This window comes from Mesorhizobium sp. WSM4989 (genome assembly GCF_029625795.1).
Taxonomy (GTDB): Bacteria; Pseudomonadota; Alphaproteobacteria; order Rhizobiales; family Rhizobiaceae; genus Mesorhizobium.
Window position 1 is genome coordinate 1238638 of sequence record NZ_JARTVN010000001.1, and the last position, 57671, is coordinate 1296308.

Consider the following 57671-nt stretch of genomic DNA (forward strand, 5'->3'; position numbering starts at 1 on the left):
GCTTACAGTGCTGCGTTCAAGGAAACCGGCATTGAGATGAACCGGCTCGGCTACCGGATCGCCGACCTTATCGGCGAACAATATTGGTTCAAACAGAGCGCTTTAGCGAGCCTGCGGTTGCTACGCGGGCGTCACGATTTTCAGGACATCTGGTCGCCTGGCGAATCCCTCGGCAATGTCGGCGCAGCCGTGGTTCCACTAATGATCGGCATGGCCTGGACGGCCGCCCGCAAGGGATATGCCGCCGGCAATCCAGTGCTGATCGAGGCATCGAACGATGCCGGTGCCTGCGGGGCGGCAATACTGGCCGCGAGGGCAGCCTGATGACTGTCTACGCGAACGGCCTCGAGGTCGCATGCAAAGCACAAGCCAACAAGGTGATCGCTGCCTTTCCGGACGTCTGCTTCACTCCACCTGAAAATCCTGCAACTCCGCCAGGCGTACCCATTCCCTATCCCTCGTTCGGACTCGATTCCGACACCGACAATGGCACCGGCACCGTCAAGATCGGTGGCCAGACCATCACCCAGAAGAACAAATCGTACTATACCAAGACCAGCGGCACTGAGGCCGGGTGCGCGGCTAAGAAGGGCGTGATCACCTCGGTCAACACTGGCAAGGAGTATGCCGTCGCCTGGTCGGGCGACGTGAAGGCGGATGGCGAACCAGTCAGCCGCATGACTGACCTGTCGACCAACAATCATGCTTCACCGACCGGCAATGCACCGCCTTGGCCGAAGATCGGAAAGTTGAAAGTTGGCAAGCAGTCCTGCACCTCGATCCTGGCAAAGCTCGGCATGAAGGTGCACCGCTATGGCGACGCAAGCAAGGAATGCGCGTCCAACCAGCAATCGGACCACATCCTGCAGAACGCCTGTTTCCAGAATTCGCGCGGCGGCCAAGCCATCAGCACAACGCCCAGCTATACGATGAACGATGCGCCCTGCGTCTGCCTGGAAGACGCCACCGATCCGAACACCGAGCATGGCCGCAAGACAGCCGCTCAGGGCGAATGGGCAAAGGCACAGCGCGCGAAAGGCACGAACCCAACCTACGAGGAAGTTCGAGAAGCCAATATGGAGGCCATGAAAAAGGCCAAGAACATCCCGGACGGACCACGAGGCAAGGAGCACCCCGCCATCGAATGCCTGAGGATGATTTGTGACATTCACTTCAAGGAGATGATGAGCGGACCTGAGAAAAACAAGGACAGCACCGAGGCGCGCGCACCAGCGACCGGAAAGTTCAAACCTACCCCATCGAGCACGGTTCGCAGACGCTAAGGAGAGATAACATGGCTGACTACAGCGTAACGGTAAACGGCACCGTTGCAGCGGATGATGGAACCATTTTCTCCGCCGTCGCGTATTACGATGGAGAGAGTTTCTACTCGTTCGTCATCTCAGAATCCGACGTTGCCAGCGACGACAATCAGACCGATCGAATTTACGAAAAGCCAAGTTGGTTCACCGACATATGGCGTTCCAGTTCCGGTCGTCTCTATGTGTGCGACGACAATGGCGTAGTGCATTCGGGTTCGGGGACTGAATGGACGGAAAGCCAGGTCTCGCCTCGTCACTTGAATACCGTCTGGGGCTTCGACGACAACACCGTCTATGCTGGTGGATCTGAGGGGGTTGTCTATCGATGGGACGGCGCACGCTGGTCCGCGGTTAGCCCTGCGCTCGGCAACACCATTCTCTGCATCGCAGGGTCGTCGCCGAGCAACCTTTATGTGTCCGGCGAAGGAGCGCTTCTCTGGCACTATGACGGTAGACAGTGGACTCAGATCCAGTTGCCGACCAACGCAATCTTGGTTGGGCTATTGGTACTGTCGGCGACCGACGTCCTGGTCTCCGGCAGCGCAGGGACCCTATTTCGAGGCGGCGGTCTTGCCTGGACCGATGTTTCGCAACGTGGTCGGGACTTCTACAAGATGGCGTTTTACCGAAAGGCAATACACATTGCCGGTGGCGGTCAAGGCGTGTTCACGTTCGACGGGGTTACGGTTTCCACCCTGAAGCACGGCTTCCCCGTCTATCGGCTGTCATCCAATCGCAAATATCTGACACTGACGGGAGGCAACTCCGCCATAAGATATGACGGCTCTGAATGGGTCGGGCCCGACTACACCTGACGGCTTGAAGTAGGTTTGGGCTTCGCAGCGAGGTAAGCCCGCACCCTTCCAAGATCGAGATCAACAACCCGCAATACCTCTTTGATAGACAGCATGCGCAGGACGAACAATTCGCCGGCTTCGGGATACTCGGCGTAGCGCTCCTTTGCGATTTCGCGACCGACCTCGCCCGAAATGCGCAGCCCATCAAGGTGTGCTTCCAGACGCTCGATGAGTCGAGCAAGCCGTTCCTCATCCATGTCCGGATTCTTGCCGGGATTGAGCAAGTTGTAGTCGTATACCGTCCAAAGGAACGCGGCCATCTCCGCGTGCTGGCGGACAATCTGGCGAAGGATGGGCGCAGGCATCAGTTCAGATTGACGGAGCCGCCGCGGATGCGGTTGGCGGCACTGGCGTGGCTCGTGACATAGGTGCCGCGGATGGTTATATGCCCATCCTTTTCCATGATGATCGTAGCCTTGCCGCAACGCAGTTCAAGACGTTCATTCGCGGTGATCCGCATTCGCTCTCCGTCTCGGATGATGTGCGGAACATTTGACCGGTGCGCTGGATCGATGATGCGCCCGACAATCAGCGGCCGACCGGGATCTCCGTCCTGAAACAACAGCGCTACCTCCGCGCCGATCATGTCGGAGGTCAGTTCAGCGAGGCTGCGCGCGGCCACCGCTGTCTCCCGAGGGTTTCCCGGGAAGACGACAAGGGGCGCATCCTCGCCGAAGCCCAGGAAGATGCCAATCACCACGCCGTCAATGCGCTCCACGGTCGTCGTCATCAAAGCCCCTCAGTTCTGCTTTATCTCCGAGCCTTTCATGGTGATGTCGCTCGATGCCTTCACATTGATCTTGCCGGACCCGCTGACGGAAATGTCCTTGCCGGAGATATTGATAGTGCCGTCCTTCTTCATCGCGATAGCGGCAGAGCCGCATGTAATGGTGATGGCATCGCCAGCTTCAATGATGAGGGTTTTGCCTACCTTTATGGCTCCGTCCTCACCCACCTGCACGAGACTGCCTTTCGCTATTTTCAAGGCCCGCGAACCGCCGACATCAGTCGCATCGTCCTCAGCTATCTTGGCGTTCCGCCCCTTCCCGATCTCGGAGGCATGCGCCCCACCTATCTTGAAGCTCTGATTTGCGCCAACGTCCACCGATTGATTGGCCGCTACCGTCCAGCTGTCATCGGCACCGATCTGATGACTCTGTGCCGTTCCCACAGTGACAGATCGCGACGCCCCGATCGTATTAGTCTGCGAAGCGCCCACGGTCCTCGCCTCAGCCGCCCCAACCGTATCGACACGCGCCGCACCCACCGTCACCGTCTGCACCAGCCCCACCGTCTGCGAGTGGTTGGCGTCGATATTCTCCGTCGAATTCGCAACAATGTGGATGGTCTCATTCGCATGGACCGTCAGCGAGCGGTTCGCCCCCACCGTTTCGGTGTCGTTGCTGCCGATGTTGGTGGTCTGGTCGACGCCGATCTTGACCGTCTTGTTATTGCCGACGTCCTCGTCGAGGTTGTGGCCGACGGAGTGCTTGGCGTCGTGGTCGATGCGGTCGGACTGGTCGTGCTGCACCAGCTTGTTGCGGTCGTGCTTGATCAGCAGGTGGTGGTCTTTCTGCGCCTGGAAATTGACCAGCTCGGAGCCCGCCTTGTCCTCGAACATCAGCTCGTTGTAACCGCCGCCGCCTTTCGAGGAGTTCGACTTCCAGCCCGACTGCGTCGCATTGCCCGGCAGCCCGTACGGCGGCATCTGCGAGGCGTTGTAGACCCGGCCGGTGATGATCGGCAGGTCCGGGTCGCCTTCGATGAAGTCGACGATCACCTCTTGGCCGATGCGCGGGATCTGGATAAAGCCCCAGCCGCTGCCGGCCCAGGTTTGCGACACCCGCACGAAGCAGGAAGAATTCTGGTCCTTCTTGCCGAGGCGGTCCCAGTGGAACTGCACCTTCACGCGCGCATACTTGTCGGTGAAGATTTCTTCGCCCGAAGGGCCGACCACCGTCGCCGTCTGCGGACCGCGCATGATCGGTCGCGGCGTGATGCGCGGCGGCCGGTAGGGCAATTTGGTGGGCGCCACGCCGAGCACCACCTTGAAATTCTCGCTATGGGCCTCGTTCTGGGTCCGGTAGCCCGGGTCGAACAGCCGGTATTCGGCGCTGATCACCAGATAGTCCTGGTTCTGGTCGTCGCGCGGAAAGCTTTCCAGCTTGAACTTGCAGCCGGAGAAAAGGCCGCGCACGGTGCCCACCGCCGTGCTGCGCTGGTGCACTGCCTGGAGTTCCTCGCGGCGAATTCCCGCAATCGTGTCGCCTCGCCCGACGTCGAGATGCGCGCCGGGCTGACGGTAGTTCTCGCCCGCGGCCTCCTTGTGGCTGAACGGCTGGGCGGACTTCGCCATCAAATCCGCGCCGGGCTTCTCGAAATCATAGTCGGTGTGTGCATAGGCCCCCGGCCGCACCGCGCTGCCGGGAATCCATTCGGTGATGTATTCGACGTCGCGTCGCGAGCCCTGGCCCTCGAAATTGTAGAGCACCTTCTCGTAGCCGGGTGCCGGCTTCAGCTTGCTCATCGCGTCGCAGAGCACCAGGGTATGCTTGCCCTCGTCATGCTCGAAGAAATAGAAGATGCCCTCGTGCTCGAGCAGCCGCTGCACGAAATCCAGATCACTTTCGTCATACTGGACGCAATATTCGCGCTGCGGGTAAGACCCTTGCAGCCGCTTCTCGAATTTCGCGATGCCGTATTTCGAGAAGATTTTCTCGACGATCTCGACCGCCGTCATATTTTGAAAGATGCGGCAATCGGTGGTGTTGCCGAGGAACCAGAGCCATGGCCTGACCATCGCCTCATAAAAGCCGAGCCTGTCCTCGATGCGGATGAGCTTGAATTCCGACACAAGCCCGCTGAACCAGCGTTTCGGATCGGATTCGCCCTCGACCGAAACGACGCCGCCCAGCATCTTCAGCGGATCGACGTCGTGGCTTTTGGAGACGAAGCCGACCGTATAGGCGAAACAACGGCTGATCTCGTCGCGCCCGACGAGATGGGTGAAGGTCAGCACATCGCCGCCAACGGGCGTCTGCACAACCGTGGCGCGTTCGTTCGGCATGGGTCGTGCCCCTCCTGGACGCGGCCGCCAGTATGATGGATTGAAGCTCCCGCTATGTTAACCGCATCACGTTCGGGAACTTTTCGCACCCACCGCACCGGACCGTTTTCAGCCTACCACATGTTTGGTGGCGGCCAAACAACAGCTGTGGCTAAACCCGCCAAGCGCCGGTGTGAAACGCTCCTCTCCCGCCGCGCTCGCAAGCTGCTAGAATGCCAGAGCAATTCCCGGAACACCGCATAGCGATTTTCCGTTCGGAGTTGCGTGAAGAATAAGCATTTGTTGACCAAGTTCGGCGACGCTTCCGGATGTTCATCTCGCTCCAGATCAGCAATGTCGACAGGCTGCCATCCGGCGCCGCCGCGAGCTACGCCGCCCGCGACCGCAGTTTCGAGATCGGGCGCGAGAATTGCGACTGGACGCTTTCCGATCCGGACAAGATCATCTCGGGCCGGCATTGCGAAGTCCGCTTCCAGGCGGGCGGCTTCTGGCTCTACGACATCTCGCGCAACGGCACTTTCGTCAACGGCTCCAGTCAGCGCATGGCCGGTCCGCACCGGCTGGCGCATGGCGATCGGATGCTGATCGGCCGGTATGTCGTTGCGGTATCAATTGACGAGGAAGGCGCCGCCGCCGGCCACCCGCGAACCCGGGCCGCGTCGACTCAACGCGAGCTGCCGCCATCGACGGGCAGACCGCTGGAGCTCGGCAAAGAGCCGTTCTTCAGTCGGACGGAACAGCGGCCCGGGCCGGGAGCGGCATCGACATCTTCGGCGCTGCGTCTGCCCCCAGCGCCGGCAAAGCCGGGTAGGCAGCCGGCGGGAACCGAAATGCTGCTGCAGGACATCGCGAAGGCGGCCGGCATTCCGCCCGACCTGCTTCAATCGCGCGATCCGCATGAGGTGGCCGCCGAGATCGGTACCGTGCTCAGGACCACGATCGAGCAACTGTCGCTGCTGCTCAAGGCGCGCGCGGCGGCCAAGGTGCTGGCCAAGAGCGCCAACCGCACGATGATCGGCGCCGAAAACAACAACCCGCTGAAATTCGTTCCCGGCACCGACGACATACTGGAGATCATGTTCGCCAAACGCCGGACCGGCTATCTCGACGCCGCGCACAGCGTCGAGGACGCCTTCCGGGACCTCAAGACGCATGAATTGGCAACTTACGCCGCCATGCAGGCAGCGCTTTCCAGGCTGCTCGACGACCTGTCGCCGGAAGCCATCGCCAGGAAGCTGCCGCCGGCCTCCTTCTCATCCAAGAAGAGCCAGGCGTGGGATGCCCTCGTCGCCACCTGGCGGACGATGGAGGAGAAGCATGAAAACGGCATGCTCGACGTCTTCCTGGCGTATTTCAGCGAAGCCTATGCCAAGGCCAGCAAGCAGAAGTAGTGGACCCGGGGCTATGGGTCTCACAGAAGAAAGCGCTGCTTCGAGCATGCTGCTTTCCGATTTCAATCAGCTGCCTGTATGGTTAGGATAACGTACGGAAGCTTGCCTGGCGGGCAAAGCGGCGTGGCTTGGGGCGTGTGCAGCAATGTCATGTTTCGGCGAGATGAGCCTTTCCATCCGGCCCGCCCCCAAAGCTCGGCTTGAAAAGCCGCAAGCCGACCTCATTTCCCGTCAAGGAAATGTTCCCCGCGCCGCGACGGTGGATCGCCGATGAGTTCGAAGGACGATCCCTCCCGGCCGGCGGACAAGACCGTCATCCGAGCGCCACGGCCAAGACAACGCTCGCCCGCGGCTCCCGCGAGTTCTTCTTCGGCTGGCGCTGAGCCCGCTGCGCCACCCGCCAGGGAATCGACGGTTTTCGACGCCGGTCTCGGCAGGCGGATGCCGACAGGCTGGTCCTCCGGAACCCTGGTCGTTCAAAACGCGGTTCCAGGGGCTGCAGCGGCGGCACCCGCATTGCAACAGGAAATCCTGCTCAGCGCCGCGGATGGCGTGAAATACGCCGCGGCAAATCCAGTCCTCGCTGCGGCGGCGCCCTTGCTGGTGCTGTTCAGCCAGTTGCGGCTGATGCCGGTCGAGCGGCAGGCGGCCCCTTTGGCAGAGCACATCACCGAAGCGATCGAGACATTCGAGCGGGAGATGACGAAAGCCGGCATCGCCGAGGAAGACGCGCGGATTGCTAAATTTGCGCTATGCGAGACCGCCGACGATCTGGTCGGCAACCTGCCGTGGCCGAAGGACGACGGCTGGATCGGGCACAGCCTGGTGGCGCGGTTCTTCCACACCAAGCCCACCGGCGCCGGTTTCTACGAGGCGCTGAACAAGATCCTGGGCCGGCCGGAGGGTCATCACGACCTCCTCGAACTGATGCATGCCTGCCTGTCGCTCGGGTTCGAGGGGCAGTATCGTGGGAGGGTCGGCGAACGGGACGCGCTCGAACGCGTCCGGCGCGACGTCTACGACACGATCCGCTATTTTCAACCGCGCGCCGGGGACGACATCTCGCCCCATTGGCAAGGTATGGCGGCGGCGCTGTCAAAGCCCCAGGCGCGGCTGCCGCTATGGGCGGTCGCGGCCGCCGTCGCGACCCTGGTGACGGCGGCCTTCTTCGGACTACGGATCCTGATCACCGACGAGGGCGACGCAACAGCCAGCGAATTGCTGGCGCTCAATCCCTCAACGCCGGTCACCATCGAGCGCGCGAGCGTCGCTCCGGTTGCCGAGCCGGCGGTACCCGCCCCGCCGGAAGCCACCCCGTCGCCGCCTGCCGTTCCCACCGTCACCCAGATCGACGTTCCCACCATCGCCCAGATCGACCGCATCCGCGCCGCGCTCGCCAACGAAATCGCCGGCGGCGGGCTGACGGTCGGCACCAAGGGCAACTTCATCGTGGTCGAAATCAGCAACCAGCTCTTGTTCGCGCCCGGGCAAGCCGAACTGAAGCCGGAGTTCCAGCCCATCGCGGCGGACATCGCCACGGCTCTCAATGCCGAGCCCGGACCGATATGGATCGTCGGCCACACCGACAATGTGAAGCCGAAGAAGTCGAGCCAGTTCAAATCGAACTTCGATCTTTCCGTCGCGCGCGCCAAAGCCGTACAGGCGATGGTGGCGAACGAGCTCAAGGACCCGTCGCGGGTCGCGGTGGACGGCAAGGGCGAGGACGAACCGATCGCCGACAATGCGACGGCGGACGGCCGCGCCAAAAACCGCCGCGTCGACGTGATGATCCCGAAGGAGGAGACGTTGTGAGCGCGCGCGGCGGGGAGCGGCACTGATGCGCTGGGTGCTGCGGCTGTTCAGCCTGCTCGCACTTGCCGGCTTCTCGGCTGCTGTCTGGTATGCGGGGCCGCTTATCCGGTATGCCGATACACGCCCGCTCGGACCGGTCTGGCTCCGGACAACGATCATCGGCGCGGCCGTTGCGCTGCTTGCAATCTTCTACGGCATTCGCTTCTGGCGAGCGCGCAAGGCGCAGAACGCGCTTGAAACGGGCATCGTACGCAGCGGCGACCGCAACGACGATTCAGAGGTGCTCGAGGCGCGTATGAGCGAGGCCATCGCGACCCTGAAGCAGTCGAGCGGCAGGCGCAACTTCCTCTATGAAATCCCGTGGTACATCATCATCGGCCCGCCGGGCGCCGGCAAGACGACGGCGCTGGTCAATTCGGGGCTGAAATTTCCGCTTGCCGGCTCCGGCAATGCCCAGCCGCTGGCCGGGGTCGGCGGCACGCGGTCCTGCGACTGGTGGTTCACCGAGGATGCCGTGCTGATCGATACGGCCGGCCGCTACACGACGCAGGATTCGGATGCCCAGCGCGACAAGGCGAGCTGGCTCGGCTTCCTTGGACTGCTCAAGAAGTACCGCACCCGGCAGCCGATCAACGGCGTGATCCTCGCAATCAGCGTCGCCGATCTGATCGGCTTCGACGACCAGCAGCTCGATGCGCATGTCACCGAGATAAGAAGCCGGCTGCGGGAGCTGCACGAGACGCTGAAGATCCAGTTCCCGGTCTACCTGCTCTTCACCAAGGCGGACCTCGTTGCCGGCTTCATGGACTATTTCGGCGATCTCGACGAGGCCCGGCGGCGCAAGGTCTGGGGCGCGACGTTCCAGACCACCGACCGCAACAGGAACATGGTCGGCGAAACCTCGGCCGAGTTCGACGCGCTGGCCAGGCAGCTTGCGGACGAGATCGCCGACCGCCTGCAGGACGAGGCCGATCCGGTGGCGCGCATCGCGATCTTCGGCTTCCCGGCCCAGTTCGTCGCGCTGCGAACCCGCGTCGTGCGGTTCGTCACAAGCCTTTTCGATGCCTCGCGGGCCCAGGTGAATGTCAGCCTGCGCGGCTTTTATTTCTCTTCGGGCACGCAGGAAGGAACACCGATCGACCAGGTGCTGGGCGCGATCGGCCGCAATTTCGGCAGCGCTTCGCAGGCGCATCTTTCCGGTACCGGCAAGAGCTTTTTCCTGCATGATCTTCTGGCGAAGGTGATCTTCCCCGAGGCCGGCTGGGTCTCGTTCGACAGGACAGCGGAGCGGCGCGCCAGGCTCGCCAGGTTCGGCAGCCTCGCCGCGATCGCATTGGCGGCTTTTGCAGCGCTCGGCGTGCTGGGCCTCAGCTACTTTGCCAACGAGTCGCTGATCGGCTCCACGAGACAGGCGATGGCGCAGTATCGGGACGGCGCGGATTCGCTGCTCAGGAGCACGACCGTTACCGATGTCGACCTCGAAAACGTCATCGGCCCGCTCGATCAACTGCGCAACCTGCCGGCGGGATATGAGACCGCCGGCCAAACGAAGCCGATCGAGGAGAGTTTCGGGCTCAGCCAGCGGGAGAGGCTTCTGTCGGCGTCCAAATCCGTCTATCGGCAGGCGCTGGAGCGTAGCTTCCGCTCGCGTCTGCTGGTTCAGGCGGAGCGCACGATCCAGGCCAAGATGGCCGACCCGATCGCGCTCTACGAACCGTTGAAGATCTATCTGATGCTGGGCGGCAAGGCGCCCAAGGTCGACGACGAGCTGATCGTCTCCTGGATGAAGCAGGATTGGGAGGAAAACCGCTACCCCGGCGAGAACAACCGCGAAGGCCGCGCGCAGCTCGAAAAGCATCTGCGCGCCATGCTGGCGCTCGACGATGCCTACGACCCGGTGTTCGAGCTCAACCAGCCGCTGGTCGAGGCCGCGCAACGATCGCTCGGACGCATGAGCCTTGCCGACCGCGCGTCGGCGCTGATCAGATCGGCGGTCTATGCGGCAAGGCTCCAGGATTTTTCCGTTGCCGCCAAAGCCGGTCCGGAGGCGCAGCTGCTGTTCGAACGCATGGACGGCGCAGAGCTCGCCGACCTTGGCGTTCCCGGCCTCTACACCAAGGCGGGGTTCAACGGTTTCTACCTGCCGCAGCTCTCGCGCATCGCGCAAATGCTGGTCGATGACCAGTGGGTTCTCGGCGGCGGCGGCGAGCAGGGCGGCATCGATCAGGACCTGCCCAGGCTCGGCCCCGAACTCATCGATCGCTACGGCAAGGAGTTCGCCTCCGCCTGGAACGGCGCGCTCGACCAATTGAAATTCAAGGCGATGCTGAAGGACAAGCCGCAATATATCACGCTCTCGGCCGCCGCCTCGCCGGACTCGCCGCTGGACCGGCTGTTCACGGCCATTGCCGATGAAACCGCCCTGACAAAAGACGGCGCCGCCTTCGCAGGCGACACCGGAACGGCGCAGCAGGACCCGGTCGTTATGGCCAAGGGTCTCGCCCGCATCGGTCTGCAGATCGCCGGCGGCAAGTCGCAGAGCCGCGCCGGGGCAAGCTCGTCCGCCACGCAGAATGCCGGCGCCACCGTCGAGGCGCAGTTCAGGCCGTTCCAAGCGCTGGTGAGCGGCTCCAGCGGTCGCCGCCCGCTCGATGCGCTGACGCAAAACTTCCACGACATCTACCAGAGCGTGAAGCTGGCAGCGGATGTCCCCGCGCAGACGGAGCGCGTCAACGCGAACCTGAAGCTGCAGATTTCGACGATGCGCGCCAATGCCTCGCGCCTGCCCAAGCAGCTCGCGCGCATGGTCGACGCGGCGGCGGACGAGTTCGAAGGCAATGTCGCCGAGACTTCGGTAGCCAACCTCAACCAGATGCTCGACGAGACGGTCACGCGCCCCTGCGAGGAAGCCGTCAACGGCCACTATCCCTTTGCCGGCGACGGCAGCGAGGAAATCTCTCTTGCCGATTTCGCCAAGCTGTTCGCACCGGGCGGCCTGATGGACCGGTTCTTTGCGCAGAACCTGGCGCCGCTGATCGACATGACAGGCCAGGACTGGACCTGGAAGCAGGAGGCCCGCTCCAGCCGCGACCTCGCCAAATCGACCTTGAAGGCGTTCCAGTCGGCGGCGGAAATCCGCAGCGCCTTCTTCCCCTCCGGCGGTTCGGCGCCGTCGGTCTCGATCACCTTCACGCCCTCCTCGCTGAACAGCGAGGTGGATAGCGCGGTGCTCAACATAGATGGGCAGACGGTGCAAAGCACGCAGGCCGGCAATGCGCCGAGCACGGTGACATGGCCGGGCGGCGGCGCTTCCGGATCCGCGAGCCTCAGCCTGACGCCGGAGATGCCCGGCCGCGAGTCCGCCCTCAAATTCGAAGGGCCATGGGCTCTGAAGCGCCTGCTGGACAAGGCGAGCGTCACCAGCAACGGCGCCGGTGCCGAGGCGCGCTTCGTGATCGGCGGACGCGACGTCGCCTACAAGATGGAGAGCGGCTCTGGCGCCAATCCCTTCCTGCTCCCGGCGCTGTCCGGGTTCAGCTGTCCGAAGGCATTCTGAGATGGCGCCGTCATGGTCGATCGGATCGTTCCCGAGCAGCACCGTCTCTCGCCTTCATTTTGATACTCTAAAGTATGCGCTTGTGGCAAACTGGCCTGGGCACGCGGCCCATCGTTCGTCACAGAGGACGCTCGCGAAGCGCTTGGTGGCAAATTGAGCACTGTCGCCCTTTCCATTGAGAGTTTCGGCGTCAGCCACAAAGGCTGTGTGCGCGACCACAACGAAGACAACTATCTGGTCGAGCAACAAGCCGGCCTTTGGGTGGTGGCCGACGGAATGGGCGGCCATGAGGCCGGCGAGGTCGCTTCGGCCAGCATCGTCGACCACCTGGCGACGATTGGCATTGCGAGCTCGGCGCCGGACCTTCGCGCCCGTTTCGAGGACCGGCTGAGCCGCGCCAATGCCGAGATCCGCAACATATCGCGTTCGCGCGGCATCACCATCGGCTCCACCTTCGCCGCCCTGCTCGCCATGGAGGGGCGGTTCGCGGGCCTGTGGGCCGGCGACAGCCGCATCTATCTGGTACGCGGCGGCGCTATCTCGCAGATTTCCAGGGATCATACCGAAGTCCAGGAGCTGCTAGACCGGGGCATGATCAGCGCGGAGGAAGCGCTCACCTGGCCGCGCCGCAATGTGATCACCCACGCCGTCGGGGTCAGCGACGAACTCGAGATCGATTTTCAGCAAGGCGAGTTGATGCCGGGGGATATCTTCGTATTGAGCACCGACGGGCTCACCGCGCATGTCAGCGACGCGGAGATCGAAGCGGCGGTGAAGTCCGCGCCGCCGCAAGCCGCGTGCGAGAAGCTGCTGGAGACGGTGCTGGCGCGCGGCGGAACGGACAATGTCACCATCGTGCTGGTCAGGATCGGCGACGGACGCAACGGACCGCTCGATGCGGATCGGTCCAGGGGCTGAGACACATGAGCGACGACGACAGGACGCGGATTTCGCCGAACCTCGCAAATACCGGCGTCGGCACGCAGCTCAGCGGCATCTACGAGCTCGACGAGCGCATCGCATCCGGCGGCATGGGCGAAGTCTATCGCGGCCACAATATCCAGACCGGCGACCATGTCGCGATCAAGATAGTGCTGCCCGAGTTCGCGCGCGACCAAACCATTCTGTCGCTGTTCCGCAAGGAAGCCTCGATCCTCAACCATTTGTCGCATGACGCGGTGGTGCGATACCACGTCTTCACCATCGATCCGGGGATCGGCCGCCCCTACCTGGCGATGGAGTTCGTCGACGGCCAGTCGCTGTTCGATGTCATGCGGCGCGGCCCGATGGCGCCACCGGACGTGCGTCGGCTTTGCCATCGCCTCGCCTCGGGCCTGAGCGCCGTGCATCAGGCCGGCGCGGTCCACCGCGACCTTTCGCCCGACAACATCATCCTGCCGGGCGGCCGGGTCGAGCGGGCCAAGATCATCGACTTCGGCATCGCGCGCTCGGCGAATGTCGGCGGCGAGACGCTGATCGGCGGGAAATTCGCCGGCAAATACAATTACGTCTCTCCCGAACAGCTCGGCCTTTATGGCGGGGAGGTCAGCGAGCAATCCGATATCTACAGCCTCGGCCTGGTGCTGGCGGCCGCGCTGCGCGGGAAGCCGCTCGACATGAGCGGCTCGCAATATGAGGTCATCGAGAAGCGCCGCACCGTGCCGGACTTGTCGGACATCGATCCCGATTTCCGCGAACTCATCGAAGCGATGTTGCAGCCGGATCCTCAAGACCGGCCCGCCAGCATGGCCGAGATCGCCAGGGCAACGCGCGACGACGACCTCGACGCGACCTTGCCGCCGCCCGCATCGTTTGCTCCGCGCGAACGATCCGGCTTGCCACGCGCCGGCTGGACGGCCTTGCCAAACTCCAGTCCCCCGGCTTCTGCTGCCTCCGACGAACCGCGTTTCGTTCCGCATGTGCGGCCTGCGCACCTGTCGCAACCGAGGCCAGCGCCGGCGGCGGCTCCGGCCAGTGCCTCAAGCCGACCTGCGGAGCGAAAGCCCTCGCGGATCCCGGCCATAGCGGGCGGCGTCGCGGTTCTGGCAGTCCTGGCGGCGGCCGGCGTCTATTTCAGCGGCGCGTTGGTCACTCCGCCTGCCGTTGAAAAGCCTGGGCCTCTTACGCCGAAGCCGGCGGCAAAACCCGTCGCGGAAGCGCCCAAGCCGGTAGCGGAGGCATCGACGCCTCAGCCAGAGGCACCGCAACCTCGGCCGCAAGCGCCGGCCGAACCGCAGCCGGAAGCACCGAAGGCGGACAGCTCAGCCGCCGTTGAGCCGGCAAAGCCTGCCGCTCCGGCTCTCCCGCAACCGCAAGACACGACACAACCCGTCCAGAAGCAGGCCGAGACTGAGCAGAAGCCGACACAGCCTGCCCTATCGGCTGCGCCGCAACCGCAGGACAAGACTGCCCAGAAACAGGCGCAAGTAGAGACCGGACAGAAATCCGAGCCGACACCGCCTGCCCCTTCAGAGAGCCTGGCCAAAAACAACCAGGCGAAAGCCTCGCAGCCGGCGGAGGCCGAACCGGCTCAGCCGTCGGTCGAGAACTTGCCGGCACCCCTGCCGAAACCAGCGGAAAACCAAAAGCCGTCGAGCCCGACGGCGGAAGCCGCTGCGGCGCCGGAAGCAAAACCGCCGGCGACGAAACCGAGCGCATCCGACCTCGTCGACGCTCTGTCCAAATTGTCGAAGTCGAAGACGCCGGCGCCGCAAGTTACGGAAAACCAAAATCAGGCGCCGGCTTCGACTGCGCGCCAGCCGGCAGCGCCCGAAGCGGCTACTCAGCCGGCAGGGCCGAAAGTCTCGACCACACAACCGGCACCACTGCCGCAGCCACCGCCGGCCAACAAGCCATCTCAAAATACCGACGTCGCAATCAATCTGCCAAAGCCCCAGGTTCCGCCGCCGGCAAACAAAACCGACGCGTTGGCTCAGCGCGCCTCCTGGGTGCGCGACTTCAGCGGCGGCAATTGCTTCTACGCGACCCTGACATCGGCAACGGGCACATCCGCGGCCATCGAGGGATTCGGAACCGCCGTGCAGCCTTTCGAGCAACTGCTTGGTGCGTTCCAGTCCAGGTTCAACGTGGAGCCGGACATCAGCGTGCGCCTGATTACCCCATCACAATGCGGCGTACCCACCTTCCTGCACCTTCTCGACCGAAGCGAAGCTGAACGACCGCAGCTCATGCTCGACCGGACATCGGTGCCCGACGGATCACCGATCAGCGGCACGCTGGTGACGCGCGGGGGGCTCATCTCCAGCGTGTTGCTGATCAACCACAATGGCACCGCCTTCAACCTCGACAGCCGCATGGTCGCGCAGCCGGACAGGGCGACCTTCAAGATCGCCATCGATCTCGCCGCTGACGACAAGGCGGCCGGCAAGGCTTTGCCGCAGGTCATCCTGGTGATCACCGGGCCACGGGACGTTCAGGCTGCGATGTTCGCGGGCCCGACCCCCGCCTCGGAAGTGCTGCCCCGGATCCTTAAGGAGATCCAGGCGGACTATTCCGGATTTTCGGCCACCGCCAAGTATTTCCGGCTTGGCGGATAGCGCGGACGCCGATGGTTCTCTGCCGCCTGCTCTCTTCCACCCTGTCCCAGTCACGCAAGGAGCGCGGACCGATCCGGTCTGTTGCTGATCGGATCGGCCGCATGAAGCTTGCTGCGCTTGCCGGCACGGCTTTGCTCTCCGTGCTATCCGTCAACAAGGCCCATGCCGAATTCACCGTCTGCAACCAGACGCTCGACGTCGTCAACCTCGCCGTCGGACAGAAGGTCGACGATGCCGACCAGACGGACGGTTGGTGGACGATCGGCGCCAACCAGTGCGTCAACGTCATCCGCGAGGAGCTGACCAACCGCTACATCTACATCTACGCCACGGACGTCTTCGGCCATGCGATCCTCACCGGATCGATCGAGATGTGCATCGACCGGCGCCGCTTCTCGATCCGCGGCATCGACGAATGCTGGCAGCGCGGCCATATCGCGGCGCGCTTTGTCGAGGTCGACACGCAGGAGCAGGTGCGCTGGACCTATTTCCTGAGCGGGAACGGCCCGTGACGCACAGCATCGACACGAGCTTCAAACTGAAGAAGCAGGCGCGCCTTGCCGAGCGGCGACGCAAGCTGTGGCGCTGGATTCTTTCCGGCGTTGCGGCACTCGTCCTCGTCTCGACAGCCACGGGTTTCTACCTCACACGCGATTACTGGTCCTTCGGCGACGAGGACGAGGAACTGCATCCGGTCGAGGGGATGGATGACGTGCCGCCCGACGCTTCGGTCTATGTGCCGGCCATCATCGACCTCGCCGGCGATCCGATGTGGATCACGCTGGCGCCCGATGCCGACACGGCCAAGGGCAAGACCGTCGCGCGCCCGGCCGAGCTCGACAGTTCCGGCGCCTCGCCGCAGATCGAAATCCTGTCCGATGTGATGTTGAGCGCCAGCGAAAAATTCATGACGACGATCCCCTCGACGCAAGAGGATTTCGCCTTCTTCCAGGCGCAGCGGCAGACCGTGCCGAAATCTCCTGCAACGGCGCCGCAGGATCGGCAAGCCGCCCCCCTCGCTCCGGGCGCAGCCGACGACCAGCAAGGCGATCTTGAGAACGACCTTCAGGCCGCACCCGACGAGAGCGAAGCTCCTGCCAGTTCAGCGCCCAAGGCGGATGCCGATGATCCGGAAGCGGGCTGGGGCGAGACCGTCGACCAGGGCGAGGCCGCCCTTCCCGCTTTCAAGAAGACCCAGATCGAGAACAACACGACCGTTGCGACCGTCAGCAGCGAATACCAGCGCTTCGAGGCGACCGAGGACACATTCGTAAAAATCCTCAACGACCGCAGCCTGGACAGCGTCGTCGCCGATGCGCATTTCTCCGCCGACGACGCGAAGCTGGCGGGCGAAGCGCTGAAGACGCTGTTCAACCGTGACGGGCTGGGGGCGGGCTTTGTCGTGGCGATGCGCGGATTCAGGCCGAACCGCGAGACCACCACCATGTCGCTTATGCAGGTCTCGATCTACGCCAGGAATGTCTATGTCGGCACGCTGACGCGCAATGCTGCGGGCGCGTTCGTGTCGGGCGTCGACCCGTGGGTGCGGGAGGACCTTTTCAACTATTCAGGCGCATCCGACGAAGGCGGGCCCAAGCGCCAATATCGCCTGCTCGATGCGATATATTCGACGGCCGCCCGCAACAAGGTTCCGACCAGCGTGATCGGAGAGGCCATCATGTATCTGTCGCGAGGACAGGATCTCGACGCCTTCGCCAGCGAGGACCAGCGGCTGGTGCTGATCTACTCGCAGACGCCGCGCGGCCAGGGCGAAATCTCCGGACGGGTCCTCTATGTCGGCGTTCAGGGCACGGAGAAGACGCTCGACTGTTTCGTCTTCCAGCAGAGCGATGGCCAGTATGCGTGCGTGACGGGCAATGACGAGGTTCGCTCGCTCAGCGTCACCAACGGCATGGTCACGCCGGTGAGCGGGGTGATGACGTCGACGTTCGGCCCGCGCAAACACCCGATCCTGGGCACCGTTCGCATTCATAAAGGCGTCGACTGGGCCGCTCCGGTCGGCGCGCCGATCATGGCCGCCTTCGACGGCGAGATCACCTTCCAGGGCGATGGCGGCAGCTATGGCAATCTGGTGAAGATTGCGCATGCCAACGGGCGCGAGACGCGCTACGCGCATATGCAGAAATTCGCCATCGCGAGCGGCGTCGGCACCAAGGTGAAGGCCGGCGACGTCATCGGCTATATCGGCACCACCGGACTTTCGACCGGCCCGCACCTGCATTTCGAGCTCTACCAGAGCGGCCAGGCGATCGATCCGCTGGGTACGGTCACCACGGTCGCCACCTATGCTTCCGGCGGCTCCGGCGGCGGCTACGGCGATGCTGCCGTCGAGACGCTGACCGACCGCATCGTCCATGTCGAAAGCGGCGGCAAAGCGCGAGCCAAGAACCCGCTCTCCTCGGCGACCGGTGCCGGTCAGTTCATCACCAAGACCTGGATCCGGATGATGAACACCTACCGGCCCGATCTCGCCCGCTCGCTGTCGACCGCCGACCTGCTCGCGCTCCGCTACGATGCCACGCTGTCGCGCGAGATGGTGCGCAATCTGGCGCGCGAGGGCGAAGCCTATCTTCGCGCCCGCGGCCACCAGATCACCGCCGGGCGGCTCTATCTCTGCCATTTCCTGGGCATGGAGGGGGCTGCCCAAGTGCTGGGGGCGCCCGGCTCGGCGCAATTGAGCGCAGTGCTCGGCTCCGCCGTGATCCAGGCCAACCCTTTCCTTACCGGCAAGACCACCAGCTACGTCGTCGACTGGGCCGAGCGGAAAATGGGTCAGAAGGTGACCCGCTTGGCGTCGTCCGATCAGAACCAGCAGACGACCACGACCCAGGTCCGACAGACTTCGCCGGAGTTCGAGAAATACAAGCAGGCCGTCACGGCCCTGATAAGCTCGATCCAGGCGACCCTTTGAGGCTCTGTCGCGCTGCCGTCGATCGCTGTTCGCAGCGTGAGTGATTCGTGCGGCTTATTCCGTCCTGATCCGCATCTCGACCCGGCGGTTCACCGGATCGTAGGGATTGGCGACGCGCGGGTGGGACTTGCCGAGACCAATAGCTTCGAGCCGGGTGGCCTGTACGCCGTTCGCGGTCAGGAATGCGGCAACCGATTTCGCCCTGCGCTGCGACAGCTCCTGATTGTAGCGATCCGAACCCGAAGCATCGGTGTGGCCTTCGACAACGAAGCTGAACGAACTCAACCGGTTGTCTTTCAGCGCCTTGGCGAACTCGTCGAGCTCGGTGCGCGCGGTCTGGTCGAGCTGGGCGGAATCCAGCGCGAAATTGATCATCATGTCGAGCCCGGTTTTGGTCGGGGCCGCGGTCTGGTCGTTCTTGCTCTTGCACTCTTCTTCAGTGCCGACGCAGATGCCGCGCGTCGCGCCGAGATTGCCCGCGCCGGTGAAGAACTTCACGATGTCTTCGGATTTCTGAAGCGGATCAGCGGAAACGTGCGTCGAAAAAAGCACGGCCGCCAATGCAAAGGCTGAACTGGCCCACCGCATGACCGTTACTCCCTGTTTGAGCGGATCTCGCTGCGGCGGACGATAGCAAATCTCGCGCCGATTGTCTGTGAACAAACACACGCTGCGAGCGCCCGTCATTTGCTAAAGCTAACGCTTGACCAGCGCCTCCGCTGGGGCTTCAGTATCTCTATTCCTAATAAGGGCGTGGCAGCCATGGCGAGGGGGCTCCGGTTCAGGACGGCGCGGGATCTCTTCAGCGCTTGCCCGGCCATTGCCCGGGACATGAAAGCGGTCCCGACAGACCAACCCTCGATCGAGTTTTGCCGCGCGCTGCTCGCTGGACGCGTTCCGGAGGAGGCAATCACCTTCTGCGCCTATCTGCTGCCCGAGCGGGCCGCGATCTGGTGGGCGCATGAGTGCCTGGGCAACCTTGCCGAACTCCTCGGCGACACGGACCTCGAATTGCTGGGGCTCGTCGGCGACTGGGTCGACGAACCCGGCAATCCCGACCATCGCGAGGCGGTGGCCCAGGCCGTGGAGGTGCCGCCCGCGACGCCGGTTTCCTGGATCGCTTTGGCAGCAGGCTGGCGCGACGGCGGCTCGGGCATCGATCAGGCGACAGCCGAATTTCCGACCGCCCATGCCGTCAGCGCGGGGATTCTGGCAGGCCTTGCGCGGGTATCGCTCGCGGACCGGTTTGCCGTGCTTTCAGCCTTCGTCGAAATGGGCATCGAGATGGCGGAGATGGAGGCGCAGCAGCAACCGGCCGATGCCTAGGCTTGCGACTGGCCGCCCCTCAATGTTATCAACCCCAGCCGCCACCGCCACCGCCACCGCCACCAGCCCCACCGCCCAACGGCGGGGCCACGACAGGCTTGGGCTCCTCTTCAACCGGCTTGATCACCTTCTTGAAGGCCGCCTTCTTCTGCTTGACGACCGTCGGCGCGGTTGTCGTGCTGGTCACCGTCGGCTGAGGCCGCGCGGCTACCGGCGTCGGCTCGGATTTGGGCAACAGGGACGTGCAGCCGATGAGCGTCGCGAGGACGCTGGATAACATTGTTCCAATGAGTGCTTGCTTCAATGCCCTGCCCACAATTGCCTCCCTGTTGCTCAGAACAAATCCCGGCGCGGATTGGCCTGTTCCCAGACCGCTCGCGCCACCTTGATCAGTTGGTCGTCCATCGAACCGTTCGCGGCGATCTTCGACTTGAGTTCTCCGCGCAACTTCTTGAGCGCGGCCGTTTTCGCCTTCGTTCCAAATTTGGCCAACGTCGCCTTGGCATTCGGCAACTCGTTGCGAAGATCGAGCGCGGCCGCGAAAGCAAGGTAGCGTACGGCGAGAGACTGGTCCGCCTTGTCGCCCCGCTGCAGTTCCAGAGCCGCGCGATCATATGCGGCCGACTGATCACCGCGGTCGGTCGCTACCTCGAAAAGGCGTTGCGCCTCAGCAAGGTCCTGCTGCACACCGACACCGTCCCTGTACATACGCGCCAAGCTGCCGGGAGCGTAGGGTTGGCCGAGATCCATGGATTTCTGGAAGAGTTCGAGCGCGCTCTTGGGATCCTTCTCAACCCCAGTGCCGGCGAGATAATTTCGGCCGAGCAGGTTCATCGAATACATGTCTTGCCGTTCGACACCCGCTTTGAGGAAGGCCACGGCGCGAGCCGGATCGGCAGGTACGCCGTTACGACCTTCCGTAAAAATCGCGGCGAGGTCGTTCATGGCATAGGTGTGCCCCATCGCCGCCGCTTTGAGCAGCAGGTCCAGGCCCTTGGTGGCATCACGATCGACGCCATAGCCGTTGAACAAAGCGCGACCCCACGACGTCATTCCATACGGATCGCCCTTGTCGGACGCTGCGGCATAGAAGGTATTGGCCTGCTTGCGATTGACGGGCATTCCCGTTCCCGTGGCGTTGAGATATCCAAGCTCGAACACCGCCCGGACATGCCCCCTGTCGGCAGCTTCCTGGATGGCCTTCTTGGCCTCCTCGACCTTGCCGACAACAAGCAGCGCACGCCCGAGCTGGTAACGGAAGCGGGCGACGTCGGGATAGGCTTTCACCGCCGCCCGGCAGACATCCACGGCGTTGCTGCTGATTTCGTTCGGCAGCAAGCCGGGGACGACGCCCTGCAGGTCGAGAGGCTCGCCGGCCTCCCTGTCACAGGCGTCGACGCTTGGCGACAGCTTCATCGTCGCCGGCTTTGACGGCGTGTTGTCGGCCCTTATTTCGAAGCCGACGCTCAGCGGCTTGACGGCGCCGATCTGGGGTTCGTAGCGCAAGTGGTCGACTTCATCGGCCATCAGGCTTGAATCCGGAGACAGGGTCCGGTCCGGCAGCGACAGCGTTCCCGTTGCCGGATAGCTTGCAAGCTTCACGCTGACGGCGGGATCCTTGGTCGGGAAAACGAGCTTCAGCGGCACCGGGCCGACACCGACCGGGACGCTTACGTCACGGTTCTCGATCGCCTCGGCGGCGCCGGTGATGTGAATGCCGCGCTCCAGCACCTGCTGCTCCTGCTCGGCCTCGAGCGAAGCCATGAGCTGCTGCCCTTCGGCGGCGTTCCCGTTCTTGACCCGAAACACCAGGATACCTTGGGATTGACCGCCCCAATTGTCATGCGTGGCATAGGCCAGCATGTCGACCTCTTCCTGCGCGCCGGATCCTTTCGGCACGTCCAGCTTAAGGCGCGGCAGATCCTTGCCCGCAATCGGCTGACCGATAGCGACAGGCTTGCCGTCCAGCGTCAGGCGTCCAAGGCCCGGCGGCCTTTCGATGCTGACGGTGACCGCGCCGCCGTCGACATCGACCGGCTCCGGAAGGTCAAGCGCCACCGGTCCGACGCCCGACGGCACGACCTTTTCCAGGACCGGCGGCAGCGCCGGTCGACTGGCGCGGCGCATCAGCACCACCTCGTCGATCAGCGACGAATTCTCCCAAGGAACCTGCTTGCCATCGGTGGCTTTGACCACGTCGCGGCGAACCGCCGCCATCACCGTGCGGATCTCCTGGTTGGGCGCCAGCGCCCGGCGCGAGAAGGCGGACGAGAAGGGACTGAGATCGCTCGCTCCGTCATAGGCGACGGCTCCCGGCTCGGTGGCGAAGGCAATCAGCGTGTTCAGCGAGCTCTTCACCTGCGCAAGTCCGGTGCCGCCCGCGGCAATCAGCTGGTCCCGCAACCAATAGTCCTTGCGCGGGAACGGATTGTTGCGGCAGGCATCGAGGATGATCACCTGGATCTTCGATTTCGCCCGCAGCTGCTCCAGCACGTCGTCGAGCTTGATCGCCTGGACCTCGATGTCGGCCGCGGCCTTGAGCGAGGCATCGACCGGGATGAGGAAATTCTCGCCGCCGATCTGAAAACCGTGGCCCGAATAGTAGACGACGGCGAGATCGGCACCGTCCGCCGCGGCGAGATAGTTGCGGAACTGCTCCTCGAACCGAAGCTTGGTGAGATCCTTGGCGACGAACACGTCGAAGCCGGCCAGGCGGAATGTGTTCGACACATCCTCGGCATCCTTGTCCGGGTTCTTGAGAGCCGGGATGTCGCGGTATTCGGAATTGCCGATCACAAAGGCGACCCTGCGCTCCGCATGAGCTTCGAAGGCCGTGAAGCTCACGAGAACCAGGGCTGCAAGGAACGCGCAGCATCGCAGCATGGCAAATCCTTAACTGCTATGACCTGTCGGCCACAGGAACGCAGCTTGCGGCGCCGAGGTCTGTTAAAGAGTTCACAATCTGCCGGGACCAGAGCAGACCGCATGCATAACGACAGCGGGCATGCGTCTCATCCAACCAAGTTCTAAATTACTCCAGAGACCTATTCACCGCAATGAGAAGACGCGTTTGATCGCCGGATTGCGTCGCGGCCATCCAACTTCAGGTTCAGGGCTGGTGGGCGTTTGCGCTGCCTATGCCATCCGCGCGGCGTGCCACTTCAAATGATCGTCCATGAAGGTCGAGATGAAATTGTAGGAATGATCGTAGCCCTCCTGCATGCGCAGCGTCAGCGCGATGCCTGCCTTTTTGCACGCCTCTTCGAGCAGCCAGGGACGAAGACCATCCTGGAGGAAGCCGTCGGCGCTGCCCTGGTCGACGAGCAGTTCGCCGTAACGATGGCCGTCCTCCATGAGCAGCGTGGCGTCACAGGCGCGCCAGCTCTTTTCGTCTGATCCCAGATATTTTTCCAGCGCCGGCCGCGACCAGCCCGCCGTCGTCGGCTGCACGATCGGCGCGAAGGCCGAGCAGCTCCGGAAGCGCTCAGGGTTCTTCAGCGCGATGGTCAGCGCGCCGTGCCCGCCCATCGAATGGCCGAAGATCGACTGGCGCGAAATGTCGACCGGGAATTTGGCCTCAATAAGCGCCGGCAACTCCTCGGTGACGTAGGAGTACATGCGATAGTTCTTCGCGTAGGGCGCTTGCGTGGCATCGACGTAGAAGCCGGCGCCGCAGCCGAACTGCCAATTGTCCTTCTCATCGGGAACGTCCGGACCGCGCGGGCTGGTGTCGGGGCAGACGACGACGAGTCCAAGCTCGGCCGCCAGGCGCCGGTATTCGCCCTTGTCCATGACATTGGCATGGGTGCAGGTGAGCCCCGAGAGATACCACAAAACCGGCAAAGGCCCGTCCTTCGCCTGGGGTGGCACGAAGACGGCAAAGGTCATGTCGCAAGCGCAGACTTCCGACGCGTGCGAATAGACGCCCTGGATGCCGCCGTGCGATTTGGACGTGGAAAGGACGTTCATCGGTTCTGCCTTCTCGCCGGGAATGTCCGGCCCGACATAGCTGCCGGACCCGGCGCCCGCAACCTTGCACCTCGCCAAAACGGCGCAGATGCGCGATCGAACGGCGGAAGGGCGGACATTTCGAGCCGCTCTCGTTATGCGTCGCCTCCCAGGCGAGCGTTCGCGTGTTCTAGGGTCGGCAAGAGAACATCCGGGCCGGATCGCAAAAAGAAGTCTTTTCTGTCCTTTGCTTCGCCGAAACCGAAGCGGGGCGCTCGCTGGCAAGCGGGCAGGGAAAATTCGACGGGTTGTGAACGGAAGCTGTCCGCCGGTGCAATGCGGGTGGGGGTGCTCGCATTGCACCGGCGGCTCGGCAATCAGCGGATTGATGAGCAGATCGCGGTGCGCTGCCGCTCGCCGCATCGTCAAGCGATAAGCTGGTCGATCCTGATCGGCAGATCGCGGATGCGCTTGCCCGTCGCGTGGTAGACCGCGCTGGCAACGGCGGCGGCGGTGCCGACATTGCCGAGTTCGCCCAAGCCTTTGACGCCGGCCGGATTGACGGCGTGGTCTACCTCCGGGACCAGGATCACCTGCAGGTCCCTGATGTCGGCGTTGACCGGCACGAGATAATCCTGCAGGTCGCGGTTGACGTAGCGGGCATAGCGCCTGTCGACCTCGGTCGCTTCATGCAGCGCCTGGCCGATGCCCCAGATCATGCCGCCCATCAGCTGGCTGCGCGCGGTGCGCGTGTTCATGATGCGGCCGGCCGCGAAAGCGCCGACGATGCGCGGCACACGGATTTCCCGAGTATAGCTGTTGATGCGAACTTCGACGAACTCCGCGCCGAAGGCGTATTTCACCGAGTCCTCGTCCTGATCGCCGCCATGGAATTCGGACTGACCGGCATAGAGTTCCTTCACTGCCTCAGGCGTCGCGCCTTTCGGGGCAAACTCGGCATATTCCTCGATCGCGCCAATTTGCATCGCCTTGAAGACGTCCTCGATCTTCGCGGACGCTCCGCCCCTGGCCGCAAGCTTGCCGCCGTCAAGGTCCAGTTCCTCGTTATGTGAGCCGGCAAGCGGGCCGCCTTCGGCCGTGGCTCCGGCGGAGAGCTTCGCCCGGACGGCATCGCAAGCCTTCAGAACCGCCGAGCAGACGCTTGCGGTGGAAATCGAACCACCTGAGACCGGGGCCGGAGGCAGGCTGCTGTCGCCCATTTCGACGGTCACCTTGTCGATCGAAACGCCAAGACGTTCCGAGGCCATCTGGGCGGCCACTGTCCGGACGCCGGTGCCGATCTCATGCGAGCCGCATTGCACCCGCACATCGCCATCCGACGTCAGGCGCACGCGCGCCGCGCATGGTGCCACCGCGGTGGGGTAGATGGCGGTGGCGCAGCCCATGCCGATCAGCCAGTCGCCGTCGCGCATCGCGCCGACCTTGGGGTCTCGCTTCGCCCAGCCGAAGGCATTGGCCGCCTGTTCATAGCATTGGATCAGCGAGCGGCTGGAGAAGGGCTTCTTGCCGATCGGTTCCGCCTTCGGCTCATTGATGCGGCGGAACTCGACCGGGTCCATGCCAAGCGCCACCGCCATCTCGTCCATCGCGTTTTCCAGCGCGTAGACGTAAGGTGTCTCGGGCGGCGAACGCATGTAGCCCGGCGTGTTGCGATCTGCCTGGACCAGCGACACATGCGTCAACACCGAGCCGTAGTCGTACATGCGGCCGGTCGCCGAGGTGCCGCCGACAACATAGGGATCAGGGCGCGATGTCACCTCCCATCCTTCGTGCGCGAAAGCGGTGATGCGGCCGTCCTCGCCGGCGCCGATCCGGATGCGGTGGCGGGTTTCGGCCCGGTAAGTCTGTGTGCCGAAAGCCTGCATGCGGCTCGTCACGCAGCGCACGGGACGCCCGAGACGTTTTGCGGCTACTGCGACGATGGCGGTGCGCGGCGTCATCGGTCCTTTTGAGCCGAAGGCGCCGCCGATGAAGGGACTGACGATGCGCACATTGGCCGGATCAATTTTCAACTCTCTCGCAAGTTCGGCCTTCCAGCCGGTGACGTTCTGGGACGGTTCGTGGACGATGAGCTGATCGCCCTGCCAAAATGCCGTCGTGGAGAACAGCTCGATCGGGTTGTGGTGCTGGGTGGGCGTTGAATACCGAGCGTCGATCCTGACCGCGGCGGCTGCATAGGCGGCGTCGAAATCGCCTGCTTTCACATCCTCCTTGAACAGCGGACTCTTGCCGGCGGCGGGAATGGTTTTGGTGCCGGGACTATCGAAACTCGCGGACGGCTTCTCTTCCTCGTAATCGGCGCGGATCAACTGGGCCGCCTCCTCCGCCGCCTCGAATGTCTCGGCAACGGCCAAGGCGATGATCTGGCCGTCGTGGAAAATCGTCCTGTCATGCAGCGGTCCGATCGAGGTCGCGCCGGCGTTGCCGAATTTCGGCTTCTCGACCTTGTCCATGTCGCCATAAGTGACGATGTCGAGAAGGCCGGGCACGGCACGGGCATCGTCCAGGTGAAGCTTCGTCACCCTGCCCTTGGCGATGCTGCTGGTGGCCAGCGCGCCATAGGCTAGGTTTGCCGTCGGCAGGTCTGCCGGATAGTGGGCTTGCCCGGTGACTTTCAGCCGCGCATCGACGCGCGGCAGCGGTTCGCCCATGTTCTCCTTGGGCTTCGGAGCGGCTGGGTCCATGGTCACACCTTCATGTCTCGCGTTTCGAGCAGCGCGCGCACCAGCGTCCGCTTGCCGAGCTCGATCTTGAACGCATTGTGCTGGCGCGGTTCGGCACCGGCAAAGGCAGCGTCCGCCGCCGCACCTGCCGATGCCTCGTCGAGCTTCTTGCCCTGCAGGGCCGCTTCGGCCTCGCCGGCGCGCCACGGCACCGTCGCCAGCCCGCCGAGCGCAATCCTTGCCTCGCGGACGCTGTCGCCGTCGAGGTCGAGCGCAACGGCCGCCGAGGCCAGCGCAAAGGCATAAGACCCGCGGTCGCGGATCTTCAGGTAGCGCGAGCGCCGGGCCCACGATAAGGCAGGCACCTCGATGGCGGTGATGATCTCGTCCGCCGCCAGATCCGTCTCGACATGCGGCGTGTCGCGGGGCAGCCGATGCAGCCTGGCAAAGGGAATTTCGCGCGCTCCGCGAGACCCCTCGGCTCGAATAACGGCATCGAGCGCAATCAGAGCCTGGGCAAAGTCGCCGTGATAGGTGGCAATGCAGGCATCGCTGGCGCCCAGCACCGCGTGCTGGCGGTTGAAGCCTTCCATCGCCGCGCAGCCCGAACCCGGCACCCGCTTGTTGCAGGCCCAGGAGGACTCGCGGAAATATTCGCAGCGCGTTCGCTGCAGCATGTTGCCGGCAAGGCTCGCCATGTTGCGGATCTGGCCGCTTGCCGCCAGCCGCAAACTTTCGGCAATGACGGGATAGCGGCGTTTGACTTCGCCATGGTCGGCAGCCTCGCCCATCCGCACCAGGGCGCCGAAGCGCACGCCGTCGTCGGTAACCCTGATCTGCCTCAGCCCTGGCTCTTCGAGCCGGTTGAGGTCCAGCAGCCGGTTGGGCGCCGCCACCCCAAGTTTCATATAGTCTGCAAGATTGGTGCCGCCTGCGATGAACTGCGCGTTCGCCCGTGTCGGCTGGTCGTCCTCGGTGGTAAAGCGGGATGCGATGGCGGCCGCGGCGGAGACATCTGTCGGCCGTTCATAGATGAAGGGGCGCATCGTCAGGTTCCTCTCGCCTGATCGCGCGCCTGGACGACCGCGGCGACGATGTTCGGGTAGGCCGCACAGCGGCAGATATTGCCGCTCATATATTCGCGGATGTCGTCCTCGGAGTTGGCGTGGCCTTCGTTGACGCAGCCGATGGCCGACATGATCTGACCCGGCGTGCAGTAGCCGCACTGGAACGCGTCGTGGTCGATGAAGGCCTGCTGCATCGGATGCAGCTTGCCGTCGCTCGAGGCAAGCCCTTCGACGGTCGTCACCTCCTTGCCGTCGTTCATCACGGCGAAGCTCAAGCAGGAGAGCACGCGCTTTCCGTCCACCAGAACGGTGCAGGCGCCGCACTGCCCATGGTCGCAACCTTTTTTCGTGCCGGTAAGGCCGACATGGTCCCGCAGGGCGTCAAGCAGGCTGGTCCTGGCATCCAGCGAAAGCTCGTAAGGCTGCTTGTTGATGCGCAAGGACACCGCGACCTTTTCCCTCAAGCCGGAACGGGTCGCGGCCGGTTTTTCCGCTCTCGTTGGGGAGCTGAGCAAGGGCGCCGCCGCGGCGGCTGAGACAGTAGCTGTCATGAAACTTCGCCGGCTGAGGCCGGTCGTGCTTGGCGCGGAAATTCGGGACATGGCTCGCTCCCAGGCTGGCTGTCATCGGGGCTGGCTATGGGGCGCTAACCTCTCAACGGGGGCATTGTTCCGAATTTTGCAGGCGAAGGCCCGGAAGCTCACGCGACTGTGACAGCATCGACGGAAGTCGGAGGCAGAGCACGCCGGGACAGCAGAGGAACGTTCCGCGCAAGGGAGGTTGACTGCCACGCGGCGGTGCGCACCGGCGCTGCGCAAGCTCGCACAACCGATCGAAAGTCACACCGGTAGATACCAATTCTCCAGTTGTCGAACCGTAGCTGAGCAATAAGGCTAACAGGCCCTGCCCAACGACAGGAGGGGTGGTTTCGAGCAGGGCATGGGAGCGGGGCTCTGGTTCAATGCTGCGGTCCTTGCGCCACCAGATGGAAGCTGTATCGGTCGCGCACGAACTCGTTGAAGAACCGGCCCTTGGACCGAGCAGCCTTGAATGCCGCGTGGGTCTCTGGCTCAACCTGCTCATAGTCATAGCGGTCGCCGCTCGGGACAAACCATACCGAAAGGATCTTCGTCGCCGGGTCGTAATAGATGTTCCGGATGGCGGTGGAAGGCATGACGAGCGCCCCGTTGGCCAATGCGTAATTCCCGGAGCTGTCAATGGGTTCCGTCGCACCGGCTGCCGACGGATCAGGGCCTTGCGAGACCTGCCGAATTGCCTATCTGAGGTTTATGCCGTCAACGAAATCGAGCGCCACGGCGCAAGTCCGCCAAGGAGATCTTTTCGGTGCCCCGAACAGCCTGCCGGAAGGATTCCGCTACCGGCCGGAGCTGATCACGCGCAACGAAGAAAGCGCGTTGGTGCGCTGCATCGAAGGCCTGCCGTTCCAGCCCTTCGACTTCCACGGCCATCTAGCCAACAGGCAGGTTGTCGGCTTCGGGCTGCGTTACGACTACGACCGCCGCGAGGTCGTGGAAGCACCGGCCATACCCGACTTCCTGCTGCCGCTTCGCGACAAGGTCGCCGACTTCGCCGGTCGGCCCGCGTCGGAGTTCTCGCAGGTGCTGATCAACGAATACCGGCCTGGCGCGGGCATCGGCTGGCATCGCGACAAGCCCCATTTCGAGCTCGTCGCAGGCGTCTCCCTGCTGGCATCCTGCAGTTTCCGGCTGCGCCGCAGGAACGGCGCGACATGGGACCGGCAGACGATCGAGGTCGAGCCGAGATCCGCCTATCTCATGGCCGGTCCGGCGCGCAACGAATGGGAGCACAGCATTCCGCCGCTCGCAGAACACCGCTACTCGGTCACATTTCGGACCTTGCGACCCAAGCTGTAAGTCCGACGTTCTGCCAGGCCGATATTCCAAGTCGCCCAATCAGGGGTCGAGCCATGGCGTGGTGTCCTCCACAGCCGTGCCGGCCTTTGCCGGATCGGACGGACGGCGCGCGACGAAGCCGCCGAAACCAGCTTGCGCCTGCAGCTTTTCGCCCGCGATCAGCGGCTCACCACGCAGCAGCACGGTGATCGGCTTGCCCGTCACCGCCTTGCCTTCGTAAGGCGAAAAGTCGACGCGCGAGTGCAGCATTTCGTGGCCGATGGTCCACTTGCGTGCCGGGTCCCAGAGCGCGAGATCCGCGTCCAGGCCGGGGGCGATGCGACCCTTGCGGTGGTCGAGACCGTAGATCGCGGCGGCATTGCGCGAGGTCAGATCCAGATATCGCTGCAGCGAAAGGCGCCCCGTCAGCAGCCCTTCGGAAAACAGCAGCGGCAGCCTGGTTTCCAGGCCCGGAATACCGCTCAATGTCGTGGTGAAACCTGGCTCCGGCGCCTTGCCGATCTTGTCGGCGAAATAATAGGGCGAATGATCGGACGACCAGAGGTCGATGCCGCCGTCCGCCAGCAGCCGCCAGAGATGCTCGCGGCTATGCGGCGTGCGCGGCGGCGGCGAAAAGACGAAGCGGGCGGCGTCCCTGCCTGGGCGGGCGAGGTCCGCGGCACCGAGGAAGATGTATTGCGGGCAGGTTTCGGCCGCGACGTCGACGCCGCGCTGACGCGCCCGCGCGACTTCCTCGGCGGACTGCCGCGACGACACATGGACGATGGTCATGCGGGTGCCGGTCATCTCCGCCAGCGCCAGAGCCCGATGGGTCGCCTCGCGCTCCATGATCTCGCTGTGCGCCACGGCGTGATAGCGCATCTCGGTGCGGCCAAGCTCGATCAGCCGCTGCCGCGTGCGCCGAATGGCGGCATCGTTCTCGGCATGAACCATGACGATCCAGCCGAGCTTCCTCGCCGTATCGAGCACGGTGAAGAACAGGTCGTCGTCGACCGCGAAGCCCTGGTAGGTCATGAAAAGCTTGACCGAAGCAATGCCTTGCCCGGCCAATTGGCTAAGTTGTGCCTCGACGTTGGCGCCGGTCCCCATCGTCACCACCGCATGGAGGCCGTAGTCGATGATGGAACGGCCGGCCGCGCAGCCCATCGCCCGTTCGAGCGCATCCACCGTGGTCATATTTGGACCCGGCATGCCGAAGGGCACGATGCAGGTCGTGCCGCCGAATGCGGCCGAGATGGAGCCCGATTCAAAATCGTCGGCGTTACCGGCCCCGCCCCAAACAGGCTGGTCGAGATGGCAGTGGGCATCGATGCCGCCAGGCATCACCCACAGGCCCGCGGCGTCAATGGTTTGCCCACCTTGCAGGCCTGAATCGATCGCCGCAATGCGACCGTCATCGATGCCGACGTCGCAATCCCGCCAACCGTCATCCAAAGCGACCCTACCGCCTTTTACGACCAGCTGATGCGAGCGCCGCGCCATTCGTGCCGCTCACGCCGCTGTGCTGTTGCGGGTCACCGGGCAGGCAAGCACCGGTCAGGCCCTCAGCCGCTTGCCATCGGGATCGAAGGGCGGCCTCTCGAGCAACACGGCCTTGTGCGGCCGGCCGAGGATCGCGACGGTGACGGCATCGCCGGATTTCACCGAGCCCGCCTTCACATAGCCGAGCGCCAGCGACATGCCGACATGATAGCCGTAGGCGCCAGACGTGACCTGGCCGACCGGCGTGCCATCGGGAAGGAAGATCGGCTCGCCGCCCGTGGCGTCGGCATCCTTCGCCTCGATCGAGATCATGATCAGCTCGTCGCGGGCCGGCTTCGATGCCAGCGCGGCGTAGGCGTCGCGGTTGAGGAAGTCGCCCTTATCCATCTTGATCAGGCGGTCGAACTTCACTTCCTGCGGCCAGTATTCGGGCGAGTATTCGCGGCCCCAGCTGCCATAGCCCTTCTCCACCCTTAGCGACATCAGCGCGCGCGAGCCGACCGGCCCGCCGCCTTCCTGACGCGCCGCGTCGAGCAGGGCGTTGTAAAGAGCGGTCTGGTCCTTCTCCTCGCAATAGAGCTCCCAGCCGAGATCGCCGGTGAAGGAGACGCGCAGCGCAATGACATCGAGGCCGGCAACGGTGATGCGGCGCGAGGCCATGAAGGGGAACGACGCCGTCGTCAAATCGTCATTGGTCAAGCGCTGCAGCACCGCGCGCGACTTCGGCCCGGCGACGTTGAAGCCGCACATGTTCTCGGTGAGCGAACGGAACGTCGTGCCCTCCGGCAAGGGCAGCATCTTGAAGAAACGCTGATGATAGCGCTCGGCCATGCCGGAGCCGAAGACGCGATACTCGTCCTCCGCCAGCTTGGTGACGGTGAAGTCGCCGGCGATGCCGCCGCGCTTGCCGATCAGCGGCGTCAGGCAGGATCGTCCGACCCGCGAGGGAATCTTGTTGGCGAAAAGCGCGTTCAGCCAGGCCTCGGCGCCCGGCCCCTTCACCTCGTATTTGGCGAAGTTGGAGATGTCGATGATGCCGACATGGTCGCGCAACATGCGCGCCTCGCGGCCGACGGGGTGCCACCAGTTCTGCCTGGTGAAGCCGATCGTCTCCTCGCGCGGCTCACCGTCGATCGAGAACCACAGCGGATGCTCCCAGCCGAAGTTCAGGCCGAACACCGCGCCGTTTTCCTTCTGCATGGAATAGGCCGGCCGTGTGCGCACCGGCCGTCCAGCGGCGCGCTCCTCGTTTGGGAAATGGATCTTGAAGCGATGGCTGTACTGGTCCTGCACGCGCGCCTTGACGAATGCCTTGCCCGCCCAGTGGCCGAAGCGGGCGAGATCCCAGCCGAACATGTCGAGCGTCGGCTCGCCCTCGATCATCCACTCGGCCGCCAGACGCCCGAGGCCGCCGGATTGCGAAAAGCCCGGAATGATGCCGGCGCAGCAGAAATAGTTGCGCAGCTCCGGCACCGGGCCGAACAGCGCGGCGCTGTCCGGCGACCAGATCATCGGTCCGTTGATCACCCTCTTGACGCCGGCAGCGCCGACCGCCGGCACGCGGGCGATCGCGCGCATCATGTTCTCCTCGATGCGTTCCAGATCGTCCGGGAACAGCTCGTGGCCGAAATCCTGCGGCGTCCCGTCCTCGGCCCAGAATTTCATCGCCCGCTCATAGGCACCGATCAGCAGGCCGAGGCCCTCCTGACGCAGGTAATATTCGCCATCGCGGTCGGCGACCGAAGGCAGACGCCGGCCCATCGAGGCGATCTCTGGGATGGTCTCGGTGACGAAATACTGGTGCTCGGTCGGTATGAGGGGCAGCGCCAACCCGGCCATCGCGCCGACCTCACGCGCCCACAGTCCGGCGGCGTTCACCACCCATTGCGTGCGGACGTCGCCCTTGGTGGTGCGCACGATCCAGCTGCCGTCCGGCTGCTGCTCCGTTCCGGTCACCGCGGTGAAGCGGTGGATTTCGGCGCCACGCTGGCGCGCGCCGGCCGCGTAGGCGGCCGTCACGCCCGAAGGATCGACATTGCCGCCTTCGGGTTCGTACATGATGCAGCGTATGCCGTCGAAGTCGACGAGCGGGTGCAGCCGCTCGGCCTCCGCGCGGTCGACCTCGTAGAAGTTCATCTTGTAGCGGCGCGCTTTGGCTTCCTGCAGCCGGAGCTGATGTTCACGCGCCTCGGTCTGGGCGAGATAAAGCGATCCCGGCTGGAAGATGCCGCAGCCCTGACCAGTCTCCTTCTCCAGCTCCTTGTAGAGCGCCATGGTGTAATGCTGCAGGCGGCTGATATTGGTCGAGTCGTGCAAGCCGTGAATGTTGGCCGCAGCATGCCAGGTCGAGCCCGAGGTGAGCTCGTCGCGCTCGAACAGCACGACATCGCTCCAGCCGTGCTTGGTCAGATGATAGAGGATCGAGCATCCGATCAGGCCGCCGCCGATCACAACAGCCTGGGCATGAGTCCGCATTTACGTGTTCCTTGTGGCTGTGTGCCGGAGCCGGACGGCCGGGCGACGGGCCGGATAACAACAGGGGTCCGTGCTGGCTCTTGTGCCGACAACATGACCCCACTTTTTCGAACGCCGGCAATGTAGAAAGCTCGGGAAACGACTGTAAAGCCTGCTATTGGGGCTGGCTGCTGCTTTTCGGGGCAGTTAAGAGCAAAAAAAACGAGGTCATAGCCACATCAATCTTCGTTTGTAGGCATAGAGGCCGGGTGTAGCTTTTGGCGGGGAATTGAGCAGCCGCGACCAGCGGCGCCACCAATGGGAGCCACCCGCCATGGACCTGCATTCCGAGCGCGGATACAGACCGGTCAGACCGGCATGCCTCTCGTCGTCCATGCGTCTTGACGGTCCGGCGGCGCGGTCGCGCCGCGGCCTTCAAAACCGGTTCCGCACCAGTCGAAAAGACAGCGCCGAAGCGCCCTGTCCGGCACGCGCATCGCGACAACTCGGAGGTTAAGACCTTGGACAAGACATCGCATCCCTATATTCCGACACTGCTCGATCAGCTTAACGAGGGCGAGATCAGCCGCAGGGACTTCTTGCGCAAGTCGACGCTGCTCGGGCTTTCGGCCGGCGCGGCCTATGCCATGGCCGGCATCATCGACCCGGCGACGCAAGCGCGTGCCGGCGACCTGCCGAAAGGCGGCAATTTGCGCATCGGCATGCGCTGCATGGAGATCAAGGATCCGCATCTGGCCGACTTCGCCGAAAAATCCAACGTCATCCGCCAGGTCTGCGAATATTTGACCTTTACCGACCGCAACAACATCACTCACCCCTATCTCTTGGAGAAGTGGGACGTCAGCGATGACCTGAAGACCTGGACGCTGCACATCCGCAAGGATGTGAAATGGCGTGACGGCAGGGCGCTTAATGCCGACGACGTGGTCTGGAACCTGAAGCGTGTCAGCGATCCCAAAGTCGGCTCCTCGGTGCTCGGCCTGTTCACCGGCTATCTCGTCGAGGAGTACGATACCGGCGAAAAGGACGACAATGGCAATCCGAAGAAGTCGAGCCGGCTCTGGTCCGACAAGGCGATCGAGAAGGTCGACGACAGCACGGTGCGGCTGAACCTGTTCTCGCCGCAGATCGCGGTCGCCGAACATCTCTTCCACTATCCGATGTTCATCCTCGATCCGAAGGACAACGGCGCCTTCGGCCCGAGCGCCAACGGCACCGGTCCCTTCGAGATGGTCGAATACACGGTCGGCAAGGGCGCGAAGTACAAGGCGCGGGCCAATTATTGGGGCGGTGCTGCGCATCTCGACACGTTTGAATTCGTCGACCTCGGCGACAATCCCGGCGCCGGCATCGCGGCGATGGCGTCCAAGCAGGTCGATGGCCTGTCGGAAGCCGACGCGGTGCAGATCAATTCGATGAAGGCCTTCCCTCATGTCTCGGTCCACAAGGTCGAGACGACGCAGACCATCGTCATGCGCATGCATCCCGATGTCGAGCAGTTCAAGGACAAGCGCGTGCGCCAGGCCATGCGCCATGCGCTCGACCGCGACAAGATCATCCAGACCGTCCTGCTCGGCGCCGGCACGCCGGCCGAGGACCACCATGTGGCGCCGTCGCACCCCGAATATGCCGCGCTGCCCAAATGGCCGCGCGACGTCGAGAAGGCGAAGAAGCTGATGGCCGACGCCGGCCATGCCGACGGTTTCGAAGTGGATTTGGTGACGCGGCCCGACCCGATCTGGGAGCTCAACACGACACAGGCGATGGCCGAACAGCTGAAGGACATCGGCATCAAGGCCAACATCAAGTCGCTGCCGAGCGCGCAGTACTGGGAAGTGTGGACCAGCGCGCCCTTCAGCCTGACCGCCTGGGGCCACCGCCCGCTCGCCATCATGACGCTCGGCCTCGCCTACCGCTCCAATGCCGCCTGGAATGAATCGCATTTCTCGAACGCCGAATTCGACAAGCTGCTCACCCAGGCCGAGGGCATTCTCGACCCGAAGGAGCGCAGCAAGGTGATGGAGAAGATCGAGCTGATCATGCAGGACGAGGGCCCGATCGTGCAGCCGTTCTGGCGCATCTTCTCGACCGTCATGGACAAGAAGGTGCAGGGCTTCGAACTGCATCCATCACAGTACATCTTCGCCAAGGATTATGCGGTCGCCTCCGCCTAGACCACGCTGCGCCCGGCCGGCGACAGAACGGCCGGGCGTTCCTTTCCACTCGCACCCAGAACGGAAACGTCCGGCTGATGGCAATATTCGTGGCGAAACGGCTGGCGATGATGCTGCTCACCATGGTCGCGGCCTCCTTTCTGGTATTCGCCGTCTGCGAGTTCACCCCGGGCAGCGTCGCGCGCAAATCGCTCGGGCCGTTCGCGACGCAAGAGCAGGTCGATTTCCTGACCAAGAAGCTGAGGGCCGACGATCCGCTGCTGGTGCGCTACGGGCGCTGGGCGGGCGTGCTGCTCGGCATCATTCCGGATCCGCTCCAGGACCCGAGCACCGGGCTCAATTTCAAGGATCCGCGCGGCGCGCAGTATTTCGGCAATTTCGGCTATTCGACGCTGAACAAGCTGCCCGTCAACGACGTCATCTGGAACCGGCTCGGCAATACGGCGATCCTGGCCGGGCTGGCCTTTCTGCTGATCGTGCCGCTGTCGATCGTCTTCGGCATCCTGTCCGGCCTGAAGGAAGGCGGCGTGCTCGACCGGCTCCTGTCGGTGATCTGCATAACCTTCACCTCGATCCCGGAATTCGCGTCGGGCGTGTTTCTGGTCACCCTATTCGTCATTCTCTGGCCGGTGCTGCCGGGCACCAGCCCGCTCGATACAGAGGGCGGCTGGTCCGTTCCCTCGCAGCTCGTGCTGCCGGTGGCGGTGCTCGTCATCTATGATTTCGGCTATGTCGCGCGCATGATCCGCGTGTCCATGATCGGGGTGATGGAAAAGCCCTTCATCCGCACCGCGGTACTGAAGGGAATGAGCACACGCCAGGTCGTCATCGGCCATGCCCTGCGAAACGCGATGATCGCCCCGTTCACGGTGCTGCTCCTGCAGATCAACTTCCTGATCAGCGGCGTGGTGGTGACCGAGCTCGTTTTCGCCTATCCCGGCTTCGGTCGGCTGCTGCTCGATGCCAGCCTGTTCGGCGACATCGCGACCATCGAGGCGGCCACGCTGATCACCGTCGCCATCGCGGTCACGACGCAATTCGTCGGCGATCTCGGTTACATGCTGCTCGATCCACGCATAAGATTGCGATGAGCGCACTGGTCGAGCAGAGAGCTATGGAGGCGACAGCCGTCAAGGCAACGGGCAGGGCACGCCTGAAATGGGCGCGCATCCTGCGCTCGCCTACCGCACTGGTCGGGCTGTTCCTGGTCGGCTTCTGGGTGCTTGCGGCGATCCTCGCACCGGTGCTGCCGCTCTATTCTCCGACCGAGCAGGATGTGATGGCGCTAGCCGACCCGACGCCATCGGCGGCGCATTGGCTCGGCGTCGACATTCTCGGCCGCGATGAGCTGTCTCGCCTGATCTTCGGCGCTCGCACCGTGCTGGTCGTCGCGCCGCTTTCGGTCGCGGTCGCCATGATCGTCGGCATCACGCTCGGCATGATCGCCGGCTATTACGGCGGCTGGATCGATGCCGTGATCAGCCGCCTTTCCGACATCATCCTCGCCTTCCCGGTGCTGGTCCTCTACGTCATCCTGATCGCCAATATCGGGCCATCGATAATCAACATCGTCATCGCCACGACGATCGCCTCGGCGCCAGGAATCGGGCGAATAACGCGCGGGCTGGTACTCGGCCTGAAGGAGCAGGAATACATCGCCGCCGCAAGGCTGCGCGCCGAAAGTACTTTATACATCATGCTTGTCGAGCTGTTGCCCAACTGCCGCGGCATGCTGATCGTCGATGCCTGTCTGCGCATCGGCTACACCATCATCACCATCGGCATTCTCGGCTTCCTTGGCCTTGGCCTGCCGCCGCCCAACCCGGACTGGGGCGGCATGGTCAAGGAAAGCACGACGGTGCTCAACGTCTGGCCTTTGATGTCGGTGCTGCCCTCAATCGCCATCGTCAGCCTGGTTCTGGGTTTCAATCTTTTGGCCGACGGCCTGCGGGAGGCCTGGAAGTCATGACGATGGTCGCCGAGCCGATTTCGACGAAAGGCGAGCGTGCGTCCGAGACGCCGCTCCTCGCTGTCCGAGATCTGCGCATCGAGTTTCGCGGGAAGGCCGAGACGATCGTTGCGGTGCCGAAGCTGTCTTTCGAGGTGAAGCCCGGCGAAAGCTTCGGGCTGGTCGGCGAATCCGGCTGCGGCAAGAGCACCACGGCGATGGCGATCATGGGCTATCTCGGTGCGACAGGCGTGGTCGCCGGCGGCAGTATCCGCTTTGAAGGCGAGGAACTGGTCAACGCACCGGCGCACAAGTTGCGCGCCATACGCGGACGGCGCATCGCCATGGTCTACCAGGACCCGATGAGCGCGCTCAATCCGGTCAAGACGATCGGCGCGCAGCTTGCCGAGGTGCCGATGCTCCATCTCGGCGCAAGTCGCGTCGAGGCGCTCGACATGGCGGCCGCCATGCTGAAGGACGTGCGCCTGCCCGATGCCGGCGACATGCTGAAGCGCTATCCGCACCAGCTCTCGGGGGGCCAGCAGCAGCGCGTCGTCATCGCCATGGCACTGCTCGGGCGGCCGTCGCTGCTCCTGCTCGACGAGCCGACCACCGGTCTCGACGTGACGGTGGAGTCGGCGGTGATCGATCTGATCGGCGAGCTGCGCCGTCGCTATGGAACCAGCCTGCTGTTCATCTCGCACAATCTCGGTCTGATCGCCGAAAGCTGCGACCGGGTCGGCATCATGTATTCCGGCGAGCTGGTCGAGGAGGCGCAGACGCGCGAGCTGTTCGGCCGGCCACGCCATCCCTACACGCAAGGGCTGATCGAATGCATTCCCGATATCGGGGACGGCAAGCACAGCCGCACGCTTGCCGCCATTCCGGGCCATATCCCGCTCCCGTCGGAGCGGCCGCGCGGCTGCCTGTTTGGTCCGCGCTGCGCCGGTTTCCGCGCCGGCCTGTGCGACCGGCCCGGCATGAGGCTGGAACCGGTCGGCGAGCGGCATGTTGTGCGCTGCGTGCGCTGGCCCGAACTCAAGGTGGCTCGTCGGGAGCTTCCGCCGCTATCCGGCGAGAGTGCGGCACCGGCAGCCGCGATCACTTTCTCCGACATCACCAAGTTCTATCACCTCGGTCACCACAAGACGCTGAAGGCCAATGAGGCCGTATCCTTCGAGGCCGGCGAGGCCGAGATCGTCGCGCTGGTCGGCGAATCCGGTTGCGGCAAGTCGACCCTGGCGCGTGTCGTCACCGGCCTCGACCGCGCCACTTCGGGCGAAATCCGCATGGCTGGCGAAAACATCGCCGCGATCGAAGCGAGCGCGCGGCCGAAGTCCCTGCTGCAATCGATCCAGATGGTGTTCCAGAATCCGGATTCGACGCTCAATCCGTCGCACAGCGCCGGCTTCTCGATCCGTCGCTCGCTGAAGAAGTTCGGCATCCGCAAGGGCAAGGCGGCCATCGACCAGCGCATGCGCGAGCTGCTGGAGATGGTCCGGCTTTCGCCGGACTTCGCCGCCCGCCGGCCGAGCCAGTTGTCCGGCGGGCAGAAGCAGCGCATCGCCATCGCCCGCGCCTTCGCCTCCGATCCGTCGCTGATCGTCGCCGACGAGCCTGTGTCGGCGCTGGATGTCTCCGTGCAGGCGGCCGTGGTGACGCTGCTGCTCGACATCCAGAAGACCCGGCATGCGACGATGCTGTTCATCAGCCATGACCTGGCGCTGGTGCGCCACGTCGCCGACAAGGTCGTTGTGATGTATCTCGGCAAGCTGATGGAAAAAGGCACCGTCGAGGAGATCTTCGGCGGTGCGACCCATCCGTACACCGAGGCGCTGATCTCGGCGATCCGCAGCACCAAACCGGAAGGGGCAGAGCGCAACCGCATCACGCTGACCGGCGACACGCCGAGCCCCGTCGATGTCCCGCGCGGCTGCCGCTTTGCCAGCCGCTGCCATCGCAAGCTGGGTTCGATCTGCGACAGGGAACCGCCACCGATCCGCAGGATGTCCGCCACGCACGAGATCGCCTGCCACATTCCGGCGGAAGCGCTGGAGAGTCCCAGGCATCCGGACGAGGCGAGCGACCGTTCATGACGAGGCCAGCTTCACTGGGCCGCCTCTGGCGTCAGGCCGAACGGTCGCGCGCCATCCTGTCGATCATGGCGCGCATCTGCCTGGCCGGCACCGGCAGCGCCATGCTGACCACCGCGGTCTCGCTTGCATTGAGCGCGCCGGGAATCGACCCCTCCGAAGTGCAATTGGTGCTGACCGCTTACCCGGTCGGATTTCTCATCGGCTGCCTCGTCGCGCGTCCGCTGGTGTCGCGCGTCGGCCATGAGCGCGCCTTCTTCGCCATCACCGTGCTTGCAAGCCTTGCCGCCTCGGGATTCGCGCTCACCGATTTCATGCCGGCATGGCTTTGCCTCCGGCTGCTCGGCGGGCTTGCCATGGCGGCAATGTTCGTTGTCTGCGAAAGCTGGATCAACCTCTATGCCGACCAGCACAATCGCGGCAGGCTGTTCTCCATCTACATGCTGACGACGGCGGTCGCGGTGCTGTTCGGACAGCTGCTGCTGGAGATCGTCGGCGCGCATTCGCCGCATTTGTTCGCCGTCAGCGCGGCGACGGTGCTCTTGTCGGCGCTTGCACGGTTTGTCTCCAGGCCTTGGCCTGCCCTGCCCGCCGAGCAAACCGAGCCGTCCCTGGCCGATATCCCGGCGCAGGACGAACGCTATGGCGTCGTCCAGTTGCTGCGTCTCGCTCCGGTAACGGTGGTCAGCATCTTCCAGGCAGGCATCACCAACATGAACATTTTCGTGCTGACGCCGATCTACGGCGCCAAGATCGGACTGTCCGCCGCCGCCACTGTCGGCCTGGTGACGACCGTCAGCGTTGCCGGCATGCTGGCGCAGACGCCTATAGGATGGCTGTCCGACCGGTTCGACAGGCGCATCATGCTGCTTGTCCAGGGACTGCTTTCCGTGTCGCTATGCGCGTCGATCGCCTGGCTGGGCAGCGGACCGCTGCCGCTGCTCTTCCTGCTGTTCTTCCTCTATGGAGCAACCGCTCTCACGGTCTATCCTGTGGCCATCGCCTTCGCCAATTCGCGCATGCACAGCCGGCACATGGTGGCCGCTTCGGGGACGCTGCTTCTGCTCTATTCGGTCGGCAACATCCTGACGCCGGGTCTCGCCGCCGGACTGATGGAGCGTACCGCGCCGCAGGCCATGCTGTTCGTGCTCGGCACCGGCGGCATTCTGGTGGCGGTTGCGGCTTGCATCAATCTGCGGCGGCGCCCGGTCGGTGTCGCGGTTGCGCAGCCGTGCGGAGGCGAGCCGTGAACAGCGCCCTTCCCCACCGTCTGGATGGCAAGTTCGTTCTGATCACGGGCGCCGCGAGCGGCATCGGCGCGGCGATCGCGCGCCGCTGCGCCGAAGAGGGAGCCCGTGTCGCCTGCTCGGATCGGGACACAGCATCGACGAAGGCGCTTGCCGCCAGCCTTGGGCCGAATGCTCTGGCTGTCGACTGTGATGTCACCGATCCGGACTCGGTCCAAGATGCTGTCGACGCGACAGCTCAAGCATTCGGCCGGCTGGACGGTCTGGTCCACAACGCCGCGGCTCCCTCGACCGACGGCACCGTCGCCGACCTTGCAGTGGACAAGTGGCGGCTGGAACTCGACGTCGGCCTGACCGGCGCGTTCCTGATCTCCAAATTCGCGGTGCCGCTGATGGCATCGAGCGGCGGCGGGTCGATCGTCTTCATCGGCTCGCAATTCGCGCGCGTCGCCGTCGGCAAGGCGGTGGCCTATTGCGCGGCGAAGGCGGGGCTTGTGCATTTGGCGAAGGCGATGGCGATCGACCATGCGGATCAGAACATCCGGGTGAACAGCCTGTCGCCCGGAGCGGTCGCGACCGCCCGCCTGCTGCAGCGCTGGTCCAGTCTGGAGGCGGCCGACAAGGGTCTAGGACCTGCGCATCTGCTCGGACGAATTGCCGAGCCCGAAGAGATCGCAGCCGCCTGCGCCTTTCTGCTTTCGTCCGACGCTTCCTTCGTCACCGGCACGGACCTCCTGGTGGATGGCGGCTATGCGGTGCGTTGAATCAATTTCCAGCATAGGAGGCTCCAAGACATGACCCTTCTCGTCACAGGCGGCACCGGCTTCGTCATGAGCGTGGTGGCGCGTGCCTGGCTGGACCGCGACCCTGCCGCGCGCGCCGTCATCCTGGATCGCGCCGGCCTCGACGCCGCGGCCGAAAGGCATTTCGCTCCGGTGCGCGACCGGCTCAAAGTGATCAGCGCGGATATCCTCGACCCGGCGGGGTGGTCCGCCGCACTCGACAACGAGCACATCACCGCGATCGTACATGGCGCGACGATCACACCGATTTCGCGCGGCAGCGCCTCGGAGGCCAAGCGCCAGCCGGAGGCCGAGGACCCGGCTCGCATCGTCGATGTCAATCTCATGGGCACAGTGCGCATGCTCGAATGGGCACGCGCGCGGGCCAACGTGAAGCGCTTCATCTATGTCAGCTCGGGAGCCATCTATCGACACAATGGCCCCGACTGGAGCGGCGAGCCGCTGCCGGAGGACGGCTACGTCGCGCCGTTGACGCTTTACGGCATCTCCAAATTCGCCTCCGAGATGGTGACCAACCGCTATGCCGACCTGTTCGGCCTGTCGGCGGTTTCGGTCCGGCTTGCTTCCGTCTACGGCCCGATGGATCGCGCGACCGAGAGCCGCAACTTCCGCCATGTCCCCAACCGTGTTGCGCACATGGCCCTGGCCGGCGAAACGATCCGGCCGAACAGTCTGGAGCCGGTGGGCGACTATCTTGCCTCGACCGATGTCGCTGCCGCGATCCTCGCGCTGCTCGATGCGCCGCGCCTCAATTACCGCCACTACAATATCGGCTCCGGCTCCAGCCAGACCATCGGCGAGATCATCGCCTGGGCAAAGGAGCGTGTTCCGGCGCTGAAGGTTGAGGTGACGCCTGGAGAAGACGCCAATATCCTACAGGACGTGTCGCTGAAAGGCGGCATGTGGGGCGCCTACGACATCGCGCGGATCATGCGTGATACGGCATGGCGGCCGCGCCCGGGCAAGGAGGCGTTCCACGCCTATATGGACTGGATTTCGGCCAACGAGATGAAGTGAGAGGGATTGCCATGACAAGCGCTGCCTCACAACCGGTCCAGCCGCGCGACTTCGTCGGCTATGGACCGAACCCGCCCTATGTCACCTGGCCGGACGGCGCGAAAGTCGCGATCAATCTGGTGCTGAACTACGAGGAAGGGTCGGAGTACAACTGGCTGGATGACGGCCGCAACGACAATTGGGGCGAGTACAACAACCCCGGCCTTTCACCGCATCGCGACCTCGGCACCGAAACGCATTTCGAATATGGCAGCCGGGCCGGGGTCTGGCGGTTGGCTCGGCTGTTCGACCGCTACGATGTGCCGATCACGGTGTCGGCTTGCGCAGTGGCGCTGGAGAAGAATCCCGCCGTCGCCGAGTGGATGAATGCGCGCGGTCACGACCTGCTCGGTCACGGGCTGCGCTGGACCGATTATCCCGGCATGCCGCGCGAGGAAGAGGAGCGGCAGTTGCACGAAGCGATCGCACTTTACGAGAGGATGCTTGGCCGGCGGCCGCTCGGCTGGAACTGCCGCTCGTTTCCAAGCGTCAACACCCGCGATCTGCTGGTGCGCGAGGGCGGCTTTCTCTACCACTCCGATCCCTGCAACGACGAGCTGCCCTATTTCGTCGACCATGGCGAGGAGAAAATCCTGGTCGTGCCCTATTCCAAGACGCTCAACGACAGCCGCTTCCTCATCGCGCCGGGTTACAGCAATCCACGCGACTTTGCCGAGGATTGCCGCTCGGCCATCGATTACATGCTGTGGGAGGCAGAAGAGACGGGCGGACGGATGCTCAATATCTGCGTGCACGCGCGCTGGATGGGCCAGCCGAACCGGGCGTCCGGCCTGCGCGAGGTGATCGAGCACGTGCAAAAGACGCCGGGAGCGATCTTCATGCGGCGCGCAGGCATCGCGCGGTACTGGCTCGACAATCACCGGACGTTTGCCAGCAAGCGTGCCGGCTGAACAGCGGAATGTTCAAAACCCTCATCAGCGGCGCGACGATCGTCAACGCAGATGGCGAAGCCCGCCGCGACATTGCCATCAACGCCGGCAGGATCGCGGCCCTGATCCAGCCAGGAGACGCGGCCGAAGCGCGGAAGGTGATCGACGCAAGCGGCTGTATGCTGCTGCCCGGTCTCGTCGATGCGCACGCGCATCTGCGCGAACCGGGACTGACCCACAAGGAAGACTTCTCGTCGGGCACGCATGCGGCTGCGCTCGGCGGCGTGACGACGGTGCTCGACATGCCGACCGACGAGCCCTGGACGGCGACGGCAGACCAGCTTGCCGAGAAGATGTCGATGGCCGAAGGCAAGCTCAACGTCGATGTCGGCTTCCAGGCTGTTGTCAGCGAGAGGCTGGACGGTCTCGAAAGGCTCGCGGCGCTTGCCCCGGTGTCGTTCGAGCTTTTCACGGCGGATGTCCCAGAGCCGTTTCTTTTTCCGACGGTGGACACCGTTCTTCACGCGCTGAAGCGGATGAGCGCGCTCAAGACGATCGTCGGCATCTCGCCCGGCGATCAATCGCTGCTGGTGGGCAGCGCCGCGCGCGTTCATTCTGGCGACATCGCAGCGTTCCGCGAAAGCCGGCCCCCACTGGCCGAGGCCAACGGCATCGCGCGGGCGCTGCTGGCGGCGGCCGAGACCGACGCGCGCGTTCATGTCCGCCAGATCAACTCTTCGCTCGGCGTCGAGACCTGGCGGCGCCTGCGCGATCTTGCCGATGCCAGCGTCGAGACGACACCCCAGAACCTGTTCTTCTGTGCGGACGACTACGAAAAGCAAGGCGCGCGGCTGAAGGGATCACCGCCGTTCCGGCCGAGGCAAGATGTGCAGCGCCTCCGCGAGGCTGTAGCGGCCGGGCTGATCGACATCATCGCCACCGATCACGCGCCACACAGCCCTGCTGAGAAGGCCGCCGACTATCCGGCTTTCGCGGACATCCCGGGCGGCATGCCCGGACTGCAGACGCTGCTGTCCGTCATGCTCAAGCTCGTCGACGAAGGCCTGATTGGGCTGCGCGACATCGCGCGCCTGTGCGCGGCCAATCCGGCCGACCGGTTCGGGCTTGGCCGGCGCAAGGGCAGGCTGGCCGTCGGCCACGATGCCGACATCCTCATCATCGACCCGACGCGAACCTTTGCCATCCGCGATGCCGACCAGAAGTCAAAGGCCGGCTACACGCCGTTTGACGGCTGGAGCGTTTCAGCCACCTTGCGGCAGGTGTTCCTGCGCGGCGAGGAAATCACGCGTGACGGCGCGCTGGTCAACCCGGGACAAGGCCAAGTGGTGCGGTGGGAAAGCTGAGGCAGGCAAGATGGGTCTTCTGGACGGCAAGGTTGCCATTGTCACCGGCGCGAGCTCCGGCATCGGCCGCGCCATCGCGCAACGCTACGCGCAGGACGGCGCGAAGGTGGTGGTCGCCGATACGCGCGAGGAAGCTATCGAAGGCGGCGAAACAACGGTCCGGCTGATCGAAGCGGCTGGCGGTGAGGCGATCTTCATCTCCACGGACATCGCCGATCAGCAGGCCGTCATAACCATGATGCGGCAGGCGGTGGACCGGTTCGGGCGGCTCGATATCCTAGTCAACAACGCCGCGGTCTATACCTCGACCAATCTGCTCCAGACCACGCCGGAGCAATGGGCGAAGGTGATCGACGTCAACGTCACCGGCTTCTTCTACTGCTCGCAACAGGCGGTGCTGCAGATGCTCAGGCAGGAGCCGGTCAACGGCGTACGCGGGCGCATCATCAATATCGCCTCGCAGCACGGTATGGTCGCCTGCCCGGGCGATTTCCCCTATTCGGTCAGCAAGGGCGCGATCGTGCAGATGACGCGCCAGATCGCGGTCGATCACGCCGAGGACCTGATCGTCTGCAATGCGATAGCTCCCGGCAAGATCATCACCGGCAAGCCGGGCATCGCCAACGACCCTGATGCGCTCGACTATTCGCGCCGCCGCACGCCATGGCCGCGGCTTGGCGAGCCGAACGATGTCGCCGGCGCGGCGCTTTTCCTGGCCAGCGACCTTGCGACATACGTCACCGGGATCAACCTGATGGTGGACGGCGGCTGGATGGCCGGCTGAGCGGTCATCGCGCGAAAGCAAAGGCCGGCTGCAAAGCGGCCAGCCTCCTTCCTATCCGACGATCACGACGATCGCAGCTACTTATTCGGCACTTCGTAGACCTTGCCGTGCCAAGGTGCTGCATCGATCTGGTCGAGGGCCATCACGTAAAGTTCCTTTTCATCGGGCCCGAAGGCGAAGTTCGGCATGGACGGCGACGGCACCGAAAGCGTGCGCAAGAGCTTGGCGTCCTTGTCCACCACTATGATCTTGCCCGGCGCGTCGAGGGAGCGCGGGCTCTGGCCGATATACATCTCGCCAGCCTTGTCCATCTTGATGCCGTCCGGCCAGACATGCGGCTGGTTCGGGAACAGATCGTCGAGCCGAAGGAAGACGCGACGGTTGCTCAAGCTGTGATCGGCCCCGACATCGAACTCGATGATGCGGTTGTCCTCGGTTTCGACCAGGTAGAGCATCTTGCCGTCGTTCGACATGACCAGCCCATTGGCATTGTGCAGGTCGCCAGCCACCTTCTTCACGCTGCCGTTCTTGCCGATGTAGTAGGCCGACGCGTCGATCAGCGGACCGCCCTTGCCGGAGCCGGTGAAGTAGATGCCGCCCTCCTTGTCCGGCGCGAAATCATTGGGGCCGCTGAACGGCTTGCCGTCGGTGTCCTTGTCGTAGGCCGGCAGCGTCTTGCCGTCAGCCGAGATGCGGCCGATCGTGTTGTTGTCGTAGCAGGTGACGACGAATTCGCCCGTCGCGGTCGGCAGCACGGCCGAAGGGCCGCAGCCATCCATCTTCCAGAAAATCGCGTTCTTCTTGCCGTCCCAAACGTCCACAGTGCCGCGGCCGTATTCGACGTAGAAGAGCTTGTCCTGGTACCAGATCGGGCCCTCGGCGAACCAAGCGTCGTCATTGATCACCTTGACGTTCGCGGCGTGTGCCGATGCGGTAAGAGCGAGGGCTAACACTGTGCCCAGCAAATGCTGTCTTGTCATGCGCTTCCCCTTTCTTTCGTTGAACTCCAGGCGCTTAGGGCTCGCCGGCGCCGATCTCCTCCTTGCGGCGCGCCACATAGGCGTCCAGCTCCTCGCGGATGGCTGGATCCATAACCGGTTCCTCGTAGTCGCTGAGTGCCTGCTGCCAGAGCTGCGTCGCCCGCTCCAGCGCATCGTGGCCGCCCGCTTCCTGCCAGCTGCCGTAATTTTGCCAATTGGACAGCATCGGCCGGTAGAAGGCGGTCTCGTAGCGCGCCATGGTGTGCTCCGACCCGAAGAAATGTCCGCCGGTCGGCACGGCCTTGATCGCCTCGAAGCCGAGGTCGTCCTCCTCGAACGGCATCGGCCGCAGGAACTCCATCATGTTCTGCAGGATCTCGACGTCGAGGACGAGCTTCTCGTAGGAGGCTGTCAGCCCGCCCTCCAGCCATCCGGCGGCGTGATAGATCAGGTTCGCGCCGCCGAGCACCGCGCCCCAGGTCGCCATCTCGGTCTCATAGGCCGCCTGCAGGTCGACGACATTGGAGGCATTGGCATTGGAGGTGCGGTAGGGAAGGTTATAGCGCCGCGCCAGCTGTCCGGCGACGATGTTGGCCTTGGCGTTCTCCGGCGTGCCGAAGGCAGGCGCGCCGGAACGCATGTCGACATTGGACGTGAAGGCGCCATACATCACCGGCGTGCCGGGATTGACCAGCTGCGTCAGCGTCACGCCGAACAGGGCCTCGGCATTCTGCTGCGCAAGAGCCGCGGCCAGCGTCACCGGGGTCATGGCGCCCATCAGGGTGAAGGGCGTGATCGTCACCGGCTGGCCGTGCTCGGCCATGGCGATCAGGCCTTCGGCCATCGCCTCGTCGAACAGGCGCGGCGAGTTGACGGAAATAATCGTCGTGACCCCCGGCGAATTGCGCAGTGCCTCGATGGTCGTGCCGCGTGCGATCGCCGTCATGGCGATGCTATCCATGGCGCGGCCGCGGCCGATCGCCGAGCAATGGAAGCTCAGATCCGACAGCGTGAGATTGGCGCGATAGGTGTCGAGATGGCGCGAATTCGCCGGCAGCTCCATAGGCGCCACCACCTGGTTGCCGATGATATGGATGGCGTTGAAATGATGCGCGAGGCGGATGAAGTTCTCATAGTCAGCCAGATTGCCCTGCCGGCGGCCGTTGATGCGGTCATGCACATTGGGCGGCCCGGCGACCAGCCCGAACACCAGCGAATTGCCGCCGATGCGGATCTGCTTGTCCGGATTGCGCGAGCTTAGCGAGAAGGACGATGGCGCGTTCCTAAGCGCTTCTCTGACGATACTCTCGTCGATCCGCACCGTGTTCTCGGCCCGATCAACGATGGCGCCCGCGGCCTCGAAGATACCCAGCACCTTCTCGCCCATGACGCGGATGCCGAGTTCGGACATAATACGCATCGAGGTCCGGTGGAGCTTGTCCATCTGCTCCTCGTCGAGGATCTGCATCGGCGCGTAGGGGTTTGTGACGCGCTGCCAGGGCAGTTGCGCAATGCCGCCGCCACTGCGCCCGGCCGCTCTGGTGCGCCGTCCGCCGCTTCGCCTGTCATGCGCTGTCATCGGCCTGTCCTCCTTAATAGCCGCGTCCCGGATCCACCACATTCGCCAAAGGCTCGCCGCGCCGGTAGCGGGCGAGATTCTCGGCAAACATGCGTGCCGACTTCACGTCCCAGCCGTCGTAGACGGACGAGCAATGCGGCGTGACGATCACGTTCTCGTAGCCCCACAGCGGATGCGCCGGCGGCAGCGGCTCGAGGGCGAAGACGTCGAGCGCCGCGCCCTTGATCCGGCCACCGTCGAGCGCCGCAAGGAGCGCCGCCTCGTCGACGACGCCGCCGCGGGAAACGTCGATCAGCACCGCCGAAGGCTTCATCGCCGAGAAGGCTTCGCTGCCCACCATGCCACGTGTGCTTTCGAGCAGCGGCACCGCGCACAAGATGAAATCGGCACGGCCCCACAGGCTGGGCAGGTCGGCCATGCCGTGCACCTCATCGATGTGGTAGGTCGGTTTCGGGCTGGCGCGCACGCCCAGGGTCGTCATGCCGAAGGCCCTGGCCCGGACGGCGACCGCCTGCCCCGTCTTGCCGAGCCCAAGGATCAGAAGCGTCTTGCCCTGGATCGGCTCGACCTTGCCGGCCGTCCACCTCCTGGCAGCCTGCTCGCGTGCGAAGCCGCGCAGGCCGAGCGAGAAGGAAAGCATCGCGCCGAAGACATATTCGGCCATCATGTCGGCAGCGACGCCGGCCGAATTGGTTATCGTCACCCTTGTCGGATCCCAGGGGCGCAGGTGATCCGTGCCGGAGCCGCCGACCGAAACCCAGCGCACGGTCGGGCTCTCGACCAGCGCCGCGCGCGGATAGTACGATCCCCGGTCGAATTTGATGGTGAACACCACCTCGGCGCCGGTGTCCGCAATCAGGTCGGGAAGCGCCTCGTAGCTGTCGCAGCCAAGCACCCTGATATCTGGATGGGTTTCCGCCAGCACCGCAATCGGCCCGTCCGGCGCGTCGCTGCTGACGATGATTGTCGGCCGCGCGGACATTTCAGCCCCGCCTCGGACCTGGAATGTGATCGGCAAGAGAACTCAGCGCCTCGAGCAAAGCCTTGCCTGCCTGCGGGCTGGTGTTCTCATGCGGCGCGCGCAGATTGAGCCAGCGCTGGTCGCCGGAGCGCACGGCAAGTGCCGCTTTCATGCCGCCGATCAGCCCGGCGGTCTGAACCGCCTTTCGAAATTCCTTTATGGCGGCATCGGCGGCCGAGACGTCGCGGCCGGTGCGCGCGCCGTCATAGACGGCGCGGATAGCCCTGGCGTTGAGGTTCACGGAAGCGGAAATGCAGCCCGCCGCGCCGGCGGCCAGGCCTTGGGTAAGCTGGCCCTCGGAACTCGGGAAGACGGAGACGTTGGGCGCCGCCGCGATCACGGCGGCGGTGTTGTCCCAGTTCCCGGCACTGTCCTTGTAGGCGACAACGGTTTCGGGAAATGCCGCGTTGAGCCGCGCCGTCAGCACCGGCGATACCGGCACCCCGGAATTCTGCGGGATGTGATAGAGGATCAGCTTGAGCTTCGGGCTGGCGACTTTCTCGACCAGTTCCGAATAGTAGCGCGCCTGCCCGTCATCGCCCGCCGCGGTGTAGAAGAACGAGGGCAGCACCATGACGCCAGCGCAGCCGAGTTCCAGGGCATGCCGGCTGAGTTCGAGCGTCTCGGGCAGCGCGGTAACGCCTGTGCCGGGCATCATCTTATCCGCCGGGATGCCGGCCTCGGCCAGCCACTCCAGGGCTTGCATGCGTTCGCGCGGCGACAGCGACAGCGCCTCGCCGGTCGTCCCAAACGGCGAAAGGTAATGCGCGCCCTGAGCAAGCACCCATTTCGCATGGTTGACCCACAGATCGCGGGCGACGCTGCCGTCTTTGTCGAAGGGCGTCAGGATGGGGCCAATGACGCCTTGCACGCTGTTCATCGATGGTTCTCCCGGGTCGTCGTGTCGCCGTCGGCGAGCTTCGCTGCCGCGTCGACTGTTCTGATAAAGAATGCTGTCGAGGCGATGTCGAAGAAGACGTGGAAGCCTGCCTCGCTGCGCACCAGCACGGCTTCGAGATTCGCGACGCGCGTCTGCGCGATCTCGTCATCGGCAAAACGGCCAGGCCTGAGGTCCAGTGCGCAAAGCCTCGCCATCACCGCTTCTGCCGACTGGCCGGAAAGCCGCATCCAGCTCCAGCCTTCCTCGCGCCAGGACCAATAGCCGCGCGAACCTTTCTCGGCCTGCCAGGCAGCGACGAGCTTTGCGACGGCGCCACCGGCGATATCGTCAATCGCGAGGAAATCTTCGCTGCCTAGACGCAGCAGCCTGACGCCGCCCTGCCTAGCGATGCGATTGACGGGCGGCAAGGCGAGACCTTGCGCTTCGAGCCAGGCTGAACTGCCGGGCCCTTTGATGCCGAAGCGCGATCGGGCCGTCAGATCGGTCACTATCAGTTGCCCATTTGGCAGAACTGCTTCAGCGGCCGAGCCGTCCGGCGACAGGGGAAATGTTCGCATGGCAAGACCGGCCATCTTTACATCTCCTGCCGGACGTTCTGCGGATCGAAAAAGGCGTGACCGACCACCGGCACCTGCACCAATTCGCCGCTGCGACACTTCACCGTGACCTTGCTGCCAGGGGCAGCGTCGTCGATATGGACATAGGCCAGCGCGATTGTGTGGCGAAGCGTTGGCGAGAAGCCAATCGAAGTGATCTGCCCAACCGGGTTGCCGCCGCGCAGCACCAGGCAGGACTCGCCGGGGATGTTGCTTGCACCCTCGAAAGAGAGGCCGACGAGCCGGCGCGTTTCGCCAAGCCTCGTCCGCATCTCGATTGACCGCTTGCCGACGAAGAAGGGCTTCTTCTTCGAAACCGCCCAGCCGAAACCGAGCTCGTTGGGCGTGGTCAGCGCGTCGGTATCCTGGCCGATCAGGATATGCCCCTTTTCAAGCCGCAGCATGCGCGAGGCCTCGAGTCCATAGGGACGCAAGCCATGCGGCTTGCCGGCCTCGGACAAAGCGTCCCACAGCGCGACCGCATAGCTCGAAGGACAGTGCAGCTCGTAGCTCACCTCGCCCGTGAAGCCGATCCGCATCACACGCACCGGCAGGCCGGCCAGCATGCCTTCGCGCCCGTGGAGATAGGGGAAAGCGTCGCGCGAGAAATCGATGTCGCCATCTAGCGCCTGCAAGACCTCACGCGCCTTCGGGCCGGTGACGTTCATGCCGGAAAATGCTGCCGTGACGTTGAGCACGTCGACCTTCAGCCGCCACTGCGCATTCCAGAACAGCATGTCGGCCTGCACGCGGGCGACGGCGCCGGTCGTCGCGGTGACGTAGAACAGGTCATCGGCGAGACGATAGGCGACGCCGTCATCGATAACCGTGCCCATCTCGTTGAGCATCAGGCAGTAGCGGACCCGGCCGACGCGCTGGTTGGCATGCGCCATCGTGTACATCCGATCGAGGAAGGCGCCGGCGTCAGGACCGCGGATCTCCAGCTTGCCCAAAGTCGACACGTCGAGCATGCCGACGCCGTTGCGGACCGCGGCGATCTCTTCGCGGACCAGGCGGTCTATCCGGTCTTCCGGCCCGTAAAAATACGGCCGCCACCAGGCACCGATCGGCTTCATGCGAGCGTTGAGTGCGAGATGGCGCGCATGCAGCGCGGTGCGCCGCTCCAACGGCTCGTGATGGCCGGCGAGCACGCCGAGCTTCTCCGGTCCGGTCGGCGGCCGCGCCGTGGTGATGCCCACCTCGCCAACCCCGCGCCCCGTCGCTTCGGCGACAATCCGCGCCGTGGCGAGCGCCGAATGCCTGCCTTGGCTCGGCCCCATGCCGACGGTGGAAAAGCGCTTCACCAGTTCGAGTTCGCGATAGCCTTCCTTGACCGCATTCCTGAGGTCCTTGACCTGCAGATCCTCATCGAAATCGACGAAGTCGCGACCTTTTGCGTTGCCGGCGAGCGGTTGTGCCCAGGCAGCTGGCTCGGGCTCGTATTCGTTCTGCACGTCAGGAGGATCGCCGTGGCCGAGCCGCTCGAGAGCCTCGCGCGCGGCGCGGCGGCCGTCGGCCATCGCAGACTGCAACCGCGATTTGCCGGCAACGGCGCCTGCCAGCCGGACGGCCGCGCCCACCGGCAGACTGAGCGTCATTCGCGCCGTCGCATCGTCGAAGCCAACTATCGCTCCCGCATGGCAGGGCAACTGCCAGGCAGGCACCGAGCCGACGGAGACCGCCACGAGATCGCAGTCGATCCAGCGGCTGCCAATGCGGACCCGCGTCACATGCTTGTTGCCGCGCGTCCCGGACGCTTCCTCGATCGGGGCGCCTGCGAGGATCCCTATCCCCCTGGCCCGAAGCTCACCGGCGCGGTCGCCGGCATTTGGCCGAGGATCGACGATCGCGGCCAGTTCGACGCCAGCCTCGACCAGATCCAGCGCGGAGTCGTAGCCATCGTCATTGGCGGCCAGCACGACGGCCCGCCGGCCAGGTTGCACCGCGTAATGGCGGAGCACTCGTTGCACGGCGCCGCCGGTCATGATGCCAGGCAGATCGTTGTTGCGGAACACCGCCGGCTGCTCGATGGCGCCTGTTGCCAGGACAACCTCGCGGGCGCGGGTTCGGTAGAGCCGGTTGCCCTGGATCAGCGGCAGCCAATTGTCCTCATACCAGCCGTTGCAGATGGTGCCGGTCATGATGCGCAGATTGGGGAGCTTGGCTGCCTTGGCTGCCAGACTGAACAATATGCCCGGATCGCAGCGGCGATAGGTCAGCGAACCGCCAATTTCGGGATTGTCGTCGCACAACAGCACGTCGGCGCCGGCTTGTGCGGCCGAGATCGCAGCCGATAGACCCGCCGGCCCCGCGCCGACGACCAGCAGGTCGCAGTGAAGATGCGCCTTGTCGAAACTCAGATGCGGCGCCTTGACGTCGACGATCCCGAGCCCCGCCTTGCGACGGATCATCGGCTCCCAGAAGCGGAGCCAGCTGTCCTGTCTCGGACCCATGAAGGTGCGGTAGTAGAAGCCGACCGGCAGGAAACGTCCAAAGCGGTCGATCACCGCATCGCGGTCGTTTTCCAGGGAGCCGTTGACGTTCTGCGCCGTAACCATCATGCCGTCCTGGAGCGGCGTCAGGTCGGCGGGAACATTCGGCTCCGACGGCAATTGCACCAGCGTGTTCGCTTCCGCGCCGGCCATGGTCATGATGCCGCGCGGCCGGTGGTATTTGAACGAGCGCGACAGGACCCACTGGTCCGAGGCCGCCAGCGCGCTGGCGATGCAGTCGCCGGCAAAGCCATGATAAGCCTTGCCTTCGAAGGTGAAGCGGACAGGCCGCGTCCGGTCGAGGCGCGAACCGTATGGCGTGCCAAGCCGCGTCATGGCCGGCTCCCAATGGCGTAGGTGCGGATGATCTCGTTGGTGACGACGTCGCGCTCGGCGAGGAAGAAGAAGTTGCTCGGCACGTGCCGCCAGCACTCGACCACCACACCTTTTCGATTGTCCGCGCGGAAGAGATGCCTTGCCCACTCAGCGTCGGCGGCAGCGTCGGCGGCAGCGTCCGCATCGGGCCTCTGCCGCAGCGGACCGAAGGACTGGAATTCGTCGATGTTGCGCGGGCCGTTCATGGGGCAGTCAAGCAGCTTCATGGTCAGTGGCTCGCCGCCGTGGCGCCCATTTCGTTGAGCAGTCGGAACTTCTCGAAGCGCTCCAGCGCAAACGGCTTCAGCAGGTCGGGAACCCGGCCCCTGGCGATGGTTTCCGCCATGCGCTTGCCGGCGACCGCAGTCGCCTTGAAGCCCCAGGTGCCCCAGCCGCAATCGAGCCACAGATTCGCGAGAGGGCTGGCGCCCATGATCGGGCTGTAGTCCGGCGTCATGTCGGTGATGCCGGCCCATTGCCGCAGCACCCGCACACCTTGCAGGAAGGGAAAGAGATGCACGGCGCCTTCCGCCAGATGCTCCTTCATGTCCAGCGTCGAGCGGGTCGAATAGAGCTGGTACGGATCCGAGCCGCCACCGATGACGATCTCGCCGCGCGAGGATTGCACCAGATAGGTGTGCAGCGATACGGACGAGACCAGCGTGTGCAGCCAGGGCTTCAGCGGCTGCGTCACCATTGCCTGCAAGGGGTAGCAGCGGATCGGCAGTTCCACGCCGGCCATCATCGCAACATCGTAGTTCATGCCGCCGGCGGCGATGAGCACGGAGCCGCAGGCGACCCGTCCGCGGTTCGTCACCACAGCGCGCACCTGGCCGTTCTCGACCTCAAAACCTTGAACTTCGGTGCGCTGGTGGATTTCGGCGCCGCGGCGCGAGGCCTGCGCCGCGAAGCCCCAGGCAACCGCATCGTGGCGGGCCGTGCCGGCATCGGCATGCCAGAGGCCGCCGAGGATCTCGAGCGCACCGTCGCGATCCATGTTGAGTTCGGGCACCAGCTTCTCGACCTCTTTTGCGTCGATCACCTCGGTGCGCGTGCCCATATGCTTGCCCATCTCGGCGCGCAGATGGAAGGCGCGCAGCGTCGCTTCCGTGTGTGCGAGCGTCAGCTGGCCGCGCTGCGAGAACATGACGTTGAAGTCGAGTTCCTGCGACAGCGCTTCGAAGAGCGAAACGCCTTCCTTGTAGAAGGCGACGCCTTCCTGGGTGATGTAATTGGAGCGGATCGTCGTGGTGTTGCGTGCGGTATTGCCGCCGGCCAGATAGCCTTTTTCGAGCACCGCGATGCTGGCGATACCATGGTATTTCGACAGATAATGCGCGCAGGCCAAGCCATGCCCGCCGCCACCGACGATGACCACGTCATAGGACGGCTTCAGCTCAGGCGTCGCAGGAATGTCGCCCGTCACCGGATAGTCGCGGCTAAGCCCGTATTTGAGAAGCCTAAGCGGCATGGCTGCCCTGGCCGCCAGGAGGATCGTAGACCAGAGCGGTCACCTCGGAAAACCGGTGGTCGGCGTCGGTCAGGCCGAGAATACCGTCCCGGATCGCGGCGGCCCTGGTCGAGCCGAGAACGGGCGACGCAAACTCCATGTACTTGGCGACGATATCGTCTTCGCTGAACGGGGCTTCGGGGCCGCCGCGTGCGTGGACATCTCCGGACTCCAGCTGCCGGCCGTCAACCGTCTCGATCTGCACGTCGGCCCAGCGCCCGGCGGGGAAACGGTCGCTGTGCTTCGCCGCCTCGTTCACCTCGACGCGCTTCAGCAAATCCGCGACGGCGGCATCGCGCAGACCCGAGCCCGAAATGTGCTCCACGCCGATTCGACCATAGTGGATCATCGTGGCCACGGCGAAGGGCAGGCTGTACTGCGCCTTTGATGTCGTGTCCGGCATGCCGGCAAACAGCGTCGCCGCATAGTGGAAGCTGTTGACATGGACTTTGCGTATGTCTTCCGGCCGAAGCCCATGCTGCAGGCAAAGCGCGCGCGTCGCGTCGATCGCCGCGTGGGCCCAGCGGCAGACCGGATACGGTTTTATGTATTGCCGGGTCATCTGCCAGAACAGGCCGAGGTCATCCCAATGTGCCGCGACCTCCGGCGCCTCGACCGTGATCGCCGGCGCGCCGGCGAAACCGGCTTCGGCAAGCACGGCGGCCGACAGGCCGACCAGCGCCCCCATGCCTGAGCCGTCATGCAGCATGGTCGGCGTTGCGATCTCGCGCATCATCTGGCTGCGCGGTCCGTGATACTCGGCGATGCCGAAAGCATGGCGCAGTTGATCGTCGTCAAGCGAAAGCAGGCGGGCCGCGACCGCCGCCACGCCAAGAGAATTCCACGCGCCGGAGGTGTGATAATCGGAGACGGTTGCGTGCAGCGCAATGCCGGCCCGCCCCGCGATCTCATAGCCGACGACGATCGCGGCCAGCGCCTCGGGGCCGGTCAACTCAGGCTTTTCTTCTGCGAGCGCAAGCAGCGCCGGGATAACCGCCACGCCGATGTGCCCCTTGGTCGGCGGGTAACCGTCATGGCCGTCGAGATTGTCGGTCTGGGTCGCCGCCGCGAAGGCGGCGCCGGCCATGCTGGCGCGCCTGCCGTCGAAGATCATCCTCGCCGCGTGCCGGTCGGCGCCGGAACCGTAGAGCATAACCGCGGCATCGCGCGCGATTTGTCCGGCCTGCATCGGGCCGGCGGCGATGGCAATGCCCATCGTGTCGAGGAACTGGAGGGCTGCCGATTTCAGAACGTCGCGCGGGAACGCGCCGGCCGACCTGCGCAGCACGAAGTCGGCAACACGGGCAAATACGGTGGAAGCAGACTCACCTTCCGTCGTCCGCTGGTCCATGGCGCCACCTTTCGCGTCCCGATCGCTCCAAGATAACTACGAATAATTTGGTCTCATGGGCCAGGCACGTAATTAGTTTGGCGCCATCGCACAAAAAAATCGGGGTCAAGGCGATTGCGGAGGCCAACGAAGCCGGTCTAGTTTTCGCTTCGCCAAGGAGCGATCGCATGAAGCCGCCACCCCCACTGAACTATATCCGCTCGTTCGAGTGTTCGGCGCGGCATCTCAGCTTCACCCTCGCTGCCAGCGAGCTCGGCTACACCCAGGCGGCGGTCAGCAATCATGTGCGGGGGCTGGAACACTATCTTGGCCGGCAGCTCTTCGTGCGCTATCCGCGCAGCCTGAAGCTGACCGAAATGGGCGAGGCCTTCCTGCCTACGCTGCGGCAGGCGCTCGACCAGATCGATCACGCCACGGAGGCGATCGTCGCCTCCTCGCGCAACAGGACGGTCGTCATCTCCTGCCCAATGAGCCTGGCCGAAAACTGGCTGGCCGGCTGCATGGCGGCGTTCCGGCAAATCCATCCGGAGATCGAGGTCGTTCTGCACGGCACGATCTGGGAAGACCTCAGCGAGCAGATCGCCGACATCACCATCTCGACCCGCCGCTTCGACGACCGCCCGCCGAGTGGCGTTCCGCTGTGGAACGACCAGCTCGCCATCCTCTGCGCACCCGGCCTGCTGTCCGGCCCGAAAGGGCTGCGCTCGCCGCGCGATATCCTCAATGTCGACTGGATCTTCGTCCATGGCCGCCAAGAATATTGGCAATGCATGGGCGACGCGCTGCAGATCGACATTTCGGATTATGAGAAAGGCATTACCACGAACGCCTCGAACATTGCGCTGGAACTGGCGGCAATGGGCGCGGGCTGCGTCGCCACGCAATATTCGCTGGCGAGAACCTATATCAGCCGCGGGCTTCTGGTGGAGCCTTTCCCCGTGCGGGCCGCCAGTCCATGGACCTATTATCTTTCGGAGAGCCAGCTTTCGAAAGGCAGCGTGGTGAGGACCGTCAGAGGGTGGATCATGGAACGAGCCAACGCCCATGTAGAAACCGTTTAGGCTGACGGCTCGGCAGCCATCCGTCCGGGGGAAGGAAGCAATCCGAAGACAACTATCCGAGGGTCTGACTTGCTA

47 protein-coding genes (2 of these 47 only partly in view) are annotated in these 57671 nt (G+C 64.3%); 24 read left to right on the forward strand and 23 right to left on the reverse strand.

The annotated features are described in order from the left end of the window. The 3 genes in view from P9217_RS06135 to P9217_RS06145 are tightly spaced (at most 11 nt apart) and all read left to right on the forward strand, a layout consistent with a single transcriptional unit that may run on beyond the window. Positions 1-324, forward strand: partial view of a 3-oxoacyl-ACP synthase gene (locus tag P9217_RS06135; RefSeq protein WP_127215019.1) — the end only. Its footprint begins 699 nt before the window's first position; 324 of the gene's 1023 nt are visible here — the last part of the coding sequence; the start codon falls outside the window, past its left edge; it ends in the stop codon at positions 322-324. After that, entirely contained in the window at positions 324-1283 is a 960-nt protein-coding gene (locus P9217_RS06140; protein WP_245456962.1) for a DUF4150 domain-containing protein, read from the forward strand. The genes P9217_RS06135 and P9217_RS06140 overlap by 1 nt, the downstream gene beginning before the upstream one ends. 11 nt (positions 1284-1294) lie before the next feature. Further along, entirely contained in the window at positions 1295-2137 is an 843-nt protein-coding gene (locus P9217_RS06145; RefSeq protein ID WP_278088276.1) for a hypothetical protein, read from the forward strand. Here the strand turns inward: P9217_RS06145 and P9217_RS06150 are convergent. The 3 genes from P9217_RS06150 to tssI are packed head-to-tail and all read right to left on the reverse strand — an operon-like array spanning position 2128 to position 5246. Further along, positions 2128-2484 carry a hypothetical protein gene (locus tag P9217_RS06150; protein ID WP_127215021.1) on the reverse strand — a complete coding sequence of 119 codons (357 nt, stop codon included), beginning with the start codon at positions 2482-2484 and terminating at the stop codon, positions 2128-2130. The two genes, P9217_RS06145 and P9217_RS06150, sit on opposite strands and share 10 nt — an antisense overlap. Beyond that, a complete protein-coding gene (locus tag P9217_RS06155; protein WP_278086412.1) occupies positions 2484-2909 on the reverse strand; it encodes a DUF6484 domain-containing protein in 426 nt (141 codons plus the stop codon). The genes P9217_RS06150 and P9217_RS06155 overlap by 1 nt, the downstream gene beginning before the upstream one ends. Before the next feature lie 9 nt (positions 2910-2918). After that, positions 2919-5246 carry a type VI secretion system tip protein TssI/VgrG gene (tssI, locus tag P9217_RS06160; RefSeq protein WP_278086411.1) on the reverse strand — a complete coding sequence of 776 codons (2328 nt, stop codon included), beginning with the start codon at positions 5244-5246 and terminating at the stop codon, positions 2919-2921. A gap of 308 nt (positions 5247-5554) precedes the next feature. Between tssI and tagH the strand changes: the two genes are divergently transcribed. The 8 genes from tagH (at position 5555) to P9217_RS06200 (ending at position 18494) form a co-directional block, all read left to right on the forward strand. Beyond that, on the forward strand, positions 5555-6637 hold the full coding sequence (gene tagH, locus P9217_RS06165) for a type VI secretion system-associated FHA domain protein TagH (protein WP_278086410.1): 1083 nt from the start codon (positions 5555-5557) through the stop codon (positions 6635-6637). A 200-nt stretch (positions 6638-6837) separates the two neighbouring features. Next, the gene (locus P9217_RS06170) at positions 6838-7020 is read left to right on the forward strand and encodes a hypothetical protein (protein ID WP_278088290.1); all 183 of its coding nucleotides are present in this window, start codon (positions 6838-6840) and stop codon (positions 7018-7020) included. Beyond that, positions 6953-8449, forward strand: coding sequence for a type VI secretion system protein TssL, long form (gene tssL / locus P9217_RS06175; RefSeq protein WP_278088287.1), 1497 nt, complete (start codon positions 6953-6955; stop codon positions 8447-8449). Before P9217_RS06170 ends, tssL begins: the two co-directional genes overlap by 68 nt. A gap of 25 nt (positions 8450-8474) precedes the next feature. Then, positions 8475-12005, forward strand: coding sequence for a type VI secretion system membrane subunit TssM (gene tssM, locus P9217_RS06180; RefSeq protein WP_278086408.1), 3531 nt, complete (start codon positions 8475-8477; stop codon positions 12003-12005). A 153-nt stretch (positions 12006-12158) separates the two neighbouring features. Then, a complete protein-coding gene (locus P9217_RS06185; RefSeq protein ID WP_066989102.1) occupies positions 12159-12923 on the forward strand; it encodes a protein phosphatase 2C domain-containing protein in 765 nt (254 codons plus the stop codon). 5 nt (positions 12924-12928) lie between these two features. Beyond that, positions 12929-15562: a serine/threonine protein kinase gene (locus P9217_RS06190; RefSeq protein WP_278086407.1), complete on the forward strand. Its 2634-nt coding sequence runs from the start codon at positions 12929-12931 to the stop codon at positions 15560-15562. 101 nt (positions 15563-15663) lie between these two features. Next, positions 15664-16074, forward strand: a complete 411-nt coding sequence (locus P9217_RS06195) for a DUF1036 domain-containing protein (protein WP_066989410.1) — start codon at positions 15664-15666, stop codon at positions 16072-16074. Continuing rightward, positions 16071-18494, forward strand: coding sequence for a peptidoglycan DD-metalloendopeptidase family protein (locus P9217_RS06200; RefSeq protein WP_278086406.1), 2424 nt, complete (start codon positions 16071-16073; stop codon positions 18492-18494). Before P9217_RS06195 ends, P9217_RS06200 begins: the two co-directional genes overlap by 4 nt. 54 nt (positions 18495-18548) lie before the next feature. Here P9217_RS06200 and P9217_RS06205 read toward each other — a convergent pair whose 3' ends face one another. Beyond that, a complete protein-coding gene (locus P9217_RS06205; RefSeq protein ID WP_170950256.1) occupies positions 18549-19082 on the reverse strand; it encodes an OmpA family protein in 534 nt (177 codons plus the stop codon). A 243-nt stretch (positions 19083-19325) separates the two neighbouring features. Between P9217_RS06205 and P9217_RS06210 the strand changes: the two genes are divergently transcribed. Next, the gene (locus P9217_RS06210) at positions 19326-19820 is read left to right on the forward strand and encodes a hypothetical protein (RefSeq protein ID WP_278086405.1); all 495 of its coding nucleotides are present in this window, start codon (positions 19326-19328) and stop codon (positions 19818-19820) included. Between the two features lie 28 nt (positions 19821-19848). On the opposite strand, the gene P9217_RS06215 is transcribed toward P9217_RS06210, so the two are convergent. From P9217_RS06215 to P9217_RS06245, 7 genes are all read right to left on the reverse strand, one after another. Further along, positions 19849-20100 (reverse strand): hypothetical protein, encoded by a 252-nt coding sequence (locus P9217_RS06215; RefSeq protein ID WP_278086404.1) that lies wholly within the window; start codon positions 20098-20100, stop codon positions 19849-19851. A gap of 53 nt (positions 20101-20153) precedes the next feature. Further along, on the reverse strand, positions 20154-22703 hold the full coding sequence (locus P9217_RS06220) for a caspase family protein (protein WP_278086403.1): 2550 nt from the start codon (positions 22701-22703) through the stop codon (positions 20154-20156). 252 nt (positions 22704-22955) lie between these two features. Beyond that, positions 22956-23789 carry an S-formylglutathione hydrolase gene (gene fghA / locus P9217_RS06225; protein ID WP_127323980.1) on the reverse strand — a complete coding sequence of 278 codons (834 nt, stop codon included), beginning with the start codon at positions 23787-23789 and terminating at the stop codon, positions 22956-22958. 404 nt (positions 23790-24193) lie between these two features. Then, positions 24194-26473 carry a xanthine dehydrogenase family protein molybdopterin-binding subunit gene (locus P9217_RS06230; RefSeq protein WP_278086402.1) on the reverse strand — a complete coding sequence of 760 codons (2280 nt, stop codon included), beginning with the start codon at positions 26471-26473 and terminating at the stop codon, positions 24194-24196. 2 nt (positions 26474-26475) lie between these two features. After that, positions 26476-27498, reverse strand: a complete 1023-nt coding sequence (locus tag P9217_RS06235) for a xanthine dehydrogenase family protein subunit M (RefSeq protein ID WP_278086401.1) — start codon at positions 27496-27498, stop codon at positions 26476-26478. 2 nt (positions 27499-27500) lie between these two features. Beyond that, positions 27501-28070, reverse strand: coding sequence for a (2Fe-2S)-binding protein (locus P9217_RS06240; protein ID WP_164746726.1), 570 nt, complete (start codon positions 28068-28070; stop codon positions 27501-27503). Between the two features lie 407 nt (positions 28071-28477). Continuing rightward, on the reverse strand, positions 28478-28714 hold the full coding sequence (locus tag P9217_RS06245) for a KTSC domain-containing protein (RefSeq protein ID WP_336619663.1): 237 nt from the start codon (positions 28712-28714) through the stop codon (positions 28478-28480). A 94-nt stretch (positions 28715-28808) separates the two neighbouring features. Between P9217_RS06245 and P9217_RS06250 the strand changes: the two genes are divergently transcribed. After that, positions 28809-29414: an alpha-ketoglutarate-dependent dioxygenase AlkB gene (locus P9217_RS06250; protein WP_278086948.1), complete on the forward strand. Its 606-nt coding sequence runs from the start codon at positions 28809-28811 to the stop codon at positions 29412-29414. 39 nt (positions 29415-29453) lie between these two features. On the opposite strand, the gene hydA is transcribed toward P9217_RS06250, so the two are convergent. Continuing rightward, positions 29454-30896, reverse strand: a complete 1443-nt coding sequence (gene hydA / locus P9217_RS06255; RefSeq protein WP_278086400.1) for a dihydropyrimidinase — start codon at positions 30894-30896, stop codon at positions 29454-29456. Positions 30897-30950: 54 nt separating this feature from the next. Further along, positions 30951-33371, reverse strand: a complete 2421-nt coding sequence (locus P9217_RS06260; protein WP_278086399.1) for an FAD-dependent oxidoreductase — start codon at positions 33369-33371, stop codon at positions 30951-30953. A gap of 500 nt (positions 33372-33871) precedes the next feature. On the opposite strand from P9217_RS06260, the gene P9217_RS06265 reads away from it, so the two are divergent. The 10 genes from P9217_RS06265 to P9217_RS06310 all read left to right on the forward strand — a co-directional run bounded on the left by P9217_RS06265 (position 33872) and on the right by P9217_RS06310 (position 45730). After that, positions 33872-35545, forward strand: coding sequence for an ABC transporter substrate-binding protein (locus P9217_RS06265; protein WP_278086398.1), 1674 nt, complete (start codon positions 33872-33874; stop codon positions 35543-35545). 77 nt (positions 35546-35622) lie between these two features. Then, complete coding sequence (locus tag P9217_RS06270) at positions 35623-36636, forward strand: ABC transporter permease (RefSeq protein ID WP_066989127.1); 1014 nt, start codon at positions 35623-35625, stop codon at positions 36634-36636. Then, on the forward strand, positions 36633-37514 hold the full coding sequence (locus P9217_RS06275; RefSeq protein WP_245460512.1) for an ABC transporter permease: 882 nt from the start codon (positions 36633-36635) through the stop codon (positions 37512-37514). The genes P9217_RS06270 and P9217_RS06275 overlap by 4 nt, the downstream gene beginning before the upstream one ends. Beyond that, positions 37511-39589 (forward strand): ABC transporter ATP-binding protein, encoded by a 2079-nt coding sequence (locus P9217_RS06280; protein WP_278086397.1) that lies wholly within the window; start codon positions 37511-37513, stop codon positions 39587-39589. Before P9217_RS06275 ends, P9217_RS06280 begins: the two co-directional genes overlap by 4 nt. Further along, positions 39586-40836, forward strand: a complete 1251-nt coding sequence (locus P9217_RS06285; protein WP_278086396.1) for an MFS transporter — start codon at positions 39586-39588, stop codon at positions 40834-40836. Before P9217_RS06280 ends, P9217_RS06285 begins: the two co-directional genes overlap by 4 nt. Next, the gene (locus P9217_RS06290) at positions 40833-41597 is read left to right on the forward strand and encodes an SDR family oxidoreductase (protein ID WP_127241809.1); all 765 of its coding nucleotides are present in this window, start codon (positions 40833-40835) and stop codon (positions 41595-41597) included. The genes P9217_RS06285 and P9217_RS06290 overlap by 4 nt, the downstream gene beginning before the upstream one ends. Before the next feature lie 30 nt (positions 41598-41627). Then, positions 41628-42653, forward strand: coding sequence for an NAD(P)-dependent oxidoreductase (locus tag P9217_RS06295; RefSeq protein ID WP_127241808.1), 1026 nt, complete (start codon positions 41628-41630; stop codon positions 42651-42653). Between the two features lie 11 nt (positions 42654-42664). Further along, positions 42665-43603, forward strand: a complete 939-nt coding sequence (locus P9217_RS06300; RefSeq protein ID WP_278086395.1) for a polysaccharide deacetylase family protein — start codon at positions 42665-42667, stop codon at positions 43601-43603. Positions 43604-43611: 8 nt separating this feature from the next. Beyond that, the gene (locus P9217_RS06305; protein WP_278086394.1) at positions 43612-44946 is read left to right on the forward strand and encodes a dihydroorotase family protein; all 1335 of its coding nucleotides are present in this window, start codon (positions 43612-43614) and stop codon (positions 44944-44946) included. 10 nt (positions 44947-44956) lie between these two features. Beyond that, positions 44957-45730: a glucose 1-dehydrogenase gene (locus P9217_RS06310; protein ID WP_067327509.1), complete on the forward strand. Its 774-nt coding sequence runs from the start codon at positions 44957-44959 to the stop codon at positions 45728-45730. A 77-nt stretch (positions 45731-45807) separates the two neighbouring features. Here the strand turns inward: P9217_RS06310 and P9217_RS06315 are convergent, their stop codons facing one another. The 9 genes from P9217_RS06315 to P9217_RS06355 are packed head-to-tail and all read right to left on the reverse strand — an operon-like array spanning position 45808 to position 56535. Then, positions 45808-46710 carry an SMP-30/gluconolactonase/LRE family protein gene (locus P9217_RS06315; protein WP_278086393.1) on the reverse strand — a complete coding sequence of 301 codons (903 nt, stop codon included), beginning with the start codon at positions 46708-46710 and terminating at the stop codon, positions 45808-45810. A gap of 34 nt (positions 46711-46744) precedes the next feature. Beyond that, the gene (locus P9217_RS06320) at positions 46745-48289 is read right to left on the reverse strand and encodes a trimethylamine methyltransferase family protein (protein ID WP_095825743.1); all 1545 of its coding nucleotides are present in this window, start codon (positions 48287-48289) and stop codon (positions 46745-46747) included. 13 nt (positions 48290-48302) lie between these two features. Then, positions 48303-49271, reverse strand: coding sequence for a D-2-hydroxyacid dehydrogenase (locus P9217_RS06325; RefSeq protein WP_278086392.1), 969 nt, complete (start codon positions 49269-49271; stop codon positions 48303-48305). 1 nt (position 49272) lies between these two features. Beyond that, positions 49273-50190, reverse strand: a complete 918-nt coding sequence (locus P9217_RS06330) for a dihydrodipicolinate synthase family protein (RefSeq protein ID WP_278086391.1) — start codon at positions 50188-50190, stop codon at positions 49273-49275. Further along, on the reverse strand, positions 50187-50783 hold the full coding sequence (locus tag P9217_RS06335) for a hypothetical protein (protein ID WP_067327493.1): 597 nt from the start codon (positions 50781-50783) through the stop codon (positions 50187-50189). The genes P9217_RS06330 and P9217_RS06335 overlap by 4 nt, the downstream gene beginning before the upstream one ends. Before the next feature lie 2 nt (positions 50784-50785). Next, positions 50786-53635, reverse strand: coding sequence for a 2Fe-2S iron-sulfur cluster-binding protein (locus tag P9217_RS06340; RefSeq protein WP_278086390.1), 2850 nt, complete (start codon positions 53633-53635; stop codon positions 50786-50788). Continuing rightward, the gene (locus tag P9217_RS06345) at positions 53632-53901 is read right to left on the reverse strand and encodes a sarcosine oxidase subunit delta (RefSeq protein WP_127246544.1); all 270 of its coding nucleotides are present in this window, start codon (positions 53899-53901) and stop codon (positions 53632-53634) included. Before P9217_RS06345 ends, P9217_RS06340 begins: the two co-directional genes overlap by 4 nt. A 2-nt stretch (positions 53902-53903) precedes the next feature. Further along, positions 53904-55145 carry an FAD-dependent oxidoreductase gene (locus tag P9217_RS06350; RefSeq protein ID WP_127217458.1) on the reverse strand — a complete coding sequence of 414 codons (1242 nt, stop codon included), beginning with the start codon at positions 55143-55145 and terminating at the stop codon, positions 53904-53906. Continuing rightward, entirely contained in the window at positions 55135-56535 is a 1401-nt protein-coding gene (locus tag P9217_RS06355; protein ID WP_127324500.1) for an MmgE/PrpD family protein, read from the reverse strand. The genes P9217_RS06350 and P9217_RS06355 overlap by 11 nt, the downstream gene beginning before the upstream one ends. A gap of 167 nt (positions 56536-56702) precedes the next feature. Between P9217_RS06355 and P9217_RS06360 the strand changes: the two genes are divergently transcribed. Next, positions 56703-57596, forward strand: coding sequence for a LysR substrate-binding domain-containing protein (locus tag P9217_RS06360; protein WP_066989425.1), 894 nt, complete (start codon positions 56703-56705; stop codon positions 57594-57596). A gap of 52 nt (positions 57597-57648) precedes the next feature. Here P9217_RS06360 and P9217_RS06365 read toward each other — a convergent pair whose 3' ends face one another. Beyond that, positions 57649-57671: the final stretch of a GNAT family N-acetyltransferase gene (locus P9217_RS06365; protein WP_278086389.1), read on the reverse strand. 880 nt of this gene lie beyond the right edge of the window; the window shows 23 of its 903 coding nt (coding positions 881-903); the start codon falls outside the window, past its right edge; its stop codon occupies positions 57649-57651.

What these genes read in the sequence shown, in the direction of transcription:
- P9217_RS06275 (WP_245460512.1), top strand. Translation starts at nt 36,633, where the DNA reads ATGAGCGCACTGGTCGAGCAGAGAGCTATGGAGGCGACAGCCGTCAAG.
- P9217_RS06240 (WP_164746726.1), bottom strand. Translation starts at nt 28,070, where the DNA reads ATGACAGCTACTGTCTCAGCCGCCGCGGCGGCGCCCTTGCTCAGCTCC.
- P9217_RS06230 (WP_278086402.1), bottom strand. Translation starts at nt 26,473, where the DNA reads ATGGACCCAGCCGCTCCGAAGCCCAAGGAGAACATGGGCGAACCGCTG.
- P9217_RS06355 (WP_127324500.1), bottom strand. Translation starts at nt 56,535, where the DNA reads ATGGACCAGCGGACGACGGAAGGTGAGTCTGCTTCCACCGTATTTGCC.
- P9217_RS06235 (WP_278086401.1), bottom strand. Translation starts at nt 27,498, where the DNA reads ATGCGCCCCTTCATCTATGAACGGCCGACAGATGTCTCCGCCGCGGCC.
- P9217_RS06150 (WP_127215021.1), bottom strand. Translation starts at nt 2,484, where the DNA reads ATGCCTGCGCCCATCCTTCGCCAGATTGTCCGCCAGCACGCGGAGATG.
- P9217_RS06210 (WP_278086405.1), top strand. Translation starts at nt 19,326, where the DNA reads ATGAAAGCGGTCCCGACAGACCAACCCTCGATCGAGTTTTGCCGCGCG.
- tssM (WP_278086408.1), top strand. Translation starts at nt 8,475, where the DNA reads ATGCGCTGGGTGCTGCGGCTGTTCAGCCTGCTCGCACTTGCCGGCTTC.
- P9217_RS06215 (WP_278086404.1), bottom strand. Translation starts at nt 20,100, where the DNA reads ATGTTATCCAGCGTCCTCGCGACGCTCATCGGCTGCACGTCCCTGTTG.
- P9217_RS06270 (WP_066989127.1), top strand. Translation starts at nt 35,623, where the DNA reads ATGGCAATATTCGTGGCGAAACGGCTGGCGATGATGCTGCTCACCATG.
- P9217_RS06340 (WP_278086390.1), bottom strand. Translation starts at nt 53,635, where the DNA reads ATGACGCGGCTTGGCACGCCATACGGTTCGCGCCTCGACCGGACGCGG.
- P9217_RS06250 (WP_278086948.1), top strand. Translation starts at nt 28,809, where the DNA reads ATGCCGTCAACGAAATCGAGCGCCACGGCGCAAGTCCGCCAAGGAGAT.
- P9217_RS06310 (WP_067327509.1), top strand. Translation starts at nt 44,957, where the DNA reads ATGGGTCTTCTGGACGGCAAGGTTGCCATTGTCACCGGCGCGAGCTCC.
- P9217_RS06285 (WP_278086396.1), top strand. Translation starts at nt 39,586, where the DNA reads ATGACGAGGCCAGCTTCACTGGGCCGCCTCTGGCGTCAGGCCGAACGG.
- P9217_RS06220 (WP_278086403.1), bottom strand. Translation starts at nt 22,703, where the DNA reads ATGCTGCGATGCTGCGCGTTCCTTGCAGCCCTGGTTCTCGTGAGCTTC.
- P9217_RS06195 (WP_066989410.1), top strand. Translation starts at nt 15,664, where the DNA reads ATGAAGCTTGCTGCGCTTGCCGGCACGGCTTTGCTCTCCGTGCTATCC.
- P9217_RS06360 (WP_066989425.1), top strand. Translation starts at nt 56,703, where the DNA reads ATGAAGCCGCCACCCCCACTGAACTATATCCGCTCGTTCGAGTGTTCG.
- tssI (WP_278086411.1), bottom strand. Translation starts at nt 5,246, where the DNA reads ATGCCGAACGAACGCGCCACGGTTGTGCAGACGCCCGTTGGCGGCGAT.
- P9217_RS06140 (WP_245456962.1), top strand. Translation starts at nt 324, where the DNA reads ATGACTGTCTACGCGAACGGCCTCGAGGTCGCATGCAAAGCACAAGCC.
- P9217_RS06345 (WP_127246544.1), bottom strand. Translation starts at nt 53,901, where the DNA reads ATGAAGCTGCTTGACTGCCCCATGAACGGCCCGCGCAACATCGACGAA.
- P9217_RS06305 (WP_278086394.1), top strand. Translation starts at nt 43,612, where the DNA reads ATGTTCAAAACCCTCATCAGCGGCGCGACGATCGTCAACGCAGATGGC.
- P9217_RS06190 (WP_278086407.1), top strand. Translation starts at nt 12,929, where the DNA reads ATGAGCGACGACGACAGGACGCGGATTTCGCCGAACCTCGCAAATACC.
- P9217_RS06315 (WP_278086393.1), bottom strand. Translation starts at nt 46,710, where the DNA reads ATGACAAGACAGCATTTGCTGGGCACAGTGTTAGCCCTCGCTCTTACC.
- P9217_RS06330 (WP_278086391.1), bottom strand. Translation starts at nt 50,190, where the DNA reads ATGAACAGCGTGCAAGGCGTCATTGGCCCCATCCTGACGCCCTTCGAC.
- hydA (WP_278086400.1), bottom strand. Translation starts at nt 30,896, where the DNA reads ATGGCGCGGCGCTCGCATCAGCTGGTCGTAAAAGGCGGTAGGGTCGCT.
- fghA (WP_127323980.1), bottom strand. Translation starts at nt 23,789, where the DNA reads ATGAACGTCCTTTCCACGTCCAAATCGCACGGCGGCATCCAGGGCGTC.
- P9217_RS06280 (WP_278086397.1), top strand. Translation starts at nt 37,511, where the DNA reads ATGACGATGGTCGCCGAGCCGATTTCGACGAAAGGCGAGCGTGCGTCC.
- P9217_RS06155 (WP_278086412.1), bottom strand. Translation starts at nt 2,909, where the DNA reads ATGACGACGACCGTGGAGCGCATTGACGGCGTGGTGATTGGCATCTTC.
- P9217_RS06335 (WP_067327493.1), bottom strand. Translation starts at nt 50,783, where the DNA reads ATGGCCGGTCTTGCCATGCGAACATTTCCCCTGTCGCCGGACGGCTCG.
- P9217_RS06300 (WP_278086395.1), top strand. Translation starts at nt 42,665, where the DNA reads ATGACAAGCGCTGCCTCACAACCGGTCCAGCCGCGCGACTTCGTCGGC.
- P9217_RS06295 (WP_127241808.1), top strand. Translation starts at nt 41,628, where the DNA reads ATGACCCTTCTCGTCACAGGCGGCACCGGCTTCGTCATGAGCGTGGTG.
- P9217_RS06320 (WP_095825743.1), bottom strand. Translation starts at nt 48,289, where the DNA reads ATGACAGCGCATGACAGGCGAAGCGGCGGACGGCGCACCAGAGCGGCC.
- P9217_RS06260 (WP_278086399.1), bottom strand. Translation starts at nt 33,371, where the DNA reads ATGCGGACTCATGCCCAGGCTGTTGTGATCGGCGGCGGCCTGATCGGA.
- P9217_RS06205 (WP_170950256.1), bottom strand. Translation starts at nt 19,082, where the DNA reads ATGCGGTGGGCCAGTTCAGCCTTTGCATTGGCGGCCGTGCTTTTTTCG.
- P9217_RS06350 (WP_127217458.1), bottom strand. Translation starts at nt 55,145, where the DNA reads ATGCCGCTTAGGCTTCTCAAATACGGGCTTAGCCGCGACTATCCGGTG.
- P9217_RS06145 (WP_278088276.1), top strand. Translation starts at nt 1,295, where the DNA reads ATGGCTGACTACAGCGTAACGGTAAACGGCACCGTTGCAGCGGATGAT.
- P9217_RS06325 (WP_278086392.1), bottom strand. Translation starts at nt 49,271, where the DNA reads ATGTCCGCGCGGCCGACAATCATCGTCAGCAGCGACGCGCCGGACGGG.
- tagH (WP_278086410.1), top strand. Translation starts at nt 5,555, where the DNA reads ATGTTCATCTCGCTCCAGATCAGCAATGTCGACAGGCTGCCATCCGGC.